The organism is Leclercia sp. UBA5958 (genome assembly GCF_002430365.1).
Lineage (GTDB): Bacteria > Pseudomonadota > Gammaproteobacteria > Enterobacterales > Enterobacteriaceae > Enterobacter > Enterobacter pneumoniae.
Genome location: NZ_DJCE01000001.1, coordinates 702 through 56605, shown reverse-complemented (window position 1 = coordinate 56605; position 55904 = coordinate 702). Strand labels below are relative to the sequence as shown.

Below are 55904 nucleotides of genomic sequence, written 5' to 3'. Positions count from 1 at the left end.
GGTCGAATGACCGCCTGGAGATGTTCACTTACGCCTGGTGACCGTTGATGTAATCAATGGCAGCCTGAACGGTGGTGATTTTCTCAGCTTCTTCGTCCGGAATCTCAGTATCAAACTCTTCTTCCAGAGCCATTACCAGCTCAACGGTGTCAAGAGAATCTGCGCCCAGGTCTTCAACGAAGGAAGCGGAGTTCACAACTTCTTCCTGCTTAACGCCCAGCTGTTCGCCGATAATTTTCTTAACGCGTTCTTCGATAGTGCTCATACTCTTAAATTTCCTATCAAAACTCGCTTTCGCGATGGTTTTCGTAGTGTATAAAATGTTGAAAAATTTGCAACTAAATCCCGGCAGTTCTTACCACGATTTTACGTTATTTTGAGGCCAATCCCTACAATAACGCAAATATTTTCGATCGTGGTTAAACCATATACATCCCGCCGTTGACGTGGAGGGTCTCACCAGTGATGTAACCCGCTTCGTCAGAGGCTAAAAATGCAACCGCGCTGGCAATTTCTTTAGGATCGCCAAGACGACCCGCAGGAACAGCTGCCAGCGTACCCGCACGCTGATCATCGGTCAGCGCACGCGTCATGTCCGTTTCAATAAAGCCCGGAGCAACAACGTTTACAGTAATACCGCGGGACGCAACTTCGCGCGCCAGCGACTTACTGAAACCGATCAGACCTGCTTTCGCCGCAGCGTAGTTAGCCTGACCAGCATTTCCCATGGTACCAACCACAGAACCGATAGTGATAATACGGCCATGACGCTTTTTCATCATAGCTCGCATTACCGCTTTTGACAGACGGAATACAGATGACAGGTTGGTTTCGAGAATATCGTCCCACTCATCATCTTTCATTCGCATCAGCAGGTTATCGCGAGTGATACCGGCATTATTTACCAGAATATCGACTTCGCCAAACTCTGCGCGAATATTTCCCAGAACAGATTCGATAGATGCAGGATCGGTCACATTCAGTACCAGACCTTTCCCGTTATCACCCAGATAGTCGCTGATGGCCTGTGCGCCATTCTCGCTGGTTGCAGTGCCGATAACTTTCGCGCCACGGGCAACGAGCGTCTCAGCGATTGCGCGACCGATACCGCGGCTTGCGCCGGTGACCAGTGCGATTTTTCCTTCAAAACTCATGGTTTTCCTCTTTTATTGCGAGAGTGCCGCTGACATTGCTTCCGGCTCATTAATGGCCGAGGCAGTCAGGGTATCAACAATACGTTTAGTCAGGCCGGTGAGGACTTTACCCGGGCCCACTTCATACAGGTGCTCAACGCCCTGCGATGCCATAAATTCAACGGTTTTGGTCCACTGAACCGGGCTGTACAGCTGACGTACCAGCGCCTGGCGGATCGCTTCAGGTGCGGTTTCAGCCTGCACGTCAACGTTATTCACCACCGGAACAGACGGTGCGTTGAAGGTGATTTTTTCCAGCTCCAGCGCCAGCTTATCTGCGGCGGGTTTCATCAGTGCACAGTGAGAAGGTACGCTGACAGGCAGAGGAAGTGCGCGTTTCGCGCCTGCTGCTTTACAGGCTGCACCTGCACGTTCCACTGCTTCTTTGTGACCTGCGATCACGACCTGGCCCGGGGAGTTGAAGTTAACAGGCGATACTACCTGCCCTTCGGCTGACTCTTCACAGGCTTTGGCGATAGACTCATCGTCCAGACCAATAATGGCCGACATACCGCCGGTCCCTTCAGGCACGGCTTCCTGCATGAATTTGCCACGCAGTTCAACCAGACGCACCGCATCCGCAAAGCCGATCACCCCGGCACAGACCAGTGCGGAGTATTCGCCAAGGCTATGGCCAGCCATCATGACAGGCGCTTTTCCGCCCTGCTGCTGCCACAAGCGCCAGAGCGCGACGGAGGCGGTCAGTAACGCAGGCTGCGTCTGCCAGGTCTTGTTCAGCTCTTCAGCAGGACCCTGCTGAGTCAGTGCCCAGAGATCATACCCCAGGGCATCAGAAGCTTCACGGAAAGTCTCTTCAATAACCGGGTTGCTTGCTGCTAAATCAGACAACATGCCAACGGCCTGAGAGCCCTGACCCGGAAACACAAATGCAAATTGCGTCATTTTTATTAATCCTTTTTAGAAACGAACCAGTGCAGAGCCCCAGGTGAACCCGCCGCCAAAGGCTTCGAGCAGCACCAGCTGACCCCGTTGAATTCGCCCATCGCGTACCGCTTCGTCAAACGCGCAAGGTACGGATGCCGCAGAGGTGTTGCCGTGACGATCAAGGGTCACCACAACGTTATCCATCGACATGCCTAACTTTTTGGCCGTGGCGCTGATAATGCGCAGGTTAGCCTGATGTGGCACCAGCCAGTCGAGCGCCGTGCGCTCCAGGTTATTGGCCTGCAGCGTCTCATCAACGATATGCGCCAGCTCGGTTACCGCGACCTTGAACACTTCGTTTCCGGCCATGGTCAGGAAAATCGGGTCGTCCGGGTTAACGCGGTTGGCGTTCGGCAGCGTTAACAACTCACCGTAGCTGCCATCGGCATGCAGGTGAGTAGAGATGATGCCCGGCTCTTCAGACTGACCAAGCAGTACCGCGCCGGCACCGTCGCCGAAGATAATAATCGTGCCGCGATCGTTAGGATCGCAAGTGCGTGCGAGAACATCAGAACCGATCACCAGCGCATTTTTAACTGCACCAGATTTCACGTATTGATCGGCGATGCTCAACGCGTAGGTAAAGCCCGCGCAGGCGGCCGCAACGTCAAAAGCCGGGCAACCTTTAATGCCCAGCATGTTCTGAACCTGACAGGCTGCACTTGGGAAAGCATGGGTCGCAGACGTCGTTGCAACGATAATCAGACCAATGTCGTTTTTATCGACGCCAGCCATGTCGAGCGCACGCAGAGCAGCTTCATAACCCATGGTAGAAACGGTTTCATCTGGCGCGGCGATACGACGCTCGCGGATACCTGTGCGTGTGACAATCCACTCGTCAGAGGTATCAACCATTTTTTCCAGATCGGCGTTGGTTCGCACTTGTTTGGGCAGATAGCTGCCGGTACCTAAAATCTTCGTATACATGTACGCTCAGTCACTTTTTGCTAATACAGATTCCAGGCGAGCGGCAATCCGCTGAGGAACTTGTCGCTGCACCGCCTGCACTGCCTGTTCAATCGCGACGGTAAAGGCTCGCTGATTGGCAGCACCATGACTCTTAATCACGATGCCGCGCAATCCTAACAGACAGGCGCCATTATACTGGTCGGGGTTGAGGTGACTGAATCGCCGCGTCAGGCTTTTTTGTAACCAACGCTTTAATAAAATCAGCCACCAGGACCGTTTTTTACCCTCGCCCTGCGATTTCAGCAGCGAGAGAAACATTCTGACGACCCCTTCCATGGTTTTTAACGTGACGTTTCCAGTAAAACCGTCACACACCAGTACATCCGTTTTTCCGGTCAATAATTCGTTGGCTTCGAGATAACCAATATAGTTGATGGTCGGAACAGTTTTAAGTCGCTCGGCAGCCTCGCGGATATTATCAAGACCTTTGGTCTCTTCTTCTCCGATATTCAGCAAGGCGACGCGCGGATTGGTGATGCCTACCACCTCTTCGGCCAGAACCGAGCCCATCACGGCGAATTGCGCCAGCATCACACCATCGCAATCGACGTTAGCACCTAAATCAAGCACCACTGTTTTGCCTTTCTGTTGATGCGGTAAAACCGTCACCAACGCCGGGCGCTCAATCCCCTCGATGGGTTTGAGCAGTAATTTGGCCAGCCCCATTAGCGCGCCGGTATTTCCCGCGCTCACGCAAGCCTCAGCTCGCCCTTCTTTTACCAGCTCCAGCGCCACTCGCATTGAACTGCCCCGGCTATTACGAATAGCCTGCGATGGGCGGGCATCACTGGCAATAACTGACTGCGCAGGAATAATCTGCAGACGTGAACGTTGTTCAAAGTCAGCTTTTGCAAGTAATGGCGTGATTGTGTCGGGATTGCCGACTAAAAGAAGTGTGAGTTGCGAATTAGAGTTCAGTGCCTGCAATGCTGCAGGCACTGTCACTGAAGGGCCAAAATCTCCCCCCATGACATCTAACGCCAGGGTTAGACGTGTCAAGGTATCGTCACAGCCTGGTTTGGTGTTTCCCCAGTTGCCCGGGGAAATCCTCACTAAGCTTCATCACGCTTGCGCGTGATTACTTAGTGATTACCTTGCGGCCACGGTAGAAACCGTCAGCAGTGATGTGGTGACGCAGGTGTTTCTCACCAGAAGTCTTGTCTACAGACAGGCTGGTAACTGCAGTCAGCGCGTCATGGGAACGACGCATGCCACGTTTGGAACGGGTTGGTTTATTCTGTTGTACGGCCATGGACCTTACTCCTCAATTACTTACGCTTTAAGCTGGCTAATACGGCAAATGGGTTTGGTTTTTGCGCTTCATCAGGCAGTTCCCCAAAGACCATGTCCGCCTCGGACACTTCACAGTGTTCAGAATCATGCACCGGAACGACTGGCAAGGTGAGGATGATTTCATCTTCAACCAACGCCAGAAGATCGATTTCACCGAATTCGTTAACCTCAATCGGCTCATACGCTTCCGGGAGTGCTTCAGCCTGTTCGTCGGAACGAACCGGGCTAAAACAATACGTTGTGTGAACATGCTGTACAAACGGTTTCCCGCAACGCTGACATTCGAGCGTTACCGTCACCTTTGCATCACCGGTTAAAACGGCAAGGCGCTGGTTGTCGATAGCGAACGACATGGAGCATTCTACATCACTGTCCACACTGACTACGGATTCGGCAATACGCTCTGCCTGATCGGAAGAATAGATTCCTTCGTAATCGAGGCGTTTTTGAGCCGTACGGACCGGATCAAGAGTCAGGGGTAATTTTACCTTTTGCATAGGGCGCGCATATTAACTTTGTAACGTCATAGAGTCAAAGAAAAAGGCAACCAGAGCTGCCTTTTGCCAATTATTCGCACACATTGCGGCCTGTAGTTTAAAATGGCTGGCATCGATACGCTATATCTGGTGAAAAAAATATGCCGAATCTCATTCTTGCCTCCACATCTCCCTGGCGCCGCGCGTTGCTTGAAAAACTCGGTCTACCGTTTGAATGTGCCGCACCGGACATCGATGAGACCCCGCAGCCGGGTGAGTCCCCCCGCCATCTCGTTCTTCGTCTGGCACAGGAAAAAGCGCAGTGCCTCGCCGCACGTTATCCTAACCATCTGATTATAGGATCCGATCAGGTTTGCGTCCTGGATGGCGAGATTACCGGTAAACCGCACACGGAAGAGAGAGCACGCCAGCAGCTCATGAAAGCGCGCGGCAACATCGTCACCTTTTATACGGGGCTGGCGCTGTATAACACCGCGACGGGCCATCTACAGACAGAGTGCGAACCCTTTGACGTCCACTTCCGTCATCTTAGCGAGCAGGAGATCGACGACTACGTGCGCAAAGAGCGCCCGCTGAGCTGCGCAGGCAGTTTCAAAAGCGAAGGGCTGGGGATTGCGCTGTTCGATCGGCTGGAGGGGCGCGATCCCAATACGCTGGTCGGGTTGCCGCTCATTGCGCTCTGCCAGATGCTTCGTCGGGAAGATTACAACCCGTTAATGGCGTAAAAAAACCGGCCAATGGCCGGTTTCTTCTTTTAGCTCGCGTCCCGCAATACCTTGAGGCAACGTTTGAGCTGGTCGTCAAGCGGCGCTTCAACGCGCATGACCTCCCCCGTATTAGGGTGGGTAAACTTCAGTGCCGCTGCGTGCAGAAACAGGCGTGAAAGCCCGGTACCCGCCAACTGCTTATCAAATTCGCGATCGCCATAGCGATCATCAAAGGCAATCGGGTGGCCTGCGTGCTGGGTATGGACGCGAATCTGGTGAGTACGCCCCGTCACCGGGCTGCAACGCACCAGCGTTGCAAAGGCGTAACGCTCTTCAACCTTAAAACGGGTCTCAGACGGTTTACCTTCCTGGCTCACGCGCACAATACGCTCACCGCTTTGCAGAATATTTTTCAGCAGTGGCGCTTGAACCACTTTCACGTGAGATTGCCACTGGCCGCGAACCAGCGCGAGATAATCTTTCTGCATCCCTTTTTCACGCAACTGTTCATGCAGGGAGCGCAGCGCGGAGCGTTTCTTTGCCACCAACAAGATGCCAGAAGTATCGCGATCGAGGCGGTGTACCAGTTCAAGGAAGCGCGCTTCCGGGCGCAGGGCGCGTAAACCTTCGATCACGCCAAAGCTCAGCCCACTGCCGCCATGTACGGCGGTGCCTGAAGGCTTGTTCAGCACCAGGATATGATCGTCTTCATATAAAATCACATCCGTTAGCGCCGCGACTTTGTTGAGATGCGGCGAGACCGCCTGCTCTTCCCGCTCGGCGACGCGGACCGGCGGGATGCGGACTTCATCTCCCGCTTCAAGTTTGTATTCAGGTTTGATGCGCTTCTTATTTACCCGCACCTCACCCTTACGCAGGATGCGGTAGATCATGCTCTTTGGCACGCCCTTCAGTTGGGTGCGCAAAAAGTTGTCGATACGTTGCCCCGCTTCATCTTCGGTGATGGCAACGATTTTTACTGATGGAGTCTCTGTTTTCATGGTGGGCGATTCTAATTATCAGTCGCGGTTAGCGCCACTCATTTTTCTATGCTTATATATACCTTTGACCGGTTACTCTTTGCTTTACGCAATCGATTTGATGGTTATTAAACCGATCCATTCGAAGAAGTGAAAAAACTGTGAGTAACCGGGTGATAAATGGTAAAAGTCAACTTGCTATAACCCAGGAAGCAATGGAATAATGTTGCTGTTTTCCGTGTTAAATCCTGGTTAAGTAAGGATAACGACGGAATGACCAATTTTGTCTGACCGATCATCCACGCAGCAATGGCGTAAGACGTATTGATCTTTCAGACAGTTAGCGGGCTGCGGGTTGCAGTACTTACCGGTAAATGGAATCTTCTCTGGAGAGTTTTACCCAGGCTGTTCCCCTGATAATTGCGCTGTGTTTCCGTATGAAATACAGGCAACCGACACTTTGCGCCTCTTAAGCGAGCGACAACCGTGAGGTTGGCGACGTGAATAGACACGAGGCCATCGGTTCATACCCCGGAAAGCGTCATCTTGCCCGCAGCTTAGTCGTCAATGTAAGAATAATGAGTAAGTTACGATGAAAAGAATGTTAATCAACGCAACTCAGCAAGAAGAGTTGCGTGTCGCCCTTGTGGATGGGCAGCGTCTGTACGATCTGGATATTGAAAGCCCAGGCCACGAACAGAAAAAAGCGAACATTTACAAAGGCAAAATCACCCGCATTGAACCCAGCCTTGAAGCTGCATTTGTTGACTACGGTGCTGAGCGTCACGGTTTCCTCCCACTCAAAGAAATTGCCCGCGAATATTTCCCGTCCAACTATAACGCCCATGGTCGTCCGAACATCAAAGACGTTCTGCGTGAAGGTCAGGAAGTTATCGTTCAGATCGATAAAGAAGAACGGGGTAACAAAGGCGCTGCGCTAACAACCTTTATTAGCCTGGCAGGCAGCTATCTGGTGCTGATGCCAAACAACCCACGCGCTGGCGGCATCTCTCGTCGCATCGAAGGTGATGATCGCACTGAGCTGAAAGAAGCACTGGCAAGCCTTGAGCTGCCGGACGGCATGGGCCTGATTGTTCGCACCGCGGGCGTCGGCAAATCTGCCGAAGCGTTGCAGTGGGACCTGAGCTTCCGCCTTAAACACTGGGAAGCGATTCAGAAAGCCGCAGAAAGCCGCCCTGCCCCATTCCTGATTCACCAGGAAAGTAACGTCATTGTCCGTGCTTTCCGCGACTATCTGCGTCAGGACATTGGCGAGATTCTGATTGATAACCCTAAAGTGCTTGAGCTGGCTCGCCAGCATATCGCCGCACTGGGTCGTCCGGATTTCACCAGCAAAATTAAACTGTACACCGGTGAAATCCCGCTGTTCAGCCACTACCAGATTGAATCCCAGATTGAGTCAGCCTTCCAGCGTGAAGTGCGTCTGCCGTCAGGCGGTTCTATCGTTATCGATACTACCGAAGCCCTGACCGCAATCGACATCAACTCCGCGCGTGCAACCCGCGGTGGCGATATCGAAGAGACGGCCTTTAACACCAACCTGGAAGCGGCAGATGAGATTGCACGTCAGCTGCGTCTGCGTGACCTCGGTGGTCTGATCGTTATCGACTTTATCGATATGACCCCTGTTCGCCACCAGCGCGCCGTTGAGAACCGACTGCGCGAATCCGTGCGTCAGGACCGTGCGCGTATCCAGATCAGTCATATTTCGCGCTTTGGCCTGCTGGAGATGTCTCGTCAGCGTCTTAGCCCGTCTCTGGGTGAGTCCAGCCATCACGTCTGCCCACGCTGTTCCGGTACGGGTACCGTGCGTGACAACGAATCGCTGTCCCTCTCCATTCTGCGTCTGATTGAAGAAGAAGCGCTGAAAGAGAACACCAAAGAAGTTCACGCCATTGTTCCGGTGCCGATTGCGTCTTATCTGCTGAACGAAAAACGTGCCGCAGTGAGCGCCATCGAAACGCGTCTGGGCGGCGTTCGTTGCGTGATCGTGCCAAACGATCAGATGCAGACGCCGCATTACTCGGTTCTGCGCGTGCGTAAAGGCGAAGAGACGGCCACCCTGAGCTACATGCTGCCGAAGCTGCATGAAGAAGCGATGGCCCTGCCGTCTGAAGAAGAGTACGCCGAACGTAAACTGCCAGAGCAGCCTGCGCTGGCCGCTTTCGTGATGCCTGAAGCACCGCCAGCACCTGCACAGGAAGAGGCAACCGCCAAACCTGCGGCGAAGAAACCAGCCGTTGTAGCAAGCACAGCCCCTGCTGAGCAAGGCCTGCTGAGCCGCTTCTTCAGTGCGCTGAAGAAGATGTTTGCCGGTGAAGAGGCGCAGCCTGAACAGCCGAAAGTCGAGAAAAGAGAAGAGAAGCAGGAACGTTCTCAGGAGCGCCGTAAACGTCAAAACAACCGTCGCGATCGTAATGACCGTGGCGATCGTAACGACCGTGGCGACCGTGGCGACCGTGGCGACCGCAATGAACGTCGCGACAACCGTGCTGACAACAACGAAGCGCGTGAAGGCCGCGAGGAGAACCGCCGTAATCGCCGCGAGAAATCGCAGCAGAACGCGGAAGAGCGCGAAATTCGCCAGTCTACCGGCACCGAAGCGGAAAAAACCCGTAACCGTGACGAGCAGCAGCCGCGTCGTGAGCGCAACCGTCGTCGTAATGACGAGAAGCGTCAGGCACAGCAAGAAGTTAAAGTGCTGAACCGCGAAGAGCAGCCAGAGCAGGAAACCGAGCAGGAAGAACGCGTTCAGGTGATGCCGCGCCGTAAACAGCGCCAGTTGACCAAATCTGTACGTATCCAGTCTCAGGCAGACGAAGCCGCAGCCGTAGAAACCGTTGAGGCACCTGTTGCCCCGGCACAGAGCACCGAACTGGCGAAAGTGGATCTGCCAGCCGTGGTGGAAAACGTGCAGGAGCAGGACGACAACGGCGAAGCGCGTGATAACGCCGGTATGCCGCGTCGTTCACGTCGTTCCCCGCGTCATCTGCGTGTAAGTGGTCAGCGTCGTCGTCGTTACCGTGACGAACGTTACCCGCTGCAGTCGCCGATGCCACTGGCCATTGCCTGCGCCTCCCCAGAGATGGCGTCCGGTAAAGCCTGGATCCGTTATCCGGTTGCTCGCCCGCTGGAGCAAGAAGCGCAGATCGATGAGCAAACCAATGCCGTTGAACCTGTTGTGACCGACGCCACTACTGTTGCACCGGAAGAGGTGAATACCGCTGCAGCGATTGCTGTTGAGTCGCAAGTTGCGCCGGTGGAGACAACCCATCCGGAAGTGATTGCCGCGCCTGTTGCTGAACAACCGCAAATTATCGCCAATGAAGATGTCGTGGTCGCTAAAGAGGTGATTGAAGAGGTCGCAGCAGCAGAACCTGTTGTGGCTGAAGCATCCGAAGCGCCTGCTCAGGAAGCCCCTGCTGTCGCAGCCGTGGCCGACGTTGAACCGGAAATTGCGCCTGTTGTTGAAGCAGAGCCTGTGGTTGAAGCAGAGCCGGAAGTGAAAGCTGAGCCTGAAGTGAAGGCGGATGTCGCTGTAGAGAAAGCGCCAGAAGTCAACGCAGCGCCAGCCGCGAAAGCTGACACCTCACGGCACCATGCGACTGCTCCTATGACCCGCGCTCCTGCGCCGGAATACGTCGCAGAAGCACCGCGCCATAGCGACTGGGTACGTCCAGCCTTCAACTTCGAAGGTAAAGGATCTGCCGGTGGCCACAGTGCAACGCATCAGGCCACTGCGCCTGCAACGCGTCCGCAGTCTGTTGAATAAACACGCCGCGTAATAAAAAAGCCGACTTTAGGGTCGGCTTTTTTTTACCTTTTTTGCGCCAGCGGCTTACGCATACCGGCTATTTCTGGCATCACTTCACGCATCATTTCCAGAAAACGTCTTAAGCGCGCAGGATAATAGCGCGACCACGGATAGACCAGGTGCACGGGCAGTGCTGCAGGCTGCCATTCCGGTAAAAGATGCACCAGCCTCCCTGCCCGAATATCTTCCTCCACCGTCCAGCTCGACACCACCGCTACCCCCAGCCCGGTAAGTGCGCTTTTACGCGTCACGTACAGGCTGTCAGTGCTTAAGCGGGGAGAGATAGGGATACGCAACGGTTGCGTCTCTCCGTCGGTGTAGAGCTCGATATGTTGACGATAAAAGCTGTTCAATGCCACCCAGGGCAATGCGGATAGCGCCTGAGGTGACTGCACAGGATCGAAGCGAGCCAGGAGTTCCGGCGCGGCCACAATGCAGCGCGGCACCTCCGCCAGCAGGATTGAAACCGTTGCCGGATCGATCTCCGCCCCGACCCGAATCGCGCAGTCGATATTTTCACTCATAAAATCTGCCGAACGGTCATTCAGCATCCACTCGACCGTCAGCCGCGGGTAACGGTTCAGAAACTGTGTTAATGGCTCCAGTAACTGCTCCTGACCGAAGGCGTGCGGCGCCCGCACACGCAGCACACCAACGGGTTCATCTTCCGCATGGCCCATCTCATCTTCCAGCGCCAGCCAACTGTCTATCACCCTACCCGCGTGCTGATAGCAGCGTTCGCCGTCATCGGTCAGTTTCATGGCATGCGTGGTGCGTAAAATGAGTCGCACACCCAGCAGTGATTCAAGCGATTGCAAACGGCGGCTGACCGTCGCCTGGGTGGTTTCAAGTTGTTTCGCCGCCGCAGACAGCGAGCCTGCCTCAACAATGCGGACGAAGGTTCGCATCAACTCCACCCTATCTATACGCTCTGAACGCTGCATCTCACCCTCTGTTATACGTTTAACGTATAGGTGTTTTAACACCAGGCTGGCTACCACCGCAAGCGTGGGTGCGAAAGAATAGCCTCACATCCTGATTGAGGTACACACTATGAACACTACCCTCCCTGCCCACGCCATTAGCCGCTGGGTCATTTTACTGCTCGCCATTGGCGCTGGCTTTAGCGTCGCCTCGATTTACTACGCCCAGCCTTTGCTGCCGCTGATGGGCAGCGACCTGCACCTGAGTATTGAAGGGATGGGGCTGGTACCTACCCTGACCCAGGCCGGCTATGCCATCGGCATTCTGTTTCTGCTGCCGCTTGGCGATCGCCATGATCGTCGAACCCTGATTCTGCTGAAAAGCACGGCCCTGGCGCTGGTTTTGCTGGCCAGTAGCCTCGTCACGGAACTGCACAGCTTACTGATTGTTAGCCTGCTGATTGGTATGGCAGCCACCATGGCGCAGGATATCGTTCCGGCGGCGGCCATTCTTGCCCCTGAGGGCAAACAGGGGAAAACCGTTGGTACGGTGATGACCGGTCTGCTGCTCGGGATTTTGCTCTCCCGTACCGTTAGCGGCATCGTTGGCGAAGCCTTTGGCTGGCGCGTAATGTATCAACTGGCGGCGGCCAGTATTGCCCTCATCGGTTTGGTGATGTGGGCTGTTCTGCCCCGCTTCGCTATTCATTCCACGCTTAGCTACCCCGCATTAATGCGCTCGATGGCGCACCTGTGGCGCCGCTACCCCGCATTGCGTCGTGCCGCGCTGGCACAAGGGTTTCTCTCAATCGCCTTCAGCGCCTTCTGGTCAACGCTGGCGGTGATGCTGCTGGAGCGCTATCAGTTGGGCAGCGCGGTGGCAGGAGGATTCGGTATTGCCGGGGCAGCCGGTGCGCTGGCGGCTCCGCTGGCCGGTGGGCTGGCTGATAAGCTGGGCGCAGGTAAAGTCACCCAGCTAGGCGCCGCACTGGTCACCGTCTCTTTTGCCCTGATGTTCCTGATGCCTATGCTGGGCGTTCATGGTCAACTGATTCTGATTGCCGTATCGGCGGTGGGGTTTGACCTGGGTCTGCAATCCAGCCTGGTGGCCCACCAGAACCTGGTTTATAGCCTTGAGCCGCAGGCGCGCGGGCGTCTGAATGCCCTCCTCTTTACCGTGGTATTCATTGGTATGGCGCTGGGCTCTGCGCTGGGTACTAAGGTGTATGCCCTTGCTGGCTGGCCAGCCGTAGTGGCCCTGGCTACCCTTACTGGCGCTATCGCACTGGTGATTCGCCTGACCGGGCGCACCGCAACGACCACCGCCGCTGCGCAAAACGGATAAAAAAAAGCCCAACCCGGGATGACGGGTTGGGCAGACAAAGTATGACCAGTTTCAAGCCATACTCTAAAGGTCAAAAATGTTATCTATTCAGCTGAAACAGAGACATTCCCTGCATATCAGTGAACGCTTTATACGAAGCCTGAAGCGCCGCTTGCTGCATGGTGTAGGACGAAATGACCGAGTTCCAGTCAACATCAATCAGATCGCTCATCTGCTTAGTCTGTCCAAGCGTGCGTTCTGCGCCGAGGTCGTCCAGCTTGTCCAGTTCGTTCAGGCGGGTCCCCAGTTCGGCACGCACGGTCAGCACGTTATCCAGCGAGTTACGCAGGCCACGATTTGCGACGTCAATGCTGTCTTTCAGCGCTACCGATTTCGTGGCATCGTCACCAACAGGATCGTTCAGCGCTGCGATGGCGGTATCGAGAATTTTGAACAGGTTCGCTTCACCGGTTCTGCCATCGGGTTCTTTCACCGCATTGCTGGTGAATTTGGCGAAGACGTCACTGCCGATATGGCTCACTTCCATATTACGCGCGGCGTCAACCTGCTGGCTGATGGCCGTATTACCGCCTTCATAGTCACCGGTGGTGCCATCAAACGCCGGGGCTTCCGTGTTATAGCCCGCAAAGATATAGCGTCCGTTACCGTCAGTGCTGTTGGCCAAGTTCATCAGCTGATCGCGAAGCCCTTTCAGATCCGTCGCCAACGAGGCGCGGTCGTTATCGGTTAGGGTTCCGTTACCGGCATAGACGATTTTTTCCTGCGCGCTCTGCAGTGCGGTCGTAACCTGACCCAGCACGCTCTCTTCCAGCGATACTTTGGTCGTTGCAAAGCTGCGGGCCAGCTCATATTGGCTGTTCTGCGACTGCGCCTGAGACAGCACAACCGCCTGAGAGGCGGCAATAGGATCGTCAGACGGACGATTGACGCGCTGCCCGGTCGTCATTTGTTCGCCATAGCTCAGCCACTTGCTCTGAGAATTGGTGATGCCCTGCATCTGTTGCTGGTACATCATCTGGGTGCTAATACGCATTTGTCACCTCGTCCTTAGCGAATGTTAATTAACGCATCAAAGAGCGTACTGGCGGTCTGCAGTACCTGTGCGTTAGCCAGATAGTACTGCTGGTAACGTTGCAGGTTGCCGTACTCTTCATCAAGGTTAACCCCAGAGATGGACTGCTGTTGATTGCTCAACTGCGTGACCACGTTGGCTTTCGTTTGGCTGCTGGTCTTAAGGGAAGCCGTTGAGCTGCCCACGGTGCTCACCAGAGAGGCGTAAGCATCGTTAAAGGACTTGTTACCGCCTACCAGCTTACTGTTTTGCAGATCCAGCATCGCCTGGCCGTTACGGTTGTCGCTCTTGCCACCGCCGGTGGCTGAGGCCATCGCCAGCTTCGACTCATCTTTGACCAGCATGTTCATGTTGACGATCACATCCTGAACCGGTTTCAGGATGAAGCTGTCTTTCACGTTGGCGTCAGCATTATTGCTCACGTTGACGGTCAGGCCATCGAAGTTCATATCGCCGTTCGCGTCCGGCGTGACGGCGAAGCTGGTCTTGTCCGCAAGGCGGGTCACGGTCCAGCCGGAAGCAGTTTTTTCCAGCTGATAATCCGTTGCCTGAACTTTGGTGGTGTCATCAAAGGTCGCCGTGACGATCGCCGTCCCGGTGTTTTTGGCGTTGCTGGTGACCGCAGGCTTCCCGAAGGAGAAGAGCTCTGTGCCCGTGTCACCATTCGCGTCCAAACCCTGCTTTTGCTGATTGTTCATCGCATCGGCAAACGCCAGCGCCATCTGGTTCAGATTATTACGCACCTTATCCAGATCCTGCGAACGGAAGGTCAACAGGCCGCCTAAAGAGCCGGAGTTCAGCTGCTTTTCCTGAATCTCTGATGTGCCGGTTGCGTCAACAAACGCGACCGCCACGCGGGACGGATCGGCGCTGGATGATACTGCTGCCAGCTGGTTCGAATTGCTACCCTGAACCAGGGTATATCCGTTACCAATAGAGATGTTATAGGTACCGCTATCCTGGACGGAGACTTCAACGCCAACGATCTGGTTTAACTCACTCACCAGCTGGTCACGCTGGTCAAGCAGGTTGTTTGGCGAAGCACCTGCGCCCACACCGGTCAGACGGGAGATCTGATCGTTGAGATTGGCAATTTGTTTCGCATAACCATTAATTTGATCAACGCTGGTGGTGAGCGCGATGTTGACCTGTTTTTCCTGGTCACGCAGATACTGGTCGGTCACTTTGAACTGGTTTACCAGGCCATCGGCTTTACCCAGTACGGTCTGACGCGCCGCTGGATCTTCGGCGTTACTGACCAGCGTTTGCAGGCTTTTAAAGAAGTCTTGCAGCGTGGTAGATATAGAGTTAGTGGTATCAGAGAGCACGTCATCAATTTTTGACATCTGCTGATAGCGCGTCGTTAGCCCACTGCTGTCGGTTTGCGCTGCACGCAGCTGGTTGGTGATGAACCCGTCATATTCACGCTGTACCCCAGAAACATAAACGCCGTTTCCTACCCAGCCACCGCCTGTGAGGGTGCTGTTCGATGCGCCCAGCACTGTAGTCTGGCGGGTATACCCTGCCACGTTGTAACTTGAAATATTATTACTGACGGTATTCAGCGCTGCCTGTGCAGCACCGAGGCCACTCATGGCGCTGTTAATCAAACTGGACATGGGGGTTCCTTTTACACTTTCAGACACGAGTCCTGATGATGATTATCGGCAGACACCATCAGGACTTGAGAACTTTCAGAACAGATTTTCAAGATCTGTGCTATAGGCTTTACTGACTTTTTCACCCATTGCTTTTAGCTGCTGGATCATGCTGGTGAGCTTGCGGGCGTAGTTCGGATCGGTGGCATACCCTGCGCTCTGAAGCGCCTGTGCACCCTGCTCCGCCGTCGCCGCCTGAATCACCGCAGCGTAGCGCGGATTGCGGGTGAGCAAGCCAACGTAATCTGAGAGTGCCTCCAGATAGGAGCTGTAAACGCGGAACCTGGCTTTAACCTTTTTCGCCTCACCGTTTTCGAACTCGGTGGTGGTGATCTCGGTCGTCGGCCCTTTCCAGCTGCCAGACGCTTTCACACCAAAGATGTTAAAGCTCGGCTCGCCGTTTTCCCGACGGATCTGGCGCTGGCCCCAACCCGACTCAAGCGCCGCCTGGGCCAGAATCAGGTGATGCGGCACGCCGCTCTGCTCGCTCGCCAGGCGCGCGGGCAGAGAGAGCTGCGCCAGGAAGTCTTTGCTGTCGCCGGATAACGGCTCATCGCTGCTCTCCGGCGCTTTCGGCACGGCCTTACGCACCATCTGGGTTAGCGCCTGGTTTTGATAACTGGTCACCGTTTGCAGGTCGAACTTCATCGGCACCTGCTGAGGCTGATCTTCCGGCTTAACTCCCTGCGCGGCTTCCATCTGCTTGACGATCATATCGGCAAGGCCAAGCCCCTTGCCGGATGTCATCTGCTGGGCAATCTGTTGGTCATACATGCTGGTGTACAGCCGGGTTGAGTCGCTGCTGAAGATGCCATCTTTCGGTAGCGCTTCACGCATGCTTTTCAACATCATCTGCACAAACATCCCTTCAACCTGGCGGGCAACCGGGCGGAGATTCGCCGCCGGGTCTTTACCTGCACTGGTTTTCAGCTCGTTGAGCGACTGGGCATCCCAGGCCGCACTTGCCATCAGTTTGCTATCGCCGAGCATTAGATAATTTCCACTTTCGCGCGCAGGCAACCTGCGGTCTGCATGGATTGCAGAATCGACATCAGCTCCATCGGCGTGGCGCCCAGCGCGTTAAGCGCACGTACCACATTGTTGAGATTGGCGCTGGAACGTACGCTCTGCAGTGAACCCCCCTCCTGGCGCAGATCGATCTGCGTCTGCGGCGTCACCACCGTCTGGCCGCCACCGAATGGCGTATCAGGCTGGCTGACGTTCGCCTGGCGGTTAACCGTTACCGAGAGGTTCCCCTGCGCCACGGCGCAACTATCCAGGGTCACTTCGCGGTTCATTACCACCGAGCCGGTACGGGAGTTGATAATCACTTTCGCATCCTGCAACGGTACGTTGACTTCCATATTCTGGATATCGGCCAGCATCCGGACCTGATTGCTGCCGCCGCTGGAGGTGCGAATCTGCACGGTACGCGCGTCAAGCGCTGTCGCACTGCCAAAGCCACGGCTGCGGTTGATGGTGTCGGCAATCTGCTGCGCCATGGTGAAATCTTCATTATTCAGCTGCAGATTGATGGTGTTACCGGAACCAAACTGAGACGGGAGCTCACGTTCAATGATGGCGCCGTTGGTGATGCGCCCGCCATTGAGCTGGTTAACCTGCACGCTGCTGCCACCCGCAGAGGCGCCTGCGCCGCCGACCAGAATGTTACCCTGGGCCAGCGCGTAGACCTGGCTGTCCACCCCTTTCAGCGGGGTCATTAACAGCGTACCGCCGCGCAGACTTTTGGCGTTACCCATGGAAGAGACCACCACGTCAATGGTCTGCCCCTGACGCGCAAACGCGGGGAAGCTCGCGGTAACCATAACGGCCGCCACGTTCTTCAACTGCATGTTGGTGCCCGTGGGTACCGTGATCCCCAGTTGCGAGAGCATGTTGTTCAGGCTCTGGGTGGTGAACGGGGTTTGCGTCGTCTGGTCACCGGTACCATCCAGCCCTACGACCAGGCCGTAGCCTATCAAGGAGTTTTGTCGTACGCCCTGTACGCTGGTGAGATCGCGGATACGGTCAGCCTGGGCAAAGCTTGCCACCAGCACCAACGCGATACCCAAGAGGGATTTAAACATAGGTCACCTCGCTTACATCGGCGATAAATTAAGGAAGAAACGCTGCAGCCAACCCATATTCTGCGCCTCGTTGATGTAGCCGTTACCGACGTACTCAATGCGCGCATCCGCCACCTGGGTGGACGGTACGGTGTTAGTGCCGCTGATGGTGCGAGGGTTAACCACACCGGAGAATCGAATGAACTCAGTGCCCTGATTGATGGCAATCTGTTTTTCACCCACAACATGTAAATTACCGTTCACCAGTACCTGATCGACGGTCACCGTCAGGGTGCCGCTAAAGGTATTGCTGGCGTTGGCGCCGCCCTTACCATTAAAGGAGTTGCCGCCAGAGGTCTCGACATCGGCACGTGCATTACCAAACAGCCCTTGCAGGTAGCGTGGCACGGTGTCAAAGCCAAAATTCGTTTTGCCATCGCGGCTGGCGTTCGCCGACGAGCTCTTGCTCGCACTGACGTTTTCCTGCAGGACGATGGTGAGTGTGTCACCCACGTTACGCGGACGACGATCTTCAAACAGCGGCTGATAACCGTAGTTAATAGGCTGCGCGGTCTGGAAAATAGAGCCGTTAACGACCGGCGCGGGGCCGGGAACGGGTTGGGCGGTGGTCGCACCCTGCACCAAAGGTTTAGACGGGATCCAGGCGCAACCGCTCAGGGTCACGGCCAGCAGAGTCACTATAGGATAACGATTCGCCGCGTGTTTTTGCATTGCCTTCATCTTCGAAAACAGGGAGCCGGTGCGGGGATTACCGCACCGGGCTACACCTTAGAGTTGCGTCAGTTTCTGCAGCATCTGGTCGGTCGTCGACACTGCTTTACTGTTAATTTCATACGCACGCTGAACCTGGATCATATTCACCAGCTCTTCCGCGACGTTAACGTTAGAGGTCTCAACGTACCCCTGATAGAGCAAACCTGAACCATTCAAACCTGGCGTGCTCTCGTTCGGCGCGCCGGAAGACTGGGTTTCGATGTACAGGTTCTCACCGATGCTTTCCAGACCGGTGTCGTTCATAAAGGTGGTGAGGTTGAGCTGGCCAACCTGCACAGGTGCCGCCTGGCCCTGCTGGGTCACGCTCACGACCCCGTCACGCCCGATAGTGATGCCGAGGGCGTTGGCCGGAATGGTGATCGCTGGCTGTACCTGGAAACCGCCTGCGGTGACCAGCTGGCCGTTCTGATCCACCTGGAACGAACCATCACGGGTATAGGCGGAGGTGCCATCTGGCAACTGTACCTGGAAGAAACCCTGCCCTTTGATGGCCACATCTTTACTGTTGTTGGTCTGAGACAGGTTACCCTGGCTATGCAGACGCTCGGTCGCTACCGGACGAACGCCGGTACCAATCTGCAAACCGGACGGCAGCGTTGTCTGTTCAGACGACTGCGCACCTGGCTGGCGGATGGTTTGATAAAGCAAATCTTCAAAAACGGCGCGTTGACGCTTAAAACCATTGGTGCTTACGTTCGCCAGGTTGTTGGCGATCACATCCATATTGGTTTGCTGCGCATCCAGGCCAGTTTTTGCGATCCATAAAGAACTGATCATAGGAAGTCCTGTTAAGTCATTGCCAACAGTTGGTTAGCTTTGCCCGCGTTCTCATTCACGCTGCTGATAACTTTCATCTGCATCTCGAAACGACGTGCGCTGGCGATCATATCGGTCATGGCTTCAACCGGTTTGACGTTACTGCCCTCCAGTACGCCAGACATAACGCGAATGGTTGGGTCAGCCTGCAGGGCTGCGCCTCGGGTTGCCTGTGCCGCCTGCGTCAGACGGAAGATACCGTCGTCGCCACGCTGCACTTCGTTACCCTCGGCCTTTACCAGCTTCAGACGACCGACCGGCGCCACCGTATTCGGCGGATCGCCCGGATTAAGTGCAGAGATGGTACCGTCTGCGGCAATAGTGACCTCAGAGCCTTCCGGCACGGCGATCGGTCCTGCTTCGCCAATCACCGGACGCCCCTGAATCGTCAGTTGTCCCGCCGCATTCACCTGAATGTTACCGTTACGGGTATAACCTTCTGTACCGTCTGCGGTCTGTACCGCCAGCCAGCCATCCTGCTGCAGCGCCACGTCCAGCGGACGCGAGGTGTAGTCCATTTGGCCAGGGGTCATATCTGCGCCCGGCGTCGAGGCGGTGACCAGCGTACGCGTTGGCAAGGACAAGCCTTCTACCGGCACCGCACGCAGCGCATTGAGCTGGGCGCGAAATCCGGGTGTCGAGGCGTTAGCCAGGTTACTGGCTGTCACTGCCTGCTGATTGAGCGTCTGACTGGCAGCGCCCATCGCGGTATATATTGCGTGATCCATTAAGCTATCCCGTCAGCCACTTAGCGAAGGTTAACCAGCGTGTTGAGGATCTGGTCCTGGGTTTTGATGGTCTGCGCGTTCGACTGGTAGTTACGCTGCGCAACGATCATGTTCACCAGCTCTTTACTCAGATCCACGTTCGACGCTTCCAGCGCACCGTTGGTCAGTGAACCGAAGTTGCCGGTACCGGCGGTACCCAGCAGCGCCACGCCAGAAGACTGGGTCGCAGACCAGACGTTATTACCTTCGGACTGCAGACCTTCGTTGTTGGCGAAGTTCGCCAGCACGATCTGGCCCAGAACCTGGGTCTGTTCGTTGGAGTAGTTACCCACAACGGTACCGTCATCGTTGATCTGATAGCTGACCAGATCGCCTGGCTTATAACCGTTCTGGTTAGTGGCCACGATGTTGTTCGCACCGGTGTTCTGCTGCATGGAGTTGAGGAAGCTCAGCGTGAACGGGGTTGGCGTCGCACCATTTAATGCGCCGGTGGTGATGGCGATTGACGGTTCCGCATTTTTAGTCCCGCTCAGCACGCCCGCTGCGTCGTAGTTATAGACGCCTTCCAGGTTACCGCTGCTGTCAAAGCTCATCTGCGCCGCTTTGGTCGGCGTAGAACCATTTACGCTACCGTCCTGGGTATAGAGATCCCATTTGTTGTCCGCTGCTTTCACATAGTAGACATACATGTTGTGGGCGTTACCCTGGCTGTCGAAGACCGTCACCGTCCCTTTTTTGTTATAGCTGTCCGGGTTCGGGCTATTGGTCGTAGCGTCGAATGCGACAGATGGCAGTTTGTCAGTCGAGTTCAGGTTAATCTGCTGGGTGGCGGTATCGGTTGGTTTTGCCGACATCAGCGTATTCGGGATGGTGATCGCCTGTGGGTTCGCACCGGTCTGCACCGTTGGTGGCGTACCCGCGACCGGGTAACCGGTCAGCTGCAGGCCCTGCATGTTCACCAGGTTACGGTTTTCATCCAGGCTGAACTGGCCGTTACGGCTATAGAACACGGAACCGTTGCTGTCGACCATACGGAAGAAACCGTTCTGGCTAATGGCAACATCCAGGCCACGGCCGGTGTTGGTCGTGGTGCCGTCGGTGAAATCCTGGGTGATGCCGGCCACTTTGACGCCCAGACCCGCTTTAGAACCCGCAAACATATCCGCAAAAGAGGCGGTTGAGGATTTAAAACCATAGGTCGCGGAGTTGGCAATGTTGTTACCAATGACATCGAGGTTGGTGGCCGCAGCATTCAGGCCGCTGACCGCTTGAGAAAAGGCCATGACTTACTCCTGATAAGTATTAAGGCTTAGATAATCTGCCGAACTTGGTCGAGCGTGGTGGTACCGTAGGTACCCAAATCCAGTTTGTTGCCATCGCTACCCCGCGTGACGCCCTGAACCAGCGCAAACTGCAGAGGTTGTGCCACCAACTGGGTCGTGCCGCTGCTGGCAGAAATGGCAACGTTATAAGAGCCGTTCGGCGCGGTCGTGCCGTCGGCCAGCGTGCCATCCCAGGTAAAGGTGTGAACACCCGCTTTCAGTTCACCAATGTCAATGGTGCGAACGACGGCGCCAGCCTTATCGGTAATGGTGGCTGTCACTTTGTCGGCAGGCTGCTGCAGCTCAACGCCAAACGGCGTTGTCGACGTATTGCTGGTACCATCGGTAGTGTTGGTACCGGCAAGGATGGTGCTACCCGGGATCATCACGCCATGACCAATCAGGCTGCTTGCCTGCAGTGACTGGCTGTTGTCGATCTGGCCGGAGATAGAGCCCAGGGTGGTGTTCAGTTTTTCGATGCCGCTAACGGTACTGATCTGCGCAAGCTGCGTGGTCAGTTCGTTATTCTGCATCGGGTTGGTGGGGTCCTGGTTTTTCAACTGCGCCACCAGTAGCGTTAAGAAGCTGCTCTGCAGATCCGACGCTTTGCTACCCGTCAACGAGCTGGAGCTGGCTGCGCTGGTAGCATTGGTGGTGTCATTCATATTGACTGCAATGGACATGCGAGTCTCCTTTACTGACCGAGAGTAAGCGTTTTGAGCATCATGCCCTTGACGGTATTGAGTACTTCAACGTTTGCCTGGTAGCTGCGGGAGGCAGACATGGTGTTCACCATCTCACCCACGACATCCACGTTTGGCATTTTGACGTAGCCATTGGCATCGGCCAGCGGATTGCCTGGCTCGTACACCAGTTTGTCCGGCGCCTGGCTCTCGATCACATCAGCGACTTTTACCCCACCGGTCGCTGCGCCTGGCGCAGCATTGACCTGGAAAACAACCTGTTTTGCACGGTAGGGTTGACCATCTGGGCCCGTCACGCTGTCGGCGTTTGCCAGGTTACTGGCAGCCACGTTCAGACGCTGGGACTGGGCGGTCAACGCGGAACCGGCGATATCAAAAATATTCAGTAAAGCCAAAATTAATTGCCTCCCTGCAGGACATTCATCATGCCTTTAATTTGTCCACCGAGAACGGTCAGCCCCATCTGGTACTTGAGGCTGTTATCGGCAAACTGCGTACGCTCCCGGTCCATATCTACGGTGTTGCCGTCGAGGGATGGCTGATCGGGAACGCGGTAAAGTAAATCGGTGGTCGGGGTGTTAACGACCTGTGCGGGAATATGGCGTGCAGATGTCAGCGCAAGGGCAACGCCGGTGTTTTCGGCCCGTCCACGCTCCATCACTTTTTTAAGTTCACTGGAAAAATCAATATCGCGCGCCTGAAACCCGGGGGTATCAGCGTTCGCGATATTGGCGGCCAGAATCTCCTGACGCTGGGCGCGTAAGTTGAGCGCTTCCTGCTGAAAACGTAGCGCGGCGTCGAGTTTATCGAGCATGTCTCCTCCGCTGATGGCAAAATTTCAGTTCACAGCTTAAATCTCAACCCGTCACCCTTATCGACGGAATAAGCGCAAAATGCGTCGCTATTTATTGCGTTGATGAGAAAGGACGACAGGTAGAATCCCTCTCATCCTGGAACTGGCGGGTATTTTATGATGCGCATTTTCAAACGTGGTCTTGCCGCAACCTTATTGCTCTGGAGCGCCCTCTCTTCTGCGCAGGATCTGGACGCGCAGCTGACGGCATTTTTTGCCCAGCGGCTGGCCGGCATTAGCGATGAGGTCACCGTGACCATTCGTTCCCCGGCTAACCTGCTGCCGAGCTGTGAGCAGCCCTCATTTAGCGTACCGGGCAGTGCCAGACTGTGGGGCAATCTCAGCGTGCAGACACGTTGCGCCAATGAGAAGCGCTACATTCAGGTTGCAGTTCAGGCGATGGGCAATTATGTTGTCGCCTCCCAGGTGATTGCTCGCGGCAGCGTGTTGCAGCCCGGTAGCGTAACGCTTAAGCGCGGCAGACTGGATCAGTTGCCACCGCGCACCATGCTGGATATTAACCAGGCGCAAGATGCCGTCACGCTTCGCGATGTGGCGCCAGGGCAGCCACTGCAATTGAGTATGCTGCGTCAGTCATGGCGTATTAAAGCTGGTCAACGCGTGATGGTTGTCGCCAGCGGAGACGGCTTTAGCGTGAACAGTGAAGGCAAGGCGTTGAACAACGCAGCGGTGGCGCAGAATGCCCGCGTGCGTATGGCTTCCGGCCAGGTGGTCAGTGGAACGGTCGGTTCTGATGGGAATATTCTGATTAACCTATAATCTTTTTAAAGATTTTGCGGCGGCTGCCGATAAAGTAGTAACAAATGATGATGTCAGGCACCAACGCCGCGAACCCTCTATGAGGACAACACAATGAGCATTGATCGTACATCGCCCGTAAAGCCGGTTAGCACTGTACAAACTCGCGAAACGAATGACACTGCCACGCCAAAAACTCGCCTTGAAAAAACGGCGTCGGCTAACAGCACCAGCGTGACGCTGAGCGATGCCCAGGCGAAGCTGATGCAGCCGGGTAGCAACGATATTAATATGGAACGCGTTGACGCGCTGAAAACCGCTATTCGTAATGGCGAACTAAAAATGGATACCAGCAAAATTGCTGACGCGCTGATTCAGGAAGCGCAAAGTTTCTTAGAGTAAAAACCGTATGAGTCGTCTCTCGGAAATACTGGATCAAATGACGGTCATTCTTAATGACCTGAAAACGGTAATGGATGCTGAACAACAACAGCTCTCTGCCGGGCATATCAGCGGCAGCGCACTTCAGCGAATTACTGAAGATAAAAGTTCGCTGCTCGCCACTCTGGATTACCTGGAGCAGCAGCGTCGCGCTGAGCAAGTCTCCCAACGTAGTGCGAATGATGATTTCGCCGAACGCTGGCAGACAATTACAGAAAAAACCCAGCAGTTGCGCGACCTTAACCAGCACAATGGTTGGTTACTGGAAGGACAGATTACTCGCAACCAGCAGGCGCTGGAGGTTCTGAAGCCACATCAGGAGCCAGGCCTGTATGGCGCGAATGGACAACAGTTCGCCTCGCGCGGCGGCGGCGGTAAGAAGTTTTCTATCTAATCGCGACAGCGAGAGAGGAACGGGGAGCACAGTCTGTGACTCCCCTTTTTTCGTTACGCCGTACGGCGGGTGAACTCTTTCACTTTAAAACCGAGAATGGCCAGGGTCGCAAAGTAAGCCACCACGCCGGTCACCACGACCGCCATTAACCGCAGCAGTCGATAGAACATCGTGCCCTGCGCCCAATCCGGCATCACATGCAGCATGCCCACTAATGCCGCCGCCATCACCAACACCGCTATCACCAGACGCACCAGGAAACGTGCCCAACCCGGCTGCGGGGTAAAAATTTTCTGTTTACGCAGTTGCCAGTAGAGCAGAGCGGCGTTAAGACATGCCGCCAGACCGATAGAGAGTGCCAGGCCAGCGTGCTTAAGAGGGCCAATAAACGCCAGGTTCATCAGCTGGGTCATAATTAAAGTCACAATGGCAATTTTGACCGGCGTTTTGATGTCCTGGCGCGAATAGAAGCCCGGCGCCAACACTTTCACGACGATCAGCCCCATCAGTCCTACCGAATAGGCAATGAGCGCCCGCTGGGTCATGGCCGCATCAAACGCGGTAAACTTGCCGTACTGGAACAGCGACACGGTCAGCGGCTTGGCCAGGATCCCCAGCGCCACCGCGCTGGGAAGTGCCAGCAGGAAGCAGAGCCGCAGCCCCCAGTCCATCAGGCGGCAATATTCATCATGATTGCCGCTGGCAAAGCTTTTCGACAGTGACGGCAGCAAGATGGTGCCCAGGGCCACGCCCAGCACGCCAGAGGGAAACTCCATCAGACGATCGGCGTAATACATCCATGAAACCGATCCTGAGGCGAGGAAGGAGGCAAAAATGGTGTTGATAATGAGCGAGATCTGACTAACGGAGACGCCCAGGATCGCTGGCCCCATCTGTTTGACGACACGCATCGCCCCGGCATCGCGCAGGTTGATGCGCGGCAAGACCAGCATGCCAATTTTCTTCAGATGCGGTAGCTGATAAGCCAGCTGCAACACGCCGCCGACGGTCACCGCCCAGGCAAGGGCCAGCACCGGAGGGTTAAAGTGCGGCGCAGCAAACAGCGCAAATCCGATCATGCTGATATTGAGGAACGTAGGGGCAAAAGCCGGCACCGAGAAGCGGTTCCAGGTATTGAGAATCGCCCCTGCCAGAGAGGCGAGCGATATAAGCAAAATATAGGGGAAAGTGATCTGCAACAGCTGGGTGGTGAGAGCAAATTTGTCCGCCGTGTTGGCAAAGCCTGGCGCGGTCACCATGATAACCCACGGCGCTGCCAACATCCCCACCACGGTGACGATGGCCAGCGCCAGGGTCAGCAGACCCGAAACGTAAGAGATAAACACCCGGGTGGCATCTTCGCCCTGCTTACTTTTGTACTCAGCCAGGATTGGGACAAACGCCTGTGAGAAAGCCCCTTCAGCAAAGATACGACGCAGCAGGTTGGGCAACTTAAAGGCGACGAAAAACGCATCGGTCGCCATGCCTGCACCAAAAACCCTTGCCACAATGGCATCGCGTGCAAAGCCCAGCACGCGAGAAAACATGGTCATCGAGCTGACGGCGGCCAGCGATTTTAATAGGTTCATTAACGTGAATTTCCACAACCACACGGCAAAACGCCTGCAGTGCAGGCGTTGAAAGAAGCGCTTAGTCTACCTGGATTCCGGGGAATTACTATCGGCAGATGTTACAGGGGTTGAACCCGCAGATAACGGTTACTCGCTCATCGCCTCGCGCCACAGCTTCTCGACGATGCGCTGAGCCATAATGGCCTGCTCGCCCGCCGTCTCCGGAATGGTCTGATTTTGCACGCACTCAATAAAGTGATGCGCGCAGCCTGCAAAACCCCGCTGCTCCAGCGTACTCTGCCAGCCCGGTACCGGGCGGTGTACCACCCCCTGCCCTCTCTCTTCTCGCCACTCACGCATATCGGTGACATCCACCAGCGCACCGTCGGTGACGGCCTGAACCCACTCCCGTTGACTGCCCGCCCGGCGATGCATGGCGGTTGTAATCTGAAAATGGTTAATACTGAAATGGTGCTCGGCATAGACCATCTCGCCTTGCTCGTTCGCCAGCAGGGTGCCGCTCTCGAGCTGCGCGTTACCGCCTGCCAGCCACAGTGCGGTGTCTACCACGTGCAGATAGTCGTCGAGCAGCGTGAAGCGCAGATCGCCGGGGCCGACGCTGTCAGCGCGGTGCTTATCCATTCGCAGAGAAGCCGCGCCAGAGAGCTGACTTTTCAGCGACTGATACAGGGGTGCAAAACGGCGATTGAAGCCCACCATCAGGGTGAGTTTTTTCCGCGCGGCCAGCTCAATCAGACGCTCGGCATCCTGAATATTTTCTGCCAGCGGTTTATCTACGCAGACATGCACGCCGGCGTTGAGCAGTTCGCTCACCACCTGGTAATGGGTAGCCGTAGAGGTATGAACAAAGACCGCGTCGCACTGCTGGGCCAGTTCGGTCAGCGAGCCGGCATAGGGCATGCGGAAGGTCTCACAGATACGCAGCGCTTTATCCCGCGACGGAGACCAGGCCCCCTGCAGCGTCCAGTCGGTGGCGGCGCTCAGTACCGGCAGCCAGGCTTTCTGAGCAATACCGCCCAACCCTACAACACCTACGCGTAATTTTGTCACAGTTAATCTCCCAGATGTGCCAGCAGCGAATCGAGCCGCTGTTTTAGGTCGGCGACTTCACCTTCCAGCGTCTCGACGCGGGCAAGCAGGCTCTCATCCTCTACGGGCGCCACCGCCTCAACCACGTTTATCAGCGTTTCGACATTGCCGCTAAAGAGATGCATATAACGGCTCTCACGTTTGCCCGGCTCCCGCGGCAGACGCAAGACATAGGGCCCGTCTTCGCGGGAGGCCAGATGTTCCAGCGTTTGCTCAATCTCCTGCATATCGGCAAATTCATACATCCGCGCGGCCCGGCTGCGCAGTTCACCCGGGGTTTGAGGCCCACGCAACAGCAGTGTAGTAATGACCGCCACCTCGGCGGGATTGAGTTTCAGGTCGCCAAATTCAGAGTTGCAGAAACGCTGCTCGTACTTTGTGACGCGGTTGCCGAACCCGCTCACTGTTCGTAGATAGTGGCGCTTGACCAGCGCATCAAGCAGATCCTGAACCTCATGTTCTGCAAGGTTCATCACCGGCTCGCGGTTAGTTTTTTGGTTACAGGCAAGCGTCACGGCATTGATCGACAGGGGATACTGTTCAGGGGTGGTGATCTGTTTTTCAAGCAGGCTGCCGATCACCCGCGCTTCCATAAGCGATAACTGATATTTCATAACATCTCCTTAGCGTCCTGCGCTCCACTCTTTGGTTGTGAGCGCCGTCAGGACATGATCGCGCCACTCGCCGTCTATCAATAGATAATCTTTCGCGTATCCCTCTTTTTCAAAGCCGAGACGCGCCAGCAGATCGCCGCTGCGCTGATTGTGCGGCATATAGTTCGCCATAATGCGGTGAATATGTTGGGTGCGCTGCATATAGCGAATGGCGGCGGAGAGCGCCTCGAACATCAACCCCTGCCCTTGCCACTTCTGGCCAATTGAATAGCCGAGATAGCAGGCATGAAAAGACCCGCGCACCACGTTGGAAAAATTGGCGATGCCGATGATCTCTTTTTCATCGGGATCGAGCAGCGCGAAATAGAATGCCGAGCCCTGCTTATGGAACTCTGCAATCATCCCCAGACGCGCCTGCCACCCGGAGGGATAACAGTGGCTCTCATCCCGAATGGGCTCCCAGGGTTTTAAAAACTGACGATTCTCGGCGTAATAATCCGCCAGACGCCAGGCATCACGCTCGTGCACCAGACGCACAACCAGCCGGTCGGTCGTCAGGCGCACCTTCGGCACATTACTACGATAGCCAAACATCGATACCACTCCTTCCCGTTACAACCTCGGCCCGTTATCTTTACTATACCTGTGCGGTTGCCGTCTGTGAAAACAGTGACATACCATTTTCGTGACTTTTCACACTTTACGATGAAAAGCGCCAATCAAAGTCTTCGTTTGATAAAAAAATATTGTCGCCGGGACAGTGGGAAAAATGTTCATAACCCCGCAGAATATTAGCGCGCTTACCTTTTAATTTCCCGGAGGGGAAATGTCCCGCATCTCGCAGGCCCGGAACCTGGGTAAATACTTCCTTCTCGTCGATAACATGCTGGTGGTACTGGGCTTTTTTGTCGTATTCCCTCTGATTTCGATCCGCTTTGTGGATCAAATGGGCTGGGCGGCATTAATGGTCGGTATTGCCCTCGGCCTGCGCCAGTTTGTGCAGCAAGGGCTGGGGATCTTTGGCGGCGCGATTGCCGACCGCTTCGGCGCCAAACCGATGATTGTCACCGGCATGCTGCTACGTGCGGCCGGGTTTGCCACCATGGGCATTGCTCACGAACCCTGGATACTGTGGGCCTCCTGCCTTATCTCCGGGCTCGGAGGAACATTGTTTGACCCACCGCGCACCGCGCTGGTGGTCAAACTGATTCGCCCGCAGCAGCGTGGACGGTTTTTCTCCCTGTTGATGATGCAGGACAGTGCCGGCGCGGTGATCGGCGCCCTGCTGGGTAGCTGGCTACTGCAGTATGATTTCCGCCTGGTCTGCGCCGTAGGTGCCGTCCTCTTTATCCTGTGCGCGGGCTTCAACGCCTGGCTACTGCCTGCGTGGAAACTCTCCACCGTTAAGGCCCCGGTGCGCGAAGGGATGGGCCGGGTGCTGCGGGACAAACGCTTCGTCACCTACGTGCTCACCCTGGCGGGTTATTACATGCTGGCGGTGCAGGTCATGCTTATGCTGCCCATCATGGTCAACGATATCGCCGGCTCTCCGGCAGCGGTGAAATGGATGTATGCCATCGAAGCCAGCCTGTCGCTGACTCTGCTCTATCCGATTGCCCGCTGGAGCGAAAAGCGGTTTCGTCTGGAGCACCGGTTAATGGCTGGACTGCTGTTAATGTCGATCAGCATGCTGCCGATCGGGATGGTCAGCTCGCTACAGCAGCTGTTTATTCTGATCTGCACTTTTTACATTGGCTCGATCATCGCCGAACCGGCACGTGAAACCCTGAGCGCCCAGCTGGCGGATGCCCGCGCACGTGGTAGCTATATGGGCTTTAGTCGCCTCGGACTGGCGATTGGCGGTGCGCTGGGTTATGCAGGCGGCGGCTGGCTGTTTGATGCCGGCAAAGCATTCAGTCAGCCGGAGTTACCCTGGGTGATGCTGGCGGTGATCGGGGTGATCACCTTCTTCGCGCTGGGCTGGCAGTTCAGCCACAAACGTAGCGCGGGCACCATGCTGGAGCCTGGGGCCTGATTTGTCTCATGCTTTTTTCTCCTCCATACTGACTATTGATGGTCAACAACTGGAGGAGAAACGTGAAACTTTATATTTACGATCACTGCCCGTTCTGTCTTAAAGCCCGAATGATTTTTGGTCTGAAGAATCTACCCGTCGAACTCATCACGCTGCAGAATGATGACGAAGCAACGCCCACGCGGATGATTGGTAAGAAAATGGCCCCCATCCTGCAAAAAGACGACAGCCGTTACCTGCCCGAAAGCATGGATATCGTCCACTATGTCGACCAGCTTGATGGCAAGCCGCTGCTCACTGGCAAGCAAAACCCCGCCATTGAAGAGTGGCTACGCAAAGTGAACGGTTACGTGAATCGTCTGCTTATCCCCCGCTTCGCGAAATCTGCGTTTGATGAGTTTTCTACACCAGAGGCCCGTGCGTACTTCGTTGAGAAGAAAGAGGCCGCTATCGGCAGCTTTGATGAGCATATGGCCCACACCGCCGGTCTGGTAAAAAATATCAGCGATGACCTGCGGGCGCTGGACAAGCTCATCGTCCAGCCTAACGCCGTCAATGGCGAGTTATCTGACGATGATATTCACCTCTTCCCACTGCTGCGTAACCTGACGCTGGTCGCGGGCATTACCTGGCCAACGCGGGTCGCGGACTATCGCGATAACATGGCGAAGCAGACCCAAATCAACCTTCTCTCTTCCCAGGCACTGTAAGCCCGGACGGGCGGGCACCCTCTGCCCGCCCGTTGATTTCAGCTTTTTCTGCTGGTCTGTAACACTCTCGCCTGACATACTGGCTCGTCGGGCGTTAAGTGCTGACATTATGTTGAGGAAAAACATGAAGAAAATCGTTATTGCCGCTGCGTTTATAGTGAGCGGCCTGCTGGTTGGTTGCAATCAGCTTACTCAGTACACCGTCAGCGAGCAGGAAATTAACCAGGCGCTTCAGAAACATAATAATTTTGCCAAAGATATCGGCGTCCCCGGCGTGGCGGATGCGCATATTGTACTGACCAACCTGGACAGTAAGATTGGCCGGGAAGAGCCAAACAAAGTGATGCTCTCCGGTGATGCCAGCCTGGACATGAACTCCCTGTTTGGCAGCCAGAAGGCCAATATTCAGCTCAAATTAAAAGCGCTGCCGGTCTTCAACAAAGAAGAAGGGGCGATTTATCTGCAGGAGATGGAGATTGCCGATGCGGTCGTCACGCCGGAGAAAATGAAACCGGTACTTCAGACCCTGATGCCTTATCTCAACCAGTCGCTGCGCAGCTACTTCAATAAACAGCCAGCCTATATCCTGAGTGAAGATAAGAGCAAAGGCGAAGCGTTGGCGAAGAAATATGCCAAAGGCATTGAAGTGAAGCCGGGAGAAATCATAATCCCCTTCACTGAGTAAATATAACGGCGCTTCGGCGCCTTTTTTTTTGTAAAAAGAGTGCAAACGAAAACGTTTCCGCATATCCTTTGTGTCCGGCAAAAAACAGCCTTCATGACTGATTCCTACCAAGCCGGAGCATACTAATGACTGCACATCCCCAGGTTCTGAAAATCCGCCGTCCTGACGACTGGCATATCCATCTGCGTGATGGCGACATGCTGGCCACCGTCGTGCCTTATACCAGTGAAATTTATGGCCGCGCGATTGTCATGCCTAACCTGGTACCGCCAGTCACTACCGTTGATGCCGCTATTGCCTATCGCGACCGCATCCTCGCTGCCGTACCGGCCGGGCATGACTTTACGCCGCTGATGACCTGCTACCTGACTGACACGCTGGATCCGGCAGAGATTGAGCGCGGCTTTAACGAAGGGGTTTTCACCGCCGCCAAGCTCTATCCGGCAAACGCCACCACCAATTCCAGCCACGGCGTGACCAGCGTCGATGCTATTATGCCGGTACTGGAGCGCATGGAGAAACTGGGTATGCCGCTGCTGGTGCACGGTGAAGTGACCCATGCCGACATCGATATCTTCGATCGTGAAGCCCGCTTTATCGATACCGTGATGGAACCGCTTCGCCAGCGCCTGCCGGGTTTGAAAGTGGTGTTTGAACATATCACCACTAAAGATGCCGCAGATTATGTCCGCGAGGGCAACGAGCGTCTGGCGGCAACCATTACCCCGCAGCACCTGATGTTTAACCGCAACCATATGCTGGTTGGCGGCGTGCGTCCGCATCTGTACTGCCTGCCGATCCTGAAGCGTAATATCCACCAGCAGGCGCTGCGTGAGCTGGTCGCCAGCGGTTTTGACCGCGTGTTCCTGGGTACAGACTCCGCGCCGCATGCACGTCATCGCAAAGAGGCCAGCTGCGGCTGTGCAGGCTGCTTCAATGCGCCTACCGCACTGGCGAGCTATGCCCAGGTCTTTGAGGAGATGAATGCCTTGCAGCACTTCGAAGCCTTCTGCTCGCTTAACGGCCCGAAATTCTACAACCTGCCGGTTAATGATACGTTCGTTGAACTGGTGCGCGAAGAGAGCCAGGTGGTGGAGTCGATTGCCCTGACGGATGACACCGTAATTCCATTCCTGGCGGGTGAAACGGTGCAATGGACGGTTAAAGGTTAAAAAAATGGTCGCCCCCTGTTGCGTTGGCATCAATAGAACTGTATAAATACACAGTATATTGCACAGGGGGTTATTATGCGTATTGAAGTCACGATCGCCAGAACCACAGCCATGCCTGCCGGCGCGCTGGATGCGCTGGCGGGGGAATTATCCCGTCGTATCAACGATTCCTTTCCCGAGCGCGATGGTGCCGTTACCGTGCGTTATGCTGCCGCCAATAACCTGTCAGTATTAGGTGGTGCCAAAGAAGATAAAGAGCGTATCAGCGAAATCCTCCAGGAGACCTGGGAGAGCGCTGATGACTGGTTTATTACCGATTAAGTTTTACGCCCTCATTGTGTTTTTTGCCGGGTCGCCCCGGCTTTTTTTCGTTTCGTTTTAAGAAAGTTCCCCGCCCTGCCTGACTTCTTTTAAAATCGTGAGCATCACGGTGATTTATTGTTCGAACATTCCTAAAATGTAACTATTTACGTTGCGATGGTTTCTTTTTCCGATCAGAACCCTTATTTAATGTATACTGAAGTAGCTTCAGAAAAACACGCATTGAACCTCAAAGTCGTTGTCTTCTAACACGTATTAAGGGGGTTAAGATGGAAAAGAATAATGAAGTCATCCAGACCCATCCTCTCGTCGGCTGGGATATTAGCACCGTAGACAGCTACGACGCGCTGATGTTGCGCTTACACTACCAGACCCCAAATCAGGCGGACCGTGAAGAAGCGGAGGTTGGGCAGACTCTGTGGTTAACAACAGATGTCGCACGCCAGTTTATTTCTATTTTAGAAGCAGGAATTGCAAAAATAGAATCTGGTGACTACCAGGAAAATGAGTATCGTCGGCATTAAGAATATGCCCAATTTTCACTCAACAGGCACCTCAGGGTGCCTTATTTATTTCTCCCTTGTATAACCCCGCCATGTTAATTACTCTGCTATGTAAAGTGCAGCGTAAAGAGATTTATATGAAATACGATCTAATCATTATTGGCAGTGGTTCCGTCGGCGCCGCCGCAGGTTATTATGCAACCCGTGCCGGGCTGAAGGTATTGATGATAGATGCCCATATGCCGCCACACACCGAAGGGAGCCACCATGGTGATACCCGCCTGATTCGTCACGCTTACGGCGAGGGCGAGCGCTATGTCCCGATGGTGTTACGCGCGCAGGCGCTGTGGGATGAGCTGGCAGAGATCAGTGGTGAGGCCGTCTTTGAGCGTACCGGCGTGATCAACCTGGGGCCTGCTGATTCTGAATTTCTGACAAATGTCGCCCAGAGCGCGCAGAAGTTTAACCTCAACGTAGAGTCTATGAGCAGCGAGGCCATTATGGCGCGCTGGCCTGAAATTCGGGTGCCTGAGAACTATATCGGTCTGTTTGAAGGCAGTTCTGGGGTATTACGTAGCGAACTGGCGATTAAGACCTGGATTGCTCTGGCGAAAGAGTCCGGATGCGCGCAGCTGTTTAACTGCCCGGTGAGCCGCATTCAGCATGGTGATGATGAGGTGACGGTAGAAACAGCTGATGGTGCATATAGCGCGCATCGACTGCTGGTCAGTTCGGGGACCTGGGTCTCTAGCCTGGTGCCTGACCTGCCAGTGCAGCCAGTGCGCAAAGTCTTTGCGTGGTTCCAGGCCGATGGCCGCTACAGCAGTAAAAACCACTTCCCGGCGTTTACCGGCGAGTTGCCAGACGGCAATCAGTTCTACGGTTTTCCTGCTGAAAATGATGAACTCAAGATCGGTAAACATAACGGCGGGCAACCCATCACGTCCCAGCAAGAACGCGTCCCCTTTGGTGCCATAGCCAGTGATGGATCGGAGTGTTTTACATTCTTACGGAATGTACTGCCGGGCGTAGGCGGTCTGCTGCATGGAGCAGACTGCACCTATGACAACACCCCAGACGAAGATTTTATTATTGATACGCTGCCAGGGCATGATAATACGTTGCTGATCACCGGCCTCAGCGGTCATGGCTTTAAGTTTGCCAGCGTACTGGGTGAGATTGCCGCGCAATTTGCCCAGGGTATCACGCCGTCGTTTGATCTGACGCCCTTCTCCTTAGCACGCTTTCGCTGATAATTGCCCCAGGCTTCGGGATGCCGAAGCCTTTAACTTTTCGCAAATGGGAAGTGAATGCGACGCCTGCTTAACTATCTGATCAACAATATTCGTGAGCATCTGATGCTCTATATTGTGCTGTGGTCATTATTAGCCGTTATCGATGTCGTTTATATTCTGTTCTATGCGGCATAACCCCTGACACTACCTTACATTTCTTAAAATAACTATAAATTCATCGCAAATAATTTGAATGTTATTAACCCAATGAAACCTGCTGCAGGGCTGCTAAACAGTTCATTTTTTACGAAAAAGCTGATGTAAAATCCCTGTCATCATCAAAGTAACTGAAAGATAAAAATTAATAGTCATTATTATTAAATATCATTTGCATTACTATTTCTGACACGTCATGTTGACCGCACATTAATATTATTGCGGTACTGACTATGCAGTTACGTAATTCCCCGACACGCTATGGTGTTATTTCCCTTTTATTACACTGGGTCACGGCCATTGTCGTTTATGCCATGTTTGGCCTCGGGTTGTGGATGGTCACGCTTAGCTACTACGATGGCTGGTACCATCAGGCACCCGAGCTGCATAAGAGCATTGGCATCCTGTTGATGATGGGTCTGGTGATCCGCATTATCTGGCGCCACGTCTCCCCGGTACCGCCGCCGCTGCAAAGCCAGACTCGCCTGACCCGACTGGCGGCCGCCTCGGCCCATATCGCCCTTTACGGCCTACTCTTTGCCATTCTAATTAGCGGCTACCTGATTTCCACCGCCGACGGCAAGCCCATCAGCGTATTCGGCCTGTTTGATGTCCCTGCACTATTGGCAGATGCCGGTACGCAGGCGGATCTCGCGGGTTCACTACATCTATGGCTCGCCTGGAGCCTGGTTGTTCTTTCCGTTTTACATGGCCTCGCCGCCATCAAACATCACGTTATCGATAAAGATGCCACCCTGACACGTATGTTGGGTAAAGCGTCGTCTGACTCTGGAGCATAAGATGAAAAAAAGCCTGCTGGGATTAACCTTAGGAACTCTGCTGTTCACCACCGGCGCCGCCGTTGCAGCAGACTATACAATTGATAAACAAGGGCAGCACGCCTTCGTCAACTTCCGCATCCAGCACCTGGGCTACAGCTGGCTGTACGGCACCTTTAATGATTTCGATGGGTCTTTTACCTTCGATGAAAAAAATCCGGCTGCCGATAAAGTGAATGTCACGATCAATACCAACAGCGTAGACACTAACCACGCTGAGCGTGATAAACACCTGCGCAGCGCAGAGTTCCTGAACGTGTCGAAGTTCCCGCAGGCGACTTTCGCGTCTACAGAAGTTAAAAAAGCAGGTGACGGGCTGGATATCACCGGTAACCTGACCTTAAACGGCGTGACTAAACCAGTGACGCTGGCAGCGAAGCTGATTGGTCAGGGCGACGATCCGTGGGGCGGCAAACGCGCCGGGTTTGAAGCTGAGGGTAAAATCCGTCTGAAGGACTTTAATATCACTACTGATCTGGGTCCGGCATCGCAGGAAGTGGATCTGATTATTTCTGTTGAAGGCGTGCAGAAGAAGTAAGTGAAGTCGGCCCGGTTGCTCGCTGCAGCCGGGCCGGACAGCCGTTATTCCGGGTCAGGAATACCCAGGCGGGTATTGAGACGACCACGCGACTTATTGAAGATTTTATTACCGTTTTCACGTCCCGCGCGGCGACGGCGCTGCTCCTCTTCAGGCAGAGCGCTCTCTTCGCTGCACAGTTCACTACAGCAGCCATTAAACTTCTCAGCACATGCCGGGCACTGAATAAACAGCAGATGACAACCGTCGTTTTTGCAGTTGGTATGCGTGTCGCATGATGTACCGCACTGATGGCAATGCGAGATCACATCCTCCGAAATTCGCTCACCCATCCGCTCATCGAAGACGAAGTTTTTACCGATAAATCGTACCGGCAGGCCCTGCTCACGGGCACGGCGGGCATACTCAATAATGCCGCCCTCAATATGCCACACCTTATTGAAGCCGTTGTGCTTCATCCAGGCACTGGCCTTTTCACAACGGATCCCACCGGTGCAGTACATAACGATCTTTTTATCTTTATGTTCCTGCATCATCTCAACGGCTTTAGGCAGTTGCTCACGGAAGGTATCTGCCGGGATCTCCAGCGCATCCTCGAAATGGCCCACTTCATATTCATAGTGGTTACGCATATCGATAAACACCGCATCGGGATCGTCGAGCATGGCATTCACTTCAGCCGCCTTCAGATAGTCACCCACGTCGCTGGCATCGAAGGTCGGGTCGTCAATCCCATCGGCGACGATGCGTTCACGCACTTTCAAACGCAGCACCCAGAAGGATTTACCGTCATCTTCCAGCGCCACGTTCAGACGCAGCCCATTCAGTGCAGGATCGAAGCCGTAGAGATAATCACGTAACGCGTCGACTTTGCTTTCAGGCACGCTAATCTGCGCATTGATGCCCTCTTTGGCCAGATAAATGCGGCCAAATACGTTCAGCGCAGTCAGGGCTTTGTAGAGGGTGTCACGCGTTTCGTGCGGATTGACGATGGTGAAGTATTTATAGAACGAGATAGTCGTGCGCGGCTCTGTTTCGGCCAGCATGCGCGCTTTTAACTCCTCGTTCGAAATGCGGTTGTGTAACACTGGCATGGTGTACGGTTCCTGCAATCGTTAGAGAATCAAATCGGGCCGCATGATATAGCAAACAATGAGAATTTACATCCCTTCATTTTGCGCTACATTTCTGACTCACAAAATTTCGTTTTGCGCTTTACCCGCAACATGAGATCGCTTTTTTTGCAGAAATTTGGGCAATAGATTGAAAAATGCGACAATGCTGCATAAGGACGTTTAAGAACAGGAAAAACATGACCCATTTACCTCAATTTTCCATGGCGCTACTCCATCCACGTTATTGGCCTACCTGGCTGGGGATCGGTTTATTATGGTTAGTGGTAAAGCTGCCCTACCCCATCATCTATCGCCTTGGCTGCGTGCTGGGCCACCTTGCCCTGCGCCTGATGAAACGCCGTGCCCGCATTGCCGATCGCAATCTGGAGCTCTGCTTTCCACAAATGGACGCAAAGGCACGCCATGAGATGGTGGTTAAAAACTTTGAATCCGTCGGTATGGGGCTGATGGAAACAGGCATGGCCTGGTTCTGGTCTGATAAGCGGATGGCACGCTGGTATGACGTCACTGGTACCGGCATGGGTCCGGTACATCAACTTCAGGCCGATAAAACCGGCGTGCTGTTGATTGGGGTCCATTTCCTCACCCTCGAAATCGGTGCACGTATGTTTGGCATGCAGGCGCCCGGCATCGGCGTTTATCGCCCCAACGATAATCCGGTGATTGACTGGTTACAAACCTGGGGACGTATGCGTTCCAATAAGAGCATGATTGACCGTAAAGACCTGAAAGGGATGATTCGCGCCCTGAAATCAGGTGAGGTCATCTGGTACGCGCCAGATCATGACTATGGTCGTAACGCCAGCGTCTTTGTCCCCTTCTTTGCCGTAGAAGAGGCAGCGACGACCTCCGGTACCTGGATGCTGGCGCGCATGTCCAAAGCGGCGATTGTTCCCTTCGTACCGCGGCGAAAACCTGATGGTAAAGGTTATGAACTGATGATGCTGGAGCCCGAGCTGGCTCCCCCGCTTGACGATGCCGAGACCACCGCCCGCTGGATGAATGAGGTTGTGGAGAAGTGCATCATGCTGGCACCTGAACAGTATATGTGGCTACATCGTCGCTTTAAAACCCGGCCGGAGGGCGTTCCCTCTCGCTATTAATCTCCCCGGGGCGGCCAACAGGCCGCCTCTCTTTTAGCGATAAAAGCCCTCCTCCATTGCAGCAATCATCACGCAGGCGCATAATTAGCAGGCTTATTACCTCTCATAATATTATTGCGGATTGCTATGTCGCCCTCAGATGCCCCTATAAACTGGAAACGTAATCTCGCGGTTGCGTGGTTCGGTTGTTTTTTAACCGGCGCAGCCTTCAGTCTGGTCATGCCTTTTCTGCCGCTGTATGTCGAACAGCTCGGGGTGACCGGCCATAGCGCGCTGAATATGTGGTCGGGGCTGGTGTTTAGCATTACTTTTCTCTTTTCGGCCATTGCCTCCCCCTTCTGGGGCGGACTTGCTGACCGGAAAGGGCGCAAAATCATGCTGCTGCGCTCAGCGCTGGGCATGTCCATCATCATGGTGCTGATGGGGCTGGCACAAAATGTCTGGCAGTTGCTGATTTTGCGCGCCTTGCTGGGTTTGCTGGGCGGGTTTGTGCCCAATGCTAACGCGCTTATTGCCACGCAGATACCGCGACATAAAAGCGGCTGGGCGCTGGGTACGCTCTCTACCGGGGCGGTAAGCGGCGCACTCCTCGGCCCGCTGGCGGGCGGTTTTATGGCCGATATTTATGGCCTGCGGCCGGTCTTTTTTATCACCGCGGCGGTGCTGTTCATCTGTTTTATCGTCACCTTGCTGTGCATTCGGGAAAACTTTACCCCGGTGGCGAAAAAAGAGATGCTCCATGCGCGTCAGGTGATAGGCGCCCTGAAAAATCCGAAACTGGTGTTAAGTCTCTTTGTCACGACCTTAATCATTCAGGTTGCGACCGGCTCTATAGCCCCCATCCTTACGCTCTATGTGCGCGATTTAGCGGGCAACGTGAGTAATATCGCCTTTATTAGCGGGATGATTGCCTCGGTACCCGGCGTGGCGGCGCTGATCAGTGCGCCGCGACTGGGTAAACTCGGCGATCGCATTGGCCCAGAGAAAATCCTGATCGCAGCCCTGATTATTTCGGTGCTGCTGCTGATTCCTATGTCGATGGTGCAGTCCCCCTGGCAACTGGGCGTATTACGTTTCCTGTTAGGCGCCGCTGACGGAGCGCTATTGCCCGCCGTACAGACCCTGCTGGTCTACAACTCCACCAACCAGATTGCCGGGCGGATATTCAGTTATAACCAGTCTTTTCGCGATATTGGTAATGTCACCGGGCCGCTGGTGGGGGCCGGTGTCTCTGCGAGCTTCGGCTTCAGGGCCGTTTTTATCGTGACGGCCTGCGTCGTGCTCTTTAACGCCATCTATTCCTGGCTCAGCATGGCGAGAGCTACGCGCAAATCGCCGCGAAATCCTCCTTCTTCCTCCCCGGCAGTGCGTCATTAAGAAAAATGGCTGACGGCTTTCTGCGCATTCATACTTGCAATTTCAGTGGATAAGCTATCCTTTCCCTGAATGCTATGTCGAAAACAGGGAGACACTTATGACTATGTACGCCACGCTGGAAGAAGCTATTGACGCTGCACGCGAGGAGTATCTCGCCAATAATCCAGGCATTGAGGAAGAGAATGCGAATATTGAGCAACTCAATATTCAAAAATATGTTCTGCAGGATGGGGACATTATGTGGCAGGTCGAGTTTTTTGCCGACGATGGCCAGGAGGGGGAATGCCTGCCGGTATTAAGTGGCGAAGCAGCGCAGGCTGTTTTCGACGGCGATTTCGATGAAATTGAACTGCGCCAGGAGTGGCTGGAGGAGAATACCCTCCATGAGTGGGATGAAGGTGAGTTCCAGCTCGAACCGCCGCTGGATACCGAAGAGGGGCAGACCGCGGCAGACGAGTGGGACGAGCGTTAACTATTCGTACGGCCCGTGATGGGCATCAATGGGCAGGAGCAGCGTATCAAATATCAGCGAGAACGGCAGGTCCAGCACCGTCAGGTAGCGCCATGCGGAATCGCGTACATCCCACTGCACACCGGGATAATATTGATTACCATGCCCCTGTCCAGGGATGGTGCGACTAATGATGCTTCCGCATCCAGTTAGCATCAGGGACATCATGATGACGATGATGACTTTCATGGTTACCTCATAGAAAAAAATACCGGCCCACAGGCCGGTATTTTTTTTACCTCAGGCTTATTTCGCCTTCAGCGCCAACGGATTAAGCTTCAGCGTCTCGTAATGGCTAACCCACGACGAGTATCTCTCCGGGGCTGACCAGACGCGATAGTGCAGACGCGACATGGTCACCGGATCGCTCAACAGCACCAGACGACGGTCACGGTTCAGTTTTTCAGGCGTTTCATTAAGCGCCTGCTCCACATGACGATCGCGGGCGATCTCCAGCACCTGGCTTGCCCGGTGACGGGCCGTTGCCATCGCCGTAGAGAGCGCGTTAAAGGATGGGTTAAATACGGCGTGCATAAACCCATCTTCCAGCGAACGGCTACGGTTAAGCTCAAGGAATCTGTCAGTGTCAACCAGCACCTGCGGCGGCGAATACTCTTCCGGAATCAGGAACAGTTTCCAGCGCTTGGTACGCAGACCGACCGTTGAACGGCTGGATATCACCGACACAAACGGCGACAGAATCAGCGAGAAGACAATCGGCGCCAGCCAGAAGAGGAAACGCAGATCCAGCCATGCCATACCCACTGCCCAAACCAGACCCAGCAGCAATTGCGAACCATGACGCATAAAGGCTTCGCTCCACGGCGTGGAGTCGTCGTCACGCTGCGGTGAGTTCCAGACCACTTCCCAGCCGAGGAAGGCGCTAACCACGAACACGGTGTGGAACAGCATACGTACCGGCGCCAGCAGCACCGAGAACAGCACTTCCAGCAGCAGCGAGAGCGTGACGCGGAAGAACCCGCCATACTCCTTCGAGCCTTTACACCAGATGAGCACAATACTCAGCAGTTTCGGCAGGAACAGCAGCACCATGGTTGACGCAAAGAGCGCAATCGCCAGTTCAGGGCGCCACTGCGGCCACACCGGGAAGAGCTGGCGCGGTTGCAGGAAGTATTGCGGCTCGGTGAGCGCATGCACTACCTGGAGCGCCGTGGACAGCGCAAGGAACATAAACCACAGCGGCGCAGAGAGGTAAGACATTACCCCGGTGAGGAACACCGCACGGTGAACCGGGTGCATCCCTTTAACCAGGAACAGACGGAAGTTCATCAGGTTCCCGTGACACCAGCGGCGGTCGCGTTTGAGTTCATCCAGCAGGTTTGGCGGCAGCTCTTCATAGGAGCCTGGCAGATCGTAAGCGATCCATACCCCCCACCCGGCACGACGCATCAGGGCGGCTTCAACGAAGTCATGGGAGAGGATAGAACCGGCAAAGGACCCTTCGCCTGGCAGTGGCGCCAGGGCGCAATGCTCAATAAAGGGTTGAACACGGATGATGGCGTTATGGCCCCAGTAGTGGGATTCACCCAACTGCCAGAAGTGCAGGCCCGCGGTAAACAGCGGCCCGTAAACACGGGTGGCAAACTGCTGGCAACGCGCATACAGCGTATCCATACCCGACGCTTTCGGCGAAGACTGGATAATGCCAGCGTTCGGGTTCGCCTCCATCAGGCGCACCAGACCAGTCAGACAGTCGCCCGTCATAACCGAGTCGGCGTCCAGCACCACCATATAGCTGTACTGGTTACCCCAGCGACGGCAGAAGTCATCGATGTTACCGCTTTTACGCTTCACACGACGGCGGCGGCGACGATAGAAGATCTGCCCTTCGCCCTGCACTTCCGCAATCAGTTCCATCCACGCTTTCTGCTCAGCAACGCAGATATCGGGGTTGTAGCTGTCGCTCAGAATATAAACGTCGAAGTGCGCCGCGTTACCGGTGGCTTTCACCGACTCCCAGGTAGCGCGCAGTCCGGCGAAGACGCGATCCACGTCTTCGTTACAAATCGGCATGATCAGCGCAGTACGGTGCTCGGGATTCAGGGGTTCATCCCCCACCGTAGAGTGCGAAATGCTGTATTTGTCACGGCCTATCAGCAGCTGCAGGAAGCCCATTAGCGCGGTCCAGAAACCGGCCGAGACCCAACAGAAGAGTACGGCGAACAGCAGCAGGATGCCGCTTTGCAGAATGTACGGCAGGATCTGCATAAAGGAGACGAGCAGATCCTGATCGAGCATGTCTGCCGGGTTGATCAGTGCCCACCCCTGGTAAGGCAGAATGGTTTTCATGTACCAGGTAGCGACAACGGTTTGCGCCACGGTCAGCAACAGCAAAATATAGCGACGGATGCTGCCCACGGTACGCCATTTTTGCTCGCTCGCCTGCTGCTCTTTCGTGAGACGAGAAAGATAACGCGGCGTAACGTCGCGCCCGCGCAGACGATCCCAGAAGCGGCCTACCGGGTTCGTGCGCCACGGATCCGGGAACATGGAAGAACGCGTCGCCTTCGGCATTGCCTCAAGCTGGGTACGCCCTTCGTCATCCTTTATCAGTTGCCCTTCAGCCAGCGAATCGGGCCAGGCCTGCTCAAGGCGAGCCTTGACCGAGCCCAGCGGCGTATCGTCGTCACGGGTATATGGGTGACGTTCTGCATCCAGCGCGGTATGTACCGCGCGGATATCGTCCTTCGGCAATGCCGCTTTCTCTATGTCAGAGAGCGGCATGGCGTCGATATACTCAGTTGTCTTATTCATTGGCAGGTAGCTGATAGCTCCAGGTTTCACTCAGCGGCTGGTCGGCGTTCACCAGAGCGGCACGCATTTCAGTCGGCTGTTTCGCATCTTTCACTTTCACGCGCAGCGTTAAACGCCATCCCTTAGTGACCGGGTTATAGCGCACACTGTTTTCAACGATTTCACCGTTGTCTCCAATGCTTGCCTGGGCGGTTACAGGGGTATCTGGCGCAAGCGTCTTCATGCTCTGACCGGCAAAATCGACCACAAATGCGATGGTGCCATCGGGCTGACGAATCAGGTTCGACTGCTTCACATCACCGGTAGAGCGACGTGTTTGCATGACATACGCGTTATCCGGAGCATGAAGTTTGTCTTCATCGCGGCTCAGCGTGATGGTGTACTTGAAGTTCATCTCTTTACCGGCTTCCGGCAGCTGATCCGGCGTCCAGTACGCAACGATATTATCGTTGGTTTCATCGTTGGTTGGGATCTCTACCAGTTCAACCTTGCCTTTACCCCATTCGCCCTTCGGCGTAATCCAGGCGCTTGGGCGCAGGTCATAGCGGTCATCAAGATCTTCAAAACGAGAGAACTGGCGGCCACGCTGCAGCAGGCCGAAGCCTTGCGGGTTTTCCATCGCGAAGCTGCTAACAGCCAGATGTTTCGGGTTATTCAGTGGACGCCAGATCCATTCGCCATTACCGGCATGAATCGACAGTCCATTGGAATCATGCAGCTCAGGACGGAAGTTGGTCGCCGGAGAGGGCTGGTTCGGCCCAAACAGGAACATACTGGTCAATGGCGCAACGCCCAGCTTGCCCACTTTATCGCGCAGGTAAACTTTGGATTGAACGTCAACCACCGTATCGCGGCCTGGAATGATCACAAAACGGTACGCGCCGGTCGCGCGAGGGGAATCCAGCAGTGCATAAACCGTCAGACGCTTGTCGGTAGGTTTTGGACGCTCGACCCAAAACTCACGAAAACGCGGGAACTCTTCGCCAGAGGGCAGCGCCGTATCAATGGCCAGACCGCGCGCAGAGATACCGTACACCTGGCCGGCACCGATCACGCGGAAATAACTTGCGCCAAGCATGCTGACGATTTCGTCATTTTTATCTTTGCTGTTAATAGGATAAAGCACCTTGAAGCCAGCAAAGCCCAAATCTTTTACCGTGTCTTTATCGTGCTGTACGTTGCCAAAATTAAAATAATCCGGGCTGTACTTGATTTTACGCACTGCCGTGGCGGTCACTTCATTAATGGTGACTGGCGTGTCGAAATACATCCCCTGGTGATAAAACTCAAGCTTGAACGGGGTCTTAGTGTTGTTCCAGTAAGCTTTGTCGCGGTTAAACTGGATCTGCTGATAGTCCGCATATTTCATGTCGCGGAAAACGGAGGGCAGGTTACTTTTTGGCGCTTCATAGCTCTTGCCCGCCATCGATTTTGCCTGTTTTGCGACGTCGTCGATGGTAAAGGACCAGGCCGATGAGGTATATAGAGACAACAGTACAGCTGCCCCCAACCAACGCATTTTCATCATTTGTGGTTTATGTTTCATAATAAGTAAGCACTTCCCCCTTTGTGTGCTTATATCGATCCGATCCATTTTAATGGAAAATCAGGCATTCCGACAACATAATCACCGCTTTGTTCAGCGCGCTGGCTCATGGATTAAGCAAGTGAAAGTAACCCATTTTCACTTTGCGTGCTTATCCTGGAGACAGTGTGTCGGACTTCGTGTAGGGTTGGCCTCGAATGTAACCACTATGACCCTTAGGGATAAGACGAAAAGTCTGAGAATGCACAACGTTATATGAGCACAGCACCTGCACAACGTGAATATTTCCTCGACTCCATTCGGGCATGGCTCATGCTGTTGGGGATCCCCTTTCATATCTCATTAATCTATTCAAGCCACGTCTGGCACGTGAATAGCGCCGAGCCCTCCTGGTGGCTAACGCTGTTTAACGACTTTATTCACTCTTTCCGGATGCAGGTTTTCTTTGTTATCTCCGGCTACTTCTCTTATATGCTGTTTTTGCGCTATCCGCTGAAACGCTGGTGGAAAGTGCGTGTTGAGCGCGTCGGGATACCGATGCTGACCGCCATTCCGCTCCTCACGCTACCTCAATTCATCATGCTTCAGTATGTGAAGGGAAAAGCGGATGACTGGCATAACCTCTCCGGGTATGAAAAATACAACACCCTCGCCTGGGAGCTGATTTCACATCTCTGGTTCCTGTTGGTACTGGTGGTATTAACGACCATTAGTCTGTGGATCTTTAGCCGCGTGCGGCATCACCTTGCTATCCGTAGCGAAGGTCTGTTTGAACGAATTACGCTGGGTAAACTGTCGATTGTCTTCCTGCTATTGGGCATCGCTTACGCGGCGGTGCGTCGCACGCTGTTTATCCTCTACCCCCCTATTCTTAGCGACGGCATGTTCAACTTTGTGGTCATGCAGACGCTCTACTATCTGCCTTTCTACCTCCTGGGCGCGCTGGCCTTTATCTATCCTCAGCTGAAGGCGCTTTTTACCACCCCTTCCCGCGGGTGTACGCTGGGTGCGGCGCTGGCATTTGTGGCTTATCTGTTGAATCAGAAATATGGCAGCGGCGATGCCTGGATGTATGAAACTGAAAGCGTGATCACCATGCTACTTGGGCTGTGGATGGTAAATGTGGTCTTTGCGCTGGGCCACCGCTTGCTGAATTTTAAATCGTCACGGGTGACCTATTTCGTTAATGCCTCGCTCTTCATCTACCTGGTGCACCACCCACTGACGCTCTTCTTTGGTGCATACATTACGCCGCATATTGGTTCGAACCTGTTAGGATTTATTACCGGACTGGTGTTTGTCGTCGGCCTGGCGATTGTGCTGTACGAAATTCATCTGCGCATTCCCCTGCTGCGTTTCCTCTTCTCGGGTAAACCGCAGAACAAGGCTGAAAGCATTAAACAAGCCGCAAACTAATCACGGTGCGCCGGATTATGGTCCGGCGCAGCTTTTACAGTAGCCACTCCACCGGCAGCCAGTAAGTGAGGCGGACCAGCACGCGCTGCCAGAAGCGGGTTTTGGGCTCCTTTTTGTGCACAATCTCTTTGCCCTCTTTGTACTCAATCCAGTTCAGACGCCCGAATTTGTCCAGCCGTAGTTGCCAGGCCTCATGACGCTGGCTACGCGAAAAGCGCTTATGAATCAACTGTGCCAGGGTTTTGCTCTCAATCACAAAGCCCATCTCGGTATTGAGCATCGTGGAGCGGGGATCAAAATTGAGCGAACCAATGAAGACCTTCTCCCCGTCAATGCTAAAGGTTTTCGCATGCAGGCTGGAACCGGAATTCCCGGTTATCCCCCGATCGTGCAGTACCGGCGGCCCTTCCTGGGTCGGTTTTAACTCATATAACTCTATACCGTGTCGCAGCAATTTCTTACGCCAGCGGGCATAGCCTGCATGAACTACCGCCACATCATTGGCCGCTAAAGAATTGGTGAGAATGGCAATCTTCACCCCTTTCCGTACCATTTGCAGCAGCAGCGCCACGCCCGAACGGGTGGGAACAAAATAAGAAGAGATAATATCGATCTGCTGTTCCGGCGAGCCCATTACATCCAGCAAACGCTGCGGCAGTAGAGAGTGTCGCTTTGCCCTACCCTGCCCTTTACCGGGATCGTCACTGAGTAGTCGCGTTTTGGCCCAAATCAGCGGTAGGTCACGGGCTTCGAGGCGAGTGATAAATTCACTCGACGCGAGCTTGTCGAGATAGCGGCGGGTAATATCCCCCTGGTACCAGGTTTCCGGCGGGGTGAGTTTTTCCGCGATCTCCGTCTCGGAAAGCTCTAACACTTGTCGCAAAGTCGAAACCGACGCACAGCGCCAGTACCGCTCAAAATCGTCTGCCACATCCTTTACCACAGGCCCAACGGCCATGACGTCCAGGTCAGAAAAAAGCGGCTCTTCACCGGCGCCAAAATAGGCGTCACCCACGTTGCGTCCGCCAATGATGGTCGCTTCGCCATCAACCGTGAACGATTTATTGTGCATGCGCCGATTGAGCCTGGCAAAATCGGTCAGATAACCCAGCGCACGCAGGCTACGAAAAGAGAAAGGGTTAAAAAGGCGAACAGAGATATTGGGATGCGCATCCAGAAGAGAGAGTATCTCATCCAGGCCCTGGGTGTTATTGTCATCCAGCAAGAGGCGAACCCGCACCCCGCGCGAGGCTGCGGCTAAGAGTACGGAAAACAACAGCCGCCCGGACATGTCGTCTTCCCAGATGTAATACTGCACATCAAGCGAGCGCTCTGCCATCTCGGCCAGCCGGTAACGACAGGCAAAAGCGTCGAGACTGTCATCCAGCGGGAGTAGACCACACAGGCCGGGATGTGCAGAGCTTACCGGCGCAATGGCGCGGCCTAGCCGCGTATTATGCGTCGGTTTCTTGTCCTCCCTGGGTAAGGAGTCGCTGATATAGCCGGGTATTTTCTTCATCATAACAGACAAAGTATACCCGCTCCGGCAGAGGCTTGCGGGTGAGATAGTCTGAAACCGTAGCGACGGCGATTTCTGCAGCGGCCACGCGCGGAAAACCGTAAACGCCAGTACTGATGGCCGGGAATGCCAGGCTTTGATAGCCATTGGCTGCGGCCAGTTTCAGGCTGTTCAGATAGGCCTCTTCAAGGGTACGGGCTTCATGGTGATCGCCGCCATGCCAGACAGGGCCGACGGTATGGATCACCGCTTTAGCGGGAAGATCGCCTGCGAGGGTTATGACCGCCTGACCCGGGGCGCACTCGCCCTGCTGCTGACGCACCTTTTTACAGGCCTCAAGGAGTTCCGGACCTGCCGCCCGGTGGATGGCGCCATCCACGCCGCCGCCGCCCAACAGGGAAGGATTGGCCGCATTCACTATGACATCCACCTGCAGTGTGGTGATATCGCCCTGGATAACTTCAATTCGCGCCTGCATAAGTACCTCTGCTTGCGGTTTTCTTTTAATTGTATCGCAGAGGCCACGTAGATAAAGGGAAGATTTTGACCTCTTCCCTGTTTTAATCGAGGCCGGGCCTAGCGGTAATTGACCTCAAGAATGGCCAGTTTTCGCTCTGGAGTCAGGAATTTCATGCGTAAATCTGCGACCCCAACATTCACGGTCGCCCCGTCACTGACTGCCTGATAGCTGACGTTGCGGCTGTGCATTTCACCGGCCTGATAGCAGGTAAATTGTACCGCTTGCTGTTGCGGCGAGATGACGCAGGGATCTTCCACAACGCGGCCAACGATTTTGATAACCGCTGCGTTTTCCAGCGTGGCAGAGAGAGCAGGCGCAAGGAAAAGGAGGGTGACAGAGAGACCAGAGAGATATTTGATGGCTGACGTAACCATTAGTGAGACCCTTAATGATATCGTCCTTGATGATGAAACCACCTGCCCAAAATGGACCTGTGGGCGGGTATCGACGACACCCCTTACGTCAGCATAGACAGGGGCTCAAACTAATTCCAGAACTATAATATATTGATTTAATGAATGTTTTAAATCAGGATTTCGACGGCGGCCACTGCCGGGACAGGTGAAGCGATTTACCGTCAGATACTGTCACAACCATATTGATGGCATCATCAGGCCCGGCGTTTACGCTGATGCGGCTCAAGTCGACAGTCCTGTTCGCCGGTAGCGTCAGTGTATTACGCTGCTGAGAGGTACTTTGTCCCCCCTGTCCTTTGCGTAACGTGACGATCTGTACCTGGCAAAGACAGGATTCCGTTAGCGTGACCTGCGGAATAATGGTCAGCATGCCGTTCTCCTGAGAGGTTTGAAACGTTATCTGACTGGAGAGCGCAGCAAGAAGTAGCAGCGTATTCATAAATAACCCCCGAAAAAAAACAGGGCAATGGCCCTGTTTTTTGTAGCACAGATTTGGCGATTAATACTGATGTGCAGTCGCGTTGTTGGCGAAACCAACCTGCTGGACAACGACGTTCGAGCCTGATGCAGTCTGGTCAACTGCGGCGGCGTTGCGACCGCCACTCTGAGAGACGTTGATATCCGCGTTTTTAGCGTTCCACTGGTCGATGGTAGCGTTGTTACCAAAGCCGTGCTGGGTCAGCAGAATGTCGCTGTCGTCAGCACCCTGGCCAACGTCTGCGCCGTTGCCAAAACCGTTCTGACGAATAGTCAGATCTGAATTTCTTGCATCCGTTTGCAGAGCAAGTGCTGCGTTACTGCCGCCACTCTGATAAATGCTCAAATTTGAATTTGGGCCGCCATTATTACCGCCCCAGCCGCCATTACCACCGTGGCCATATTGAGGAACAGAACCTGCCATAGCACTGCCAGAAACTACGATCGCTGCAATAACTGCCACTTTTAAAAGTTTCATGGTAAACCCCCATCGGATTGATTTAAGTGCCGCGCGTGGTTAGCGTTGGATAACGCGAATATCCATTTGCGACTGTCTCTGTACTACAACTGCTGTTTTCTGTGTACCGTACTGCGCAATGCTCGCTCTATTACCAGAACCTTTCTGGATAATCATCGCGGTATTACCGTATGCAGCTTGTTTAATGCTTGCATCATTCGAATTACCGGATTGATCAATATATGCAAGATTGTAACTGCCTGATTGATCTATCCTTGCACGATTATTTCCGCCTTCCTGTGAGACGACAGATAATAATTTCGAGCCGTCCTGCCGAACAGCAGCGTTATTATTAACGCCCTGCTGACCTATAATGGCTGACTGGTTATATGAAGCTTTACTTAATTCATTAACCGCGAAATTATATTCAGAAACCGCTAAATCTGATGTTGCCGCGAAAACTACCCCAGGCGCACCCAGCAATGTTAACATCAATAACATCTTGCTCTTCATGTTGTCACCCTGGACCTGGACTTACGTGAATAACATTGTGTTAACAACAGTGAAAATTTGTTAACGCCGCGTTACGAAGAACAGTATGTCGGGGTAAACAATTTAAATATCTCACCCGCCAGTTGTATTTTTATTCTTGTGGTCACCCCAAAGTATTAATTAATACTGATCAGGGTAGCGATAAGTCTGGTTATCGTTATGTCTGACGGGTCATTTCCCACTTTTAACAATAAAACGTAGAGGATGGCGAACCGGGCGTTACGGCTTCGTTATAGGTGATAAAACAGGATATATTTTTAAGAGCGTGACACAAGGCGCCATTTCTTAAGACGTTTACAGATTGTAACCTGAGTCGTAGTTTCCGGGCAGAACTCATACCTGATGCGCAAGCCTGTACAAATTAAATTTACATTTAAATTCATCTGGTTATAAATATTTGTATGATTTTTAAAATGTGTGCACCAATATCACTATGTACAACTTTATTATCAAATATAAGCATTTTAAACCCTCTGATTTTACAAATTAATATTGATTTTTACATCCCGTTACATGTTTAACACTTGCTTTAAAAATCGTAATAGCTAGATTGAAATCAGAAGTTCAGTAGTATTTTTTATTTTACCTCCTTCTGGAGGATATGATTTTCTTCTACACACAGCAGTGCAACATCTGTCAGTACTTCTGGTGCCCTCTTAATATAAGAGGGCAGCTGCCGGATGTCCCGAAAAAAGGGGTTTCATCATGTTTAATGAAGTCCATAGTATTCATGGTCATGCTTTATTGTTGATCACCAAACCTTCGTTACAAGCCACAGCTTTACTACAGCATTTGAAACATACCCTGTCACTGAACGGGAAATTGCATAATATTCAACGTTCTTTTGACGACATTACGACTGGCAGTATTATTCTTTTCGATATGATGGAAGCCGACAAAAAGCTTATCCATTACTGGCAGGATATTTTAAGCAGGAAAAACAATAATATCCGTGTACTTTTATTGAATACTCCTGACGAGTATCCCTTCAGAGATATCGAAAGCTGGCCCCATATCAACGGCGTTTTTTATGTCAGTGAAGACGAGACGCGCGTTATCGATGGGCTGCAAAGCATATTGCGCGGCGAATGCTACTTTTCGCAAAAGCTTGCTAGCTATCTCATCACCCACTCCGGAAATTATCGCTACAACAGTTCGGAATCCGCTTTGCTTACGCATCGCGAAAAAGAGATTTTGAATAAACTTCGCATCGGAGCTTCAAATATTGAAATCGCCCGTTCGTTATTTATCAGCGAAAATACGGTTAAGACTCACCTTTATAATCTTTTCAAGAAGATAGCTGTTAAAAACCGAACTCAGGCTGTTTCATGGGCAAACGATAACCTCAGGCGTTAACGCTATGAAACGCACCATGAGTTGGATTGCCGCAGCAGGTTTTTTACTTGCTGCCGGGGAGCTGCACGCGGTTGAAGTGGAGATCCCCGGATTATTGACCGATCACACAGTTTCATCTGTCGGGCACAGCTTTTATCGTGCATTTAGCGACAAATGGGAAAGTGATTACCCCGGCAACTTAACCATCAATGAGCGGCCCAGCGCACGTTGGGGAAGCTGGATAACCATAACGGTCAATCAGGACGTGATATTTCAGACTTTCTTATTCCCAGGCAAACAAGGTCTCGATGACAACGTGAGTGTTGCCCTGGCGCAAACCGAAGAGGCGCTTAATCGTTTGCAAATAGATAAAGCTCTATTGAGCACAGGCGATTTAGCACAAGACGAATTTTAAAAGCATTATTATCCGGAGGCTGTCATGCGTATAAAACATGCAGTGATTGTATTAATGTTTATTTCACCCATTACCTGGGCCGGGAATATGACTTTCCAGTTCCGCAACCCTAATTTTGGTGGAAACCCCAATAATGGCGCATTCCTTTTAAACAGTGCCCAGGCACAGAACTCCTATAAAGATCCCAGTTTTGATGATGACTTTGGCATCGAAACGCCCTCTGCGCTGGATAATTTTACCCAGGCTATTCAGTCGCAAATATTGGGTGGACTGTTAACCAATATTAATACCGGTAAGCCTGGCCGCATGGTGACCAGCGATTACATCGTTGATATTGCTAATAAAGATGGGCAGTTGCAGTTAAACGTAACCGACCGGAAAACGGGGAAAACCTCCACTATCCAGGTTTCGGGTTTACAAACTAACTCAACCGACTTTTAGACAACGTCGTAATAAGGACAATAATCATGCAGCGCTTACTGTTACTTGTTGCAGTGTGCTTATTGAGCGGTTGTTTAACTGCTCCACCTAAAGAAGCCGCAAAACCGACATTAATGCCTCGGGCCCAAAGTTATCGTGATTTAACGCATCTGCCGATGCCGACCGGGAAAGTTTTCGTCTCGGTCTATAACATCCAGGATGAGACCGGACAATTCAAACCTTACCCTGCGAGTAACTTCTCTACTGCAGTACCGCAAAGCGCCACGGCAATGCTGGTGACGGCGTTAAAAGATTCTCGCTGGTTTGTGCCGCTGGAACGTCAGGGACTGCAAAACCTGCTGAACGAACGTAAGATTATTCGTGCCGCACAGGAGAACGGAACCGTTGCCATCAATAACCGTGTTCCGCTCGAGTCGTTAACTGCAGCAAACGTCATGGTGGAAGGTTCGATTATTGGTTACGAAAGTAACGTGAAATCTGGCGGCGTGGGGGCCCGGTATTTTGGTATCGGCGGCGATACCCAATACCAGCTGGATCAGATAGCGGTTAACCTTCGTGTTATTAACGTTAGCACGGGTGAGATCTTATCTTCGGTCACCACCAGCAAAACGATCCTCTCTTATGAGGTTCAGGCAGGGGTCTTCCGCTTTATTGATTACCAGCGCCTGCTTGAGGGTGAAATTGGCTACACCTCGAATGAACCGGTCATGCTCTGCCTGATGTCTGCTATCGAGACAGGTGTTATTTTCCTGATTAACGACGGTATCGATCGTGGTTTATGGGATCTGCAGAATAAAAATGATGTGAAAAACGATATCCTGGTTAAATACCGTCAGATGTCGGTACCGCCGGAATCCTGATTGCTAATGGCGCATCAAAAAAGGCGAGACAGATGTCTCGCCTTTTTTATTCATTTAACGCCGCTACGCGTTGCGATCGTTCTCGCCTGGCGGCAATCCACAGCCCGCTATTTTTCATGGCATACCCAAATACCAGCCCCAGCAGCAGAGACGGCACCACCAGCGCCCAGTCTCCCTGCCCTGCAAAGGTAGCGCACGCGCCGATAAAGGTACCCGGTACGAACGAAAGCAGCAGATGTTTTGCCTGTATGCACATCAGAAACGCCACTATACCGGTCATAACGTAGCCTGCCAGCTCCATATGCGGTGCCAGCGCGCTGCCGTGAATGATGATTAACGCCCACGCAACACCGCTCATCAGGGTGCAGCCGGAGATAAAGAGCCCCTTAAGTCCGCCCTGCGGGCAGGCGAAATAGGCCGTACATCCCAGGAATCCGGCCCAGCTCAATAGCCCTAATGAGACGGCTACCCACCCCCAGATACCGGAGAGGATGCCTGTCGTGATTGCGATAGAAAGGAGTATGTTCATGGCGCGCATCTTAGCAGATACGCGCCGGTGAAATGCGATCAGAAGCACATAATATGTAAAATGAGATTCACCGTTACATTATTTATGTGACGGGTATCACTCTTCATTCTCTTCCTGAAGTTCATCCCACATGGCTGCGATAGCATCACGGGTTAAGGGAGCCATGGTCCGCCAGAATGGAGAGGCCGCATGGGCTTCAACTTTCCCCAGGAAGGTGTCACACCACGGCAGAATGTAATCCGCAAAGAGCGTTTCAAGCGCCTCGTTTTCGTCGTCCCCGGCATGATCTTCAATCCACGATGCTGCCAGCAGCAAGGTACCGATGTGATCCGCCGGCGTATCAGACAGGGGCATGCCGCGCTCTGAAAGAAAAGCCCTTACCTCGGCCTCTGTTGCCCCCTCTTCCCAGGCGGAACGATAAGGTGACACGCGGCACTCCTCGCCAACAAACAGAGCGTTGTAATCTGCGGCAATTTGCTGCATATCGCAGCTATTCTGCAGACGCTGTAACTGCTCATCCTGCTCCAGCGGCCAGCTCTGCGCCAGTTTGCCTTCACGAATCAGGGTGAAGAGCGGCACCAGCAGCGGATCCTGAGGCTGACGGTAGTACAAAGAGCCCAGCACGCGGCAGAGGATGGAAAACTCATTCATTTATTTAGTCCATTACACAGTTAAAATTCAGCAAATTCAGGGATAGGTTCCATCCCCCGCGAGGCCAGGAAGTCGAGCATGCGTCGAGGCGTCACGTTCAGAATCTGATCTTCCGGGAAGTCGACCTCGTCGAGGATTTTACGGCACTCGCTAAAATCACCCAGCGTGAACGCGGTGTGGGAGTCGGAACCCAGCGCCACCATCCCTCCGGCGTCTCGTACCGCCGCCGCGACAGCCCGGCAGTTCGCCTCACTGCCCTTGCGCGAGTGAACGAATGACGAGTTGTTGATCTCCAGCGCCACGCGGTGTTCGGCCGCGGCCTGCGCCACTGCCTTAATGTCGATAGGATATTTTGGATTGCCCGGATGGCTGATGATATGCACATTGCCGCTGGCAATGGTGGCAATCATCGCCTCGGTATTTGTGGCCTGATCCTGAGGGGCAAATACCGGTTCATGGAACCCGGCCAGAATCAGATCCAGAGAGGTGAGCATCGGGCCGGTACAGTCAATCTCACCCTGGGTGTTTTTGATATTCGCCTCAATGCCGCGCAGGATCCCGACGCCGTCTACCACGCGTGGCCAGATACGCATATTCACAAAGTGCCAATAGTGCGGAGCATCTGCCATATCAGGGCCGTGATCGGTAATCGCAAAGAGTTTGATGTTCTTAAGCTTTGCTTGTGCGATGTAGTCATGAAGGTTGCTGTAGGCGTGGGTGCTGGCGACAGTGTGCATGTGCAGGTCAACGGGATACATCATTCTCTCCTCTCATCTTTCCCAAAGGATAGCAGTTATCGTCTGCGAATATTAGCAAAAACCCGGCAAACGCCGGGTTTAACTCAGTAACCGCGCTGGCGGTCTACCTGTCCGCTGACGGGTTTTCCCGCTTCCAGCTGTGTGATAGTGCGGGCAATATAATCGACGGCTTCTGCCGGACGCGTGACGGCGGCAATATGCGGTGTCATGGCCACGCGCGGATGCGCCCAGAGCGGGCTTTCAGGCGGCAGCGGCTCTTTACTGTAGACATCCAGCATGGCCCCTTTCAGTTTTCCGCTCTCGAGGGCAGCCAGCAGGTCAGGTTCAACCACGTGCACGCCGCGAGCCAGGTTAATGAGATAACTTTGATCGGGCAGTTGTCTGAGCAGCGCCCCATTGATAATGCCCGCCGTCTCTGCCGTATTGGGCAGCAGGTTTATGAGCACGCGGGTCTCTTTGAGGAAATCTGGCAGCTCTTCCACACCGGCATAGCTGGTTACGCCTGGTAGCTCTTTACGACTGCGACTCCAGCAGCGCAGCGGGAATCCCCAGGGTGCCAGCGCTTCGGCAACTTTCGAGCCCAGGACCCCCGCCCCCAGGATACCAATGGTAAAGTCTTCACGCTGATAATCCGCTAACGGTTCCCAATGCGCCTGTAACTTGAAGGCCTGATAATCATCGAATCGGCGGAACCAGTGCAATACCTGGCTCACGGTGTACTCCTGCATCTGCTCGCCCATACCGGTATCTTCCAGGCGGAACAGGGGGATATGTTCAGGCAACATCTCTGGATGGGCTTTTAGCTTGCTGAGAATCGAATCAACGCCGGCGCCGAGTGCAAACACTGCTTTCAGATCGCGTCCCTGGAGCATTTCGATGGGTGGATGCCAGACCAGGGCGTAATCCGCATGATCTTTATCTCCTCGCTTCCACTCGCGTACCCGCGCCCCCGGCAATGCTGCTGACAGGGCATTAAGCCAATAAGCGGTATCAAATGTAGGGTGATAAAAGATGATATCCATAATTTCTCCTGCTTTTCTGCGCTGTTTTATTTTCATTTTCAACTGGATTGCCAGCATAACAAATAAATGCGGCTGCTGCGTTGCTGATAAAAGAGACGCTTTCAGAACAATTAGGAATCATATTGCTTGAAGTTTGTATGAACGCGCTAAATTACTGAAAAAGTGAGTTGACGACCGTTCGGGTTTTCCTTACATTAGCGCCCGTCCCAGCAACAACGGGATGACAATATGGTGAGGTGTCCGA

At 53.9% G+C, this 55904-nt stretch carries 62 protein-coding genes; 24 read left to right on the top strand and 38 right to left on the bottom strand.

Going from position 1 to position 55904, the window contains the following annotated elements:
- Window positions 1–28: 28 nt before the first annotated feature.
- The 7 genes from acpP to yceD form a co-directional block, all read right to left on the bottom strand.
- The gene (gene acpP, locus B2Q93_RS00315) at window positions 29–265 is read right to left on the bottom strand and encodes an acyl carrier protein (RefSeq protein WP_003857954.1); all 237 of its coding nucleotides are present in this window, start codon (window positions 263–265) and stop codon (window positions 29–31) included.
- Between the two features lie 154 nt (window positions 266–419).
- Window positions 420–1154, bottom strand: coding sequence for a 3-oxoacyl-ACP reductase FabG (fabG, locus tag B2Q93_RS00310; RefSeq protein WP_040076152.1), 735 nt, complete (start codon window positions 1152–1154; stop codon window positions 420–422).
- Between the two features lie 12 nt (window positions 1155–1166).
- The gene (gene fabD, locus B2Q93_RS00305; RefSeq protein ID WP_286931584.1) at window positions 1167–2096 is read right to left on the bottom strand and encodes an ACP S-malonyltransferase; all 930 of its coding nucleotides are present in this window, start codon (window positions 2094–2096) and stop codon (window positions 1167–1169) included.
- Between the two features lie 15 nt (window positions 2097–2111).
- On the bottom strand, window positions 2112–3065 hold the full coding sequence (locus tag B2Q93_RS00300) for a beta-ketoacyl-ACP synthase III (protein WP_046885700.1): 954 nt from the start codon (window positions 3063–3065) through the stop codon (window positions 2112–2114).
- Window positions 3066–3071: 6 nt separating this feature from the next.
- Window positions 3072–4106, bottom strand: coding sequence for a phosphate acyltransferase PlsX (plsX, locus tag B2Q93_RS00295; protein WP_154298858.1), 1035 nt, complete (start codon window positions 4104–4106; stop codon window positions 3072–3074).
- Between the two features lie 79 nt (window positions 4107–4185).
- Window positions 4186–4359, bottom strand: a complete 174-nt coding sequence (rpmF, locus tag B2Q93_RS00290) for a 50S ribosomal protein L32 (RefSeq protein ID WP_003857964.1) — start codon at window positions 4357–4359, stop codon at window positions 4186–4188.
- Window positions 4360–4375: 16 nt separating this feature from the next.
- Window positions 4376–4897, bottom strand: a complete 522-nt coding sequence (gene yceD / locus B2Q93_RS00285) for a 23S rRNA accumulation protein YceD (protein ID WP_006174678.1) — start codon at window positions 4895–4897, stop codon at window positions 4376–4378.
- 140 nt (window positions 4898–5037) lie between these two features.
- Between yceD and B2Q93_RS00280 the strand changes: the two genes are divergently transcribed.
- On the top strand, window positions 5038–5622 hold the full coding sequence (locus B2Q93_RS00280) for a Maf family protein (RefSeq protein ID WP_212478644.1): 585 nt from the start codon (window positions 5038–5040) through the stop codon (window positions 5620–5622).
- 29 nt (window positions 5623–5651) lie between these two features.
- Here the strand turns inward: B2Q93_RS00280 and rluC are convergent, their stop codons facing one another.
- Window positions 5652–6605, bottom strand: coding sequence for a 23S rRNA pseudouridine(955/2504/2580) synthase RluC (gene rluC / locus B2Q93_RS00275; RefSeq protein ID WP_040076159.1), 954 nt, complete (start codon window positions 6603–6605; stop codon window positions 5652–5654).
- A 571-nt stretch (window positions 6606–7176) separates the two neighbouring features.
- Here rluC and rne point away from each other — a divergent pair.
- Complete coding sequence (gene rne, locus B2Q93_RS00270) at window positions 7177–10377, top strand: ribonuclease E (RefSeq protein WP_286931583.1); 3201 nt, start codon at window positions 7177–7179, stop codon at window positions 10375–10377.
- A gap of 44 nt (window positions 10378–10421) precedes the next feature.
- Here the strand turns inward: rne and B2Q93_RS00265 are convergent, their stop codons facing one another.
- Window positions 10422–11363 (bottom strand): LysR family transcriptional regulator, encoded by a 942-nt coding sequence (locus B2Q93_RS00265; RefSeq protein ID WP_040076162.1) that lies wholly within the window; start codon window positions 11361–11363, stop codon window positions 10422–10424.
- A 109-nt stretch (window positions 11364–11472) separates the two neighbouring features.
- Between B2Q93_RS00265 and B2Q93_RS00260 the strand changes: the two genes are divergently transcribed.
- The gene (locus B2Q93_RS00260) at window positions 11473–12687 is read left to right on the top strand and encodes an MFS transporter (protein WP_286931582.1); all 1215 of its coding nucleotides are present in this window, start codon (window positions 11473–11475) and stop codon (window positions 12685–12687) included.
- A 79-nt stretch (window positions 12688–12766) separates the two neighbouring features.
- Here the strand turns inward: B2Q93_RS00260 and flgL are convergent, their stop codons facing one another.
- From flgL to flgB, 11 genes are all read right to left on the bottom strand, one after another.
- Window positions 12767–13720, bottom strand: a complete 954-nt coding sequence (gene flgL / locus B2Q93_RS00255) for a flagellar hook-associated protein FlgL (protein ID WP_286931581.1) — start codon at window positions 13718–13720, stop codon at window positions 12767–12769.
- A 14-nt stretch (window positions 13721–13734) separates the two neighbouring features.
- Entirely contained in the window at window positions 13735–15378 is a 1644-nt protein-coding gene (gene flgK / locus B2Q93_RS00250; protein ID WP_286931580.1) for a flagellar hook-associated protein FlgK, read from the bottom strand.
- Window positions 15379–15453: 75 nt separating this feature from the next.
- Window positions 15454–16407, bottom strand: a complete 954-nt coding sequence (gene flgJ / locus B2Q93_RS00245; RefSeq protein WP_286931579.1) for a flagellar assembly peptidoglycan hydrolase FlgJ — start codon at window positions 16405–16407, stop codon at window positions 15454–15456.
- On the bottom strand, window positions 16407–17504 hold the full coding sequence (locus tag B2Q93_RS00240) for a flagellar basal body P-ring protein FlgI (RefSeq protein WP_040076169.1): 1098 nt from the start codon (window positions 17502–17504) through the stop codon (window positions 16407–16409). Before B2Q93_RS00240 ends, flgJ begins: the two co-directional genes overlap by 1 nt.
- Before the next feature lie 12 nt (window positions 17505–17516).
- Window positions 17517–18215: a flagellar basal body L-ring protein FlgH gene (gene flgH, locus B2Q93_RS00235; protein ID WP_040076170.1), complete on the bottom strand. Its 699-nt coding sequence runs from the start codon at window positions 18213–18215 to the stop codon at window positions 17517–17519.
- Window positions 18216–18272: 57 nt separating this feature from the next.
- Window positions 18273–19055 (bottom strand): flagellar basal-body rod protein FlgG, encoded by a 783-nt coding sequence (gene flgG / locus B2Q93_RS00230; protein WP_040076171.1) that lies wholly within the window; start codon window positions 19053–19055, stop codon window positions 18273–18275.
- An 11-nt stretch (window positions 19056–19066) separates the two neighbouring features.
- Window positions 19067–19822, bottom strand: coding sequence for a flagellar basal body rod protein FlgF (locus B2Q93_RS00225; protein WP_046885706.1), 756 nt, complete (start codon window positions 19820–19822; stop codon window positions 19067–19069).
- A gap of 20 nt (window positions 19823–19842) precedes the next feature.
- The gene (gene flgE, locus B2Q93_RS00220; RefSeq protein ID WP_046885707.1) at window positions 19843–21105 is read right to left on the bottom strand and encodes a flagellar hook protein FlgE; all 1263 of its coding nucleotides are present in this window, start codon (window positions 21103–21105) and stop codon (window positions 19843–19845) included.
- A 26-nt stretch (window positions 21106–21131) separates the two neighbouring features.
- Window positions 21132–21827, bottom strand: a complete 696-nt coding sequence (gene flgD / locus B2Q93_RS00215) for a flagellar hook assembly protein FlgD (protein ID WP_040076174.1) — start codon at window positions 21825–21827, stop codon at window positions 21132–21134.
- A gap of 11 nt (window positions 21828–21838) precedes the next feature.
- Window positions 21839–22243 (bottom strand): flagellar basal body rod protein FlgC, encoded by a 405-nt coding sequence (gene flgC, locus B2Q93_RS00210; protein WP_040076175.1) that lies wholly within the window; start codon window positions 22241–22243, stop codon window positions 21839–21841.
- Window positions 22244–22245: 2 nt separating this feature from the next.
- Window positions 22246–22662, bottom strand: a complete 417-nt coding sequence (gene flgB, locus B2Q93_RS00205) for a flagellar basal body rod protein FlgB (protein WP_046885708.1) — start codon at window positions 22660–22662, stop codon at window positions 22246–22248.
- A gap of 159 nt (window positions 22663–22821) precedes the next feature.
- On the opposite strand from flgB, the gene flgA reads away from it, so the two are divergent.
- The 3 genes from flgA (at window position 22822) to flgN (ending at window position 24295) form a co-directional block, all read left to right on the top strand.
- Window positions 22822–23481: a flagellar basal body P-ring formation chaperone FlgA gene (flgA, locus tag B2Q93_RS00200; protein WP_046885740.1), complete on the top strand. Its 660-nt coding sequence runs from the start codon at window positions 22822–22824 to the stop codon at window positions 23479–23481.
- Window positions 23482–23574: 93 nt separating this feature from the next.
- On the top strand, window positions 23575–23862 hold the full coding sequence (gene flgM / locus B2Q93_RS00195; protein WP_040076177.1) for a flagellar biosynthesis anti-sigma factor FlgM: 288 nt from the start codon (window positions 23575–23577) through the stop codon (window positions 23860–23862).
- A 7-nt stretch (window positions 23863–23869) separates the two neighbouring features.
- The gene (gene flgN / locus B2Q93_RS00190) at window positions 23870–24295 is read left to right on the top strand and encodes a flagella biosynthesis chaperone FlgN (RefSeq protein ID WP_286931578.1); all 426 of its coding nucleotides are present in this window, start codon (window positions 23870–23872) and stop codon (window positions 24293–24295) included.
- Between the two features lie 53 nt (window positions 24296–24348).
- Here flgN and murJ read toward each other — a convergent pair whose 3' ends face one another.
- The 4 genes from murJ to rimJ all read right to left on the bottom strand — a co-directional run bounded on the left by murJ (window position 24349) and on the right by rimJ (window position 28184).
- Window positions 24349–25884, bottom strand: coding sequence for a murein biosynthesis integral membrane protein MurJ (murJ, locus tag B2Q93_RS00185; RefSeq protein WP_286931577.1), 1536 nt, complete (start codon window positions 25882–25884; stop codon window positions 24349–24351).
- 129 nt (window positions 25885–26013) lie between these two features.
- A complete protein-coding gene (locus tag B2Q93_RS00180; protein ID WP_286931576.1) occupies window positions 26014–26937 on the bottom strand; it encodes a Gfo/Idh/MocA family protein in 924 nt (307 codons plus the stop codon).
- A 2-nt stretch (window positions 26938–26939) separates the two neighbouring features.
- On the bottom strand, window positions 26940–27590 hold the full coding sequence (locus B2Q93_RS00175) for a YceH family protein (RefSeq protein WP_286931575.1): 651 nt from the start codon (window positions 27588–27590) through the stop codon (window positions 26940–26942).
- 9 nt (window positions 27591–27599) lie between these two features.
- Window positions 27600–28184, bottom strand: coding sequence for a ribosomal protein S5-alanine N-acetyltransferase (rimJ, locus tag B2Q93_RS00170; protein ID WP_040076182.1), 585 nt, complete (start codon window positions 28182–28184; stop codon window positions 27600–27602).
- A gap of 232 nt (window positions 28185–28416) precedes the next feature.
- Between rimJ and mdtH the strand changes: the two genes are divergently transcribed.
- From mdtH to B2Q93_RS00120, 10 genes are all read left to right on the top strand, one after another.
- Window positions 28417–29625, top strand: a complete 1209-nt coding sequence (mdtH, locus tag B2Q93_RS00165) for a multidrug efflux MFS transporter MdtH (RefSeq protein ID WP_046885711.1) — start codon at window positions 28417–28419, stop codon at window positions 29623–29625.
- A gap of 62 nt (window positions 29626–29687) precedes the next feature.
- Window positions 29688–30335 (top strand): glutaredoxin 2, encoded by a 648-nt coding sequence (grxB, locus tag B2Q93_RS00160; RefSeq protein WP_046885712.1) that lies wholly within the window; start codon window positions 29688–29690, stop codon window positions 30333–30335.
- Window positions 30336–30459: 124 nt separating this feature from the next.
- Window positions 30460–31020, top strand: coding sequence for a lipoprotein (locus tag B2Q93_RS00155; RefSeq protein WP_046885713.1), 561 nt, complete (start codon window positions 30460–30462; stop codon window positions 31018–31020).
- A 125-nt stretch (window positions 31021–31145) separates the two neighbouring features.
- Window positions 31146–32192, top strand: coding sequence for a dihydroorotase (gene pyrC / locus B2Q93_RS00150; RefSeq protein ID WP_286931574.1), 1047 nt, complete (start codon window positions 31146–31148; stop codon window positions 32190–32192).
- A gap of 75 nt (window positions 32193–32267) precedes the next feature.
- Window positions 32268–32513, top strand: coding sequence for a DNA damage-inducible protein I (dinI, locus tag B2Q93_RS00145; RefSeq protein ID WP_046885715.1), 246 nt, complete (start codon window positions 32268–32270; stop codon window positions 32511–32513).
- Between the two features lie 269 nt (window positions 32514–32782).
- Window positions 32783–33037 (top strand): biofilm formation regulator BssS, encoded by a 255-nt coding sequence (gene bssS, locus B2Q93_RS00140; RefSeq protein WP_040076189.1) that lies wholly within the window; start codon window positions 32783–32785, stop codon window positions 33035–33037.
- 116 nt (window positions 33038–33153) lie between these two features.
- A complete protein-coding gene (solA, locus tag B2Q93_RS00135; RefSeq protein ID WP_286931573.1) occupies window positions 33154–34269 on the top strand; it encodes an N-methyl-L-tryptophan oxidase in 1116 nt (371 codons plus the stop codon).
- 57 nt (window positions 34270–34326) lie between these two features.
- Entirely contained in the window at window positions 34327–34446 is a 120-nt protein-coding gene (locus B2Q93_RS00130; protein ID WP_046885716.1) for a YceO family protein, read from the top strand.
- Window positions 34447–34700: 254 nt separating this feature from the next.
- A complete protein-coding gene (locus B2Q93_RS00125; protein ID WP_207293461.1) occupies window positions 34701–35267 on the top strand; it encodes a cytochrome b in 567 nt (188 codons plus the stop codon).
- A gap of 1 nt (window position 35268) precedes the next feature.
- Entirely contained in the window at window positions 35269–35844 is a 576-nt protein-coding gene (locus tag B2Q93_RS00120) for a YceI family protein (RefSeq protein WP_040076191.1), read from the top strand.
- A 44-nt stretch (window positions 35845–35888) separates the two neighbouring features.
- Here B2Q93_RS00120 and B2Q93_RS00115 read toward each other — a convergent pair whose 3' ends face one another.
- The gene (locus B2Q93_RS00115) at window positions 35889–36938 is read right to left on the bottom strand and encodes a rhodanese-related sulfurtransferase (RefSeq protein ID WP_046885718.1); all 1050 of its coding nucleotides are present in this window, start codon (window positions 36936–36938) and stop codon (window positions 35889–35891) included.
- Window positions 36939–37156: 218 nt separating this feature from the next.
- Here B2Q93_RS00115 and B2Q93_RS00110 point away from each other — a divergent pair, with 218 nt between their 5' ends.
- From B2Q93_RS00110 to B2Q93_RS00100, 3 genes are all read left to right on the top strand, one after another.
- Window positions 37157–38083: a Kdo(2)-lipid IV(A) acyltransferase gene (locus B2Q93_RS00110; protein ID WP_046885719.1), complete on the top strand. Its 927-nt coding sequence runs from the start codon at window positions 37157–37159 to the stop codon at window positions 38081–38083.
- 126 nt (window positions 38084–38209) lie between these two features.
- Window positions 38210–39460 (top strand): multidrug efflux MFS transporter MdtG, encoded by a 1251-nt coding sequence (gene mdtG / locus B2Q93_RS00105; protein ID WP_040076194.1) that lies wholly within the window; start codon window positions 38210–38212, stop codon window positions 39458–39460.
- Window positions 39461–39557: 97 nt separating this feature from the next.
- Window positions 39558–39932: a MysB family protein gene (locus B2Q93_RS00100; protein WP_040076196.1), complete on the top strand. Its 375-nt coding sequence runs from the start codon at window positions 39558–39560 to the stop codon at window positions 39930–39932.
- Here B2Q93_RS00100 and B2Q93_RS00095 read toward each other — a convergent pair whose 3' ends face one another.
- Genes B2Q93_RS00095 through mdoG form a run of 3 tightly spaced genes read right to left on the bottom strand, consistent with a single transcriptional unit; the run spans window position 39933 to window position 44274 of the window.
- The gene (locus B2Q93_RS00095; RefSeq protein WP_040076197.1) at window positions 39933–40160 is read right to left on the bottom strand and encodes a YceK/YidQ family lipoprotein; all 228 of its coding nucleotides are present in this window, start codon (window positions 40158–40160) and stop codon (window positions 39933–39935) included.
- Window positions 40161–40217: 57 nt separating this feature from the next.
- Window positions 40218–42746: a glucans biosynthesis glucosyltransferase MdoH gene (gene mdoH, locus B2Q93_RS00090; protein ID WP_046885721.1), complete on the bottom strand. Its 2529-nt coding sequence runs from the start codon at window positions 42744–42746 to the stop codon at window positions 40218–40220.
- On the bottom strand, window positions 42739–44274 hold the full coding sequence (gene mdoG, locus B2Q93_RS00085) for a glucans biosynthesis protein MdoG (RefSeq protein ID WP_286931572.1): 1536 nt from the start codon (window positions 44272–44274) through the stop codon (window positions 42739–42741). The genes mdoH and mdoG overlap by 8 nt, the downstream gene beginning before the upstream one ends.
- 273 nt (window positions 44275–44547) lie before the next feature.
- On the opposite strand from mdoG, the gene mdoC reads away from it, so the two are divergent.
- Window positions 44548–45708 (top strand): glucans biosynthesis protein MdoC, encoded by a 1161-nt coding sequence (gene mdoC, locus B2Q93_RS00080; protein ID WP_286931571.1) that lies wholly within the window; start codon window positions 44548–44550, stop codon window positions 45706–45708.
- Window positions 45709–45742: 34 nt separating this feature from the next.
- Here mdoC and B2Q93_RS00075 read toward each other — a convergent pair whose 3' ends face one another.
- The 6 genes from B2Q93_RS00075 to csgB all read right to left on the bottom strand — a co-directional run bounded on the left by B2Q93_RS00075 (window position 45743) and on the right by csgB (window position 49610).
- The gene (locus tag B2Q93_RS00075) at window positions 45743–47227 is read right to left on the bottom strand and encodes a phospholipase D family protein (RefSeq protein WP_207293825.1); all 1485 of its coding nucleotides are present in this window, start codon (window positions 47225–47227) and stop codon (window positions 45743–45745) included.
- Window positions 47163–47705 (bottom strand): O-acetyl-ADP-ribose deacetylase, encoded by a 543-nt coding sequence (ymdB, locus tag B2Q93_RS00070; protein WP_286931570.1) that lies wholly within the window; start codon window positions 47703–47705, stop codon window positions 47163–47165. Before ymdB ends, B2Q93_RS00075 begins: the two co-directional genes overlap by 65 nt.
- A gap of 98 nt (window positions 47706–47803) precedes the next feature.
- Entirely contained in the window at window positions 47804–48121 is a 318-nt protein-coding gene (locus B2Q93_RS00065) for a type 1 fimbrial protein (RefSeq protein ID WP_286931569.1), read from the bottom strand.
- 154 nt (window positions 48122–48275) lie between these two features.
- Window positions 48276–48602, bottom strand: coding sequence for a curli assembly chaperone CsgC (gene csgC, locus B2Q93_RS00060; RefSeq protein WP_046885727.1), 327 nt, complete (start codon window positions 48600–48602; stop codon window positions 48276–48278).
- Between the two features lie 60 nt (window positions 48603–48662).
- Entirely contained in the window at window positions 48663–49118 is a 456-nt protein-coding gene (gene csgA / locus B2Q93_RS00055; RefSeq protein WP_040076204.1) for a curli major subunit CsgA, read from the bottom strand.
- Between the two features lie 39 nt (window positions 49119–49157).
- Window positions 49158–49610, bottom strand: a complete 453-nt coding sequence (gene csgB / locus B2Q93_RS00050; protein WP_046885728.1) for a curli minor subunit CsgB — start codon at window positions 49608–49610, stop codon at window positions 49158–49160.
- Between the two features lie 744 nt (window positions 49611–50354).
- Between csgB and csgD the strand changes: the two genes are divergently transcribed.
- Genes csgD through csgG form a run of 4 tightly spaced genes read left to right on the top strand, consistent with a single transcriptional unit; the run spans window position 50355 to window position 52700 of the window.
- Window positions 50355–51005: a biofilm master transcriptional regulator CsgD gene (gene csgD / locus B2Q93_RS00045; RefSeq protein ID WP_046885729.1), complete on the top strand. Its 651-nt coding sequence runs from the start codon at window positions 50355–50357 to the stop codon at window positions 51003–51005.
- 4 nt (window positions 51006–51009) lie between these two features.
- A complete protein-coding gene (gene csgE, locus B2Q93_RS00040; protein ID WP_046885730.1) occupies window positions 51010–51399 on the top strand; it encodes a curli production assembly/transport protein CsgE in 390 nt (129 codons plus the stop codon).
- 24 nt (window positions 51400–51423) lie between these two features.
- Window positions 51424–51840, top strand: a complete 417-nt coding sequence (csgF, locus tag B2Q93_RS00035) for a curli production assembly/transport protein CsgF (protein ID WP_040076210.1) — start codon at window positions 51424–51426, stop codon at window positions 51838–51840.
- 26 nt (window positions 51841–51866) lie between these two features.
- Complete coding sequence (csgG, locus tag B2Q93_RS00030; RefSeq protein ID WP_040076211.1) at window positions 51867–52700, top strand: curli production assembly/transport protein CsgG; 834 nt, start codon at window positions 51867–51869, stop codon at window positions 52698–52700.
- A gap of 46 nt (window positions 52701–52746) precedes the next feature.
- Here the strand turns inward: csgG and B2Q93_RS00025 are convergent, their stop codons facing one another.
- From B2Q93_RS00025 to ghrA, 4 genes are all read right to left on the bottom strand, one after another.
- Complete coding sequence (locus tag B2Q93_RS00025) at window positions 52747–53229, bottom strand: DUF1097 domain-containing protein (RefSeq protein ID WP_207293454.1); 483 nt, start codon at window positions 53227–53229, stop codon at window positions 52747–52749.
- Window positions 53230–53325: 96 nt separating this feature from the next.
- Window positions 53326–53880 carry a TorD/DmsD family molecular chaperone gene (locus B2Q93_RS00020; RefSeq protein WP_212478666.1) on the bottom strand — a complete coding sequence of 185 codons (555 nt, stop codon included), beginning with the start codon at window positions 53878–53880 and terminating at the stop codon, window positions 53326–53328.
- A 20-nt stretch (window positions 53881–53900) separates the two neighbouring features.
- Window positions 53901–54638, bottom strand: coding sequence for a phosphatase (locus tag B2Q93_RS00015; protein WP_233803868.1), 738 nt, complete (start codon window positions 54636–54638; stop codon window positions 53901–53903).
- A gap of 83 nt (window positions 54639–54721) precedes the next feature.
- Entirely contained in the window at window positions 54722–55660 is a 939-nt protein-coding gene (gene ghrA, locus B2Q93_RS00010) for a glyoxylate/hydroxypyruvate reductase GhrA (protein WP_286931568.1), read from the bottom strand.
- Between the last annotated feature and the right edge of the window lie 244 nt (window positions 55661–55904).

Coding starts and splice junctions, on each gene's coding strand:
- B2Q93_RS00225 (WP_046885706.1), bottom strand. CDS start 19,822: ATGGATCACGCAATATATACCGCGATGGGCGCTGCCAGTCAGACGCTC.
- B2Q93_RS00280 (WP_212478644.1), top strand. CDS start 5,038: ATGCCGAATCTCATTCTTGCCTCCACATCTCCCTGGCGCCGCGCGTTG.
- flgD (WP_040076174.1), bottom strand. CDS start 21,827: ATGTCCATTGCAGTCAATATGAATGACACCACCAATGCTACCAGCGCA.
- flgE (WP_046885707.1), bottom strand. CDS start 21,105: ATGGCCTTTTCTCAAGCGGTCAGCGGCCTGAATGCTGCGGCCACCAAC.
- B2Q93_RS00015 (WP_233803868.1), bottom strand. CDS start 54,638: ATGTATCCCGTTGACCTGCACATGCACACTGTCGCCAGCACCCACGCC.
- flgA (WP_046885740.1), top strand. CDS start 22,822: ATGCGCATTTTCAAACGTGGTCTTGCCGCAACCTTATTGCTCTGGAGC.
- B2Q93_RS00240 (WP_040076169.1), bottom strand. CDS start 17,504: ATGTTTAAATCCCTCTTGGGTATCGCGTTGGTGCTGGTGGCAAGCTTT.
- B2Q93_RS00020 (WP_212478666.1), bottom strand. CDS start 53,880: ATGAATGAGTTTTCCATCCTCTGCCGCGTGCTGGGCTCTTTGTACTAC.
- pyrC (WP_286931574.1), top strand. CDS start 31,146: ATGACTGCACATCCCCAGGTTCTGAAAATCCGCCGTCCTGACGACTGG.
- mdtG (WP_040076194.1), top strand. CDS start 38,210: ATGTCGCCCTCAGATGCCCCTATAAACTGGAAACGTAATCTCGCGGTT.
- rpmF (WP_003857964.1), bottom strand. CDS start 4,359: ATGGCCGTACAACAGAATAAACCAACCCGTTCCAAACGTGGCATGCGT.
- mdoH (WP_046885721.1), bottom strand. CDS start 42,746: ATGAATAAGACAACTGAGTATATCGACGCCATGCCGCTCTCTGACATA.
- bssS (WP_040076189.1), top strand. CDS start 32,783: ATGGAAAAGAATAATGAAGTCATCCAGACCCATCCTCTCGTCGGCTGG.
- flgL (WP_286931581.1), bottom strand. CDS start 13,720: ATGCGTATTAGCACCCAGATGATGTACCAGCAACAGATGCAGGGCATC.
- flgN (WP_286931578.1), top strand. CDS start 23,870: ATGAGTCGTCTCTCGGAAATACTGGATCAAATGACGGTCATTCTTAAT.
- B2Q93_RS00175 (WP_286931575.1), bottom strand. CDS start 27,590: ATGAAATATCAGTTATCGCTTATGGAAGCGCGGGTGATCGGCAGCCTG.
- B2Q93_RS00125 (WP_207293461.1), top strand. CDS start 34,701: ATGCAGTTACGTAATTCCCCGACACGCTATGGTGTTATTTCCCTTTTA.
- csgF (WP_040076210.1), top strand. CDS start 51,424: ATGCGTATAAAACATGCAGTGATTGTATTAATGTTTATTTCACCCATT.
- flgM (WP_040076177.1), top strand. CDS start 23,575: ATGAGCATTGATCGTACATCGCCCGTAAAGCCGGTTAGCACTGTACAA.
- flgK (WP_286931580.1), bottom strand. CDS start 15,378: ATGTCCAGTTTGATTAACAGCGCCATGAGTGGCCTCGGTGCTGCACAG.
- B2Q93_RS00100 (WP_040076196.1), top strand. CDS start 39,558: ATGACTATGTACGCCACGCTGGAAGAAGCTATTGACGCTGCACGCGAG.
- B2Q93_RS00075 (WP_207293825.1), bottom strand. CDS start 47,227: ATGAAGAAAATACCCGGCTATATCAGCGACTCCTTACCCAGGGAGGAC.
- B2Q93_RS00265 (WP_040076162.1), bottom strand. CDS start 11,363: ATGCAGCGTTCAGAGCGTATAGATAGGGTGGAGTTGATGCGAACCTTC.
- csgE (WP_046885730.1), top strand. CDS start 51,010: ATGAAACGCACCATGAGTTGGATTGCCGCAGCAGGTTTTTTACTTGCT.
- csgD (WP_046885729.1), top strand. CDS start 50,355: ATGTTTAATGAAGTCCATAGTATTCATGGTCATGCTTTATTGTTGATC.
- solA (WP_286931573.1), top strand. CDS start 33,154: ATGAAATACGATCTAATCATTATTGGCAGTGGTTCCGTCGGCGCCGCC.
- yceD (WP_006174678.1), bottom strand. CDS start 4,897: ATGCAAAAGGTAAAATTACCCCTGACTCTTGATCCGGTCCGTACGGCT.
- mdoG (WP_286931572.1), bottom strand. CDS start 44,274: ATGATGAAAATGCGTTGGTTGGGGGCAGCTGTACTGTTGTCTCTATAT.
- csgB (WP_046885728.1), bottom strand. CDS start 49,610: ATGAAGAGCAAGATGTTATTGATGTTAACATTGCTGGGTGCGCCTGGG.
- csgG (WP_040076211.1), top strand. CDS start 51,867: ATGCAGCGCTTACTGTTACTTGTTGCAGTGTGCTTATTGAGCGGTTGT.
- B2Q93_RS00155 (WP_046885713.1), top strand. CDS start 30,460: ATGAAGAAAATCGTTATTGCCGCTGCGTTTATAGTGAGCGGCCTGCTG.
- flgG (WP_040076171.1), bottom strand. CDS start 19,055: ATGATCAGTTCTTTATGGATCGCAAAAACTGGCCTGGATGCGCAGCAA.
- B2Q93_RS00130 (WP_046885716.1), top strand. CDS start 34,327: ATGCGACGCCTGCTTAACTATCTGATCAACAATATTCGTGAGCATCTG.
- murJ (WP_286931577.1), bottom strand. CDS start 25,884: ATGAACCTATTAAAATCGCTGGCCGCCGTCAGCTCGATGACCATGTTT.
- dinI (WP_046885715.1), top strand. CDS start 32,268: ATGCGTATTGAAGTCACGATCGCCAGAACCACAGCCATGCCTGCCGGC.
- mdtH (WP_046885711.1), top strand. CDS start 28,417: ATGTCCCGCATCTCGCAGGCCCGGAACCTGGGTAAATACTTCCTTCTC.
- rne (WP_286931583.1), top strand. CDS start 7,177: ATGAAAAGAATGTTAATCAACGCAACTCAGCAAGAAGAGTTGCGTGTC.
- rluC (WP_040076159.1), bottom strand. CDS start 6,605: ATGAAAACAGAGACTCCATCAGTAAAAATCGTTGCCATCACCGAAGAT.
- csgC (WP_046885727.1), bottom strand. CDS start 48,602: ATGAATACGCTGCTACTTCTTGCTGCGCTCTCCAGTCAGATAACGTTT.
- fabG (WP_040076152.1), bottom strand. CDS start 1,154: ATGAGTTTTGAAGGAAAAATCGCACTGGTCACCGGCGCAAGCCGCGGT.
- ymdB (WP_286931570.1), bottom strand. CDS start 47,705: ATGCAGGCGCGAATTGAAGTTATCCAGGGCGATATCACCACACTGCAG.
- B2Q93_RS00065 (WP_286931569.1), bottom strand. CDS start 48,121: ATGGTTACGTCAGCCATCAAATATCTCTCTGGTCTCTCTGTCACCCTC.
- rimJ (WP_040076182.1), bottom strand. CDS start 28,184: ATGTTTGGCTATCGTAGTAATGTGCCGAAGGTGCGCCTGACGACCGAC.
- B2Q93_RS00300 (WP_046885700.1), bottom strand. CDS start 3,065: ATGTATACGAAGATTTTAGGTACCGGCAGCTATCTGCCCAAACAAGTG.
- B2Q93_RS00095 (WP_040076197.1), bottom strand. CDS start 40,160: ATGAAAGTCATCATCGTCATCATGATGTCCCTGATGCTAACTGGATGC.
- B2Q93_RS00260 (WP_286931582.1), top strand. CDS start 11,473: ATGAACACTACCCTCCCTGCCCACGCCATTAGCCGCTGGGTCATTTTA.
- acpP (WP_003857954.1), bottom strand. CDS start 265: ATGAGCACTATCGAAGAACGCGTTAAGAAAATTATCGGCGAACAGCTG.
- B2Q93_RS00110 (WP_046885719.1), top strand. CDS start 37,157: ATGACCCATTTACCTCAATTTTCCATGGCGCTACTCCATCCACGTTAT.
- csgA (WP_040076204.1), bottom strand. CDS start 49,118: ATGAAACTTTTAAAAGTGGCAGTTATTGCAGCGATCGTAGTTTCTGGC.
- ghrA (WP_286931568.1), bottom strand. CDS start 55,660: ATGGATATCATCTTTTATCACCCTACATTTGATACCGCTTATTGGCTT.
- flgB (WP_046885708.1), bottom strand. CDS start 22,662: ATGCTCGATAAACTCGACGCCGCGCTACGTTTTCAGCAGGAAGCGCTC.
- flgH (WP_040076170.1), bottom strand. CDS start 18,215: ATGCAAAAACACGCGGCGAATCGTTATCCTATAGTGACTCTGCTGGCC.
- B2Q93_RS00120 (WP_040076191.1), top strand. CDS start 35,269: ATGAAAAAAAGCCTGCTGGGATTAACCTTAGGAACTCTGCTGTTCACC.
- mdoC (WP_286931571.1), top strand. CDS start 44,548: ATGAGCACAGCACCTGCACAACGTGAATATTTCCTCGACTCCATTCGG.
- B2Q93_RS00025 (WP_207293454.1), bottom strand. CDS start 53,229: ATGAACATACTCCTTTCTATCGCAATCACGACAGGCATCCTCTCCGGT.
- B2Q93_RS00115 (WP_046885718.1), bottom strand. CDS start 36,938: ATGCCAGTGTTACACAACCGCATTTCGAACGAGGAGTTAAAAGCGCGC.
- fabD (WP_286931584.1), bottom strand. CDS start 2,096: ATGACGCAATTTGCATTTGTGTTTCCGGGTCAGGGCTCTCAGGCCGTT.
- flgJ (WP_286931579.1), bottom strand. CDS start 16,407: ATGCTCGGCGATAGCAAACTGATGGCAAGTGCGGCCTGGGATGCCCAG.